Source organism: Haloglomus irregulare, assembly GCF_007421925.1.
In the GTDB taxonomy this organism is placed as follows: domain Archaea; phylum Halobacteriota; class Halobacteria; order Halobacteriales; family Haloarculaceae; genus Haloglomus; species Haloglomus irregulare.
In genome coordinates, this window is sequence record NZ_QMDX01000012.1 from 1 (window position 1) to 56847 (window position 56847).

The 56847-nt window shown below is 68.9% G+C and carries 49 protein-coding genes and 2 tRNA genes (1 of these 51 only partly in view); 26 read left to right on the forward strand and 25 right to left on the reverse strand.

Annotated features, from left to right (window positions below):
- Nucleotides 1–623: 623 nt before the first annotated feature.
- Nucleotides 624–696: transfer RNA gene (locus DP107_RS15145), tRNA-Arg, on the reverse strand.
- Nucleotides 697–734: 38 nt separating this feature from the next.
- Nucleotides 735–1061: a Sec-independent protein translocase subunit TatA/TatB gene (tatA, locus tag DP107_RS15150; protein WP_144262981.1), complete on the reverse strand. Its 327-nt coding sequence runs from the start codon at nucleotides 1059–1061 to the stop codon at nucleotides 735–737.
- A 112-nt stretch (nucleotides 1062–1173) separates the two neighbouring features.
- Here tatA and DP107_RS15155 point away from each other — a divergent pair, with 112 nt between their 5' ends.
- On the forward strand, nucleotides 1174–2010 hold the full coding sequence (locus DP107_RS15155) for an HD domain-containing protein (RefSeq protein WP_144262982.1): 837 nt from the start codon (nucleotides 1174–1176) through the stop codon (nucleotides 2008–2010).
- A 9-nt stretch (nucleotides 2011–2019) separates the two neighbouring features.
- Here the strand turns inward: DP107_RS15155 and DP107_RS15160 are convergent, their stop codons facing one another.
- From DP107_RS15160 to DP107_RS15205, 10 genes are all read right to left on the reverse strand, one after another.
- Complete coding sequence (locus tag DP107_RS15160) at nucleotides 2020–2640, reverse strand: DUF7504 family protein (RefSeq protein ID WP_144262983.1); 621 nt, start codon at nucleotides 2638–2640, stop codon at nucleotides 2020–2022.
- Nucleotides 2637–3308 carry a response regulator gene (locus DP107_RS15165; protein ID WP_338072733.1) on the reverse strand — a complete coding sequence of 224 codons (672 nt, stop codon included), beginning with the start codon at nucleotides 3306–3308 and terminating at the stop codon, nucleotides 2637–2639. Before DP107_RS15165 ends, DP107_RS15160 begins: the two co-directional genes overlap by 4 nt.
- A 91-nt stretch (nucleotides 3309–3399) precedes the next feature.
- Nucleotides 3400–5211 (reverse strand): hypothetical protein, encoded by a 1812-nt coding sequence (locus DP107_RS15170; protein ID WP_144262985.1) that lies wholly within the window; start codon nucleotides 5209–5211, stop codon nucleotides 3400–3402.
- Between the two features lie 2 nt (nucleotides 5212–5213).
- On the reverse strand, nucleotides 5214–7238 hold the full coding sequence (locus DP107_RS15175) for a type II secretion system F family protein (protein ID WP_144262986.1): 2025 nt from the start codon (nucleotides 7236–7238) through the stop codon (nucleotides 5214–5216).
- Entirely contained in the window at nucleotides 7235–9091 is a 1857-nt protein-coding gene (locus DP107_RS15180) for a type II/IV secretion system ATPase subunit (RefSeq protein ID WP_144262987.1), read from the reverse strand. The genes DP107_RS15175 and DP107_RS15180 overlap by 4 nt, the downstream gene beginning before the upstream one ends.
- A 279-nt stretch (nucleotides 9092–9370) precedes the next feature.
- Nucleotides 9371–9441: transfer RNA gene (locus tag DP107_RS15185), tRNA-Gly, on the reverse strand.
- 181 nt (nucleotides 9442–9622) lie between these two features.
- Entirely contained in the window at nucleotides 9623–10321 is a 699-nt protein-coding gene (locus DP107_RS15190; protein ID WP_144262988.1) for a class I SAM-dependent methyltransferase, read from the reverse strand.
- A 4-nt stretch (nucleotides 10322–10325) separates the two neighbouring features.
- Nucleotides 10326–12497, reverse strand: coding sequence for a type II secretion system F family protein (locus DP107_RS15195; protein ID WP_144262989.1), 2172 nt, complete (start codon nucleotides 12495–12497; stop codon nucleotides 10326–10328).
- The gene (locus DP107_RS15200) at nucleotides 12497–14098 is read right to left on the reverse strand and encodes a type II/IV secretion system ATPase subunit (RefSeq protein WP_238330904.1); all 1602 of its coding nucleotides are present in this window, start codon (nucleotides 14096–14098) and stop codon (nucleotides 12497–12499) included. The genes DP107_RS15195 and DP107_RS15200 overlap by 1 nt, the downstream gene beginning before the upstream one ends.
- A gap of 170 nt (nucleotides 14099–14268) precedes the next feature.
- Nucleotides 14269–14772: a DUF7549 family protein gene (locus tag DP107_RS15205; protein ID WP_144262991.1), complete on the reverse strand. Its 504-nt coding sequence runs from the start codon at nucleotides 14770–14772 to the stop codon at nucleotides 14269–14271.
- 126 nt (nucleotides 14773–14898) lie between these two features.
- On the opposite strand from DP107_RS15205, the gene DP107_RS15210 reads away from it, so the two are divergent.
- Nucleotides 14899–15351 (forward strand): DUF5793 family protein, encoded by a 453-nt coding sequence (locus DP107_RS15210; protein ID WP_144262992.1) that lies wholly within the window; start codon nucleotides 14899–14901, stop codon nucleotides 15349–15351.
- Between the two features lie 68 nt (nucleotides 15352–15419).
- Here the strand turns inward: DP107_RS15210 and DP107_RS15215 are convergent, their stop codons facing one another.
- Both DP107_RS15215 and DP107_RS15220 read right to left on the reverse strand, forming a co-directional pair.
- Nucleotides 15420–16172 carry a hypothetical protein gene (locus DP107_RS15215; RefSeq protein WP_144262993.1) on the reverse strand — a complete coding sequence of 251 codons (753 nt, stop codon included), beginning with the start codon at nucleotides 16170–16172 and terminating at the stop codon, nucleotides 15420–15422.
- Nucleotides 16173–16212: 40 nt separating this feature from the next.
- Complete coding sequence (locus DP107_RS15220; protein WP_144262994.1) at nucleotides 16213–16653, reverse strand: GNAT family N-acetyltransferase; 441 nt, start codon at nucleotides 16651–16653, stop codon at nucleotides 16213–16215.
- Between the two features lie 112 nt (nucleotides 16654–16765).
- On the opposite strand from DP107_RS15220, the gene DP107_RS15225 reads away from it, so the two are divergent.
- Both DP107_RS15225 and DP107_RS15230 read left to right on the forward strand, forming a co-directional pair.
- Nucleotides 16766–17293, forward strand: coding sequence for a zinc-ribbon domain-containing protein (locus DP107_RS15225; RefSeq protein ID WP_144262995.1), 528 nt, complete (start codon nucleotides 16766–16768; stop codon nucleotides 17291–17293).
- 188 nt (nucleotides 17294–17481) lie between these two features.
- The gene (locus DP107_RS15230; protein ID WP_144262996.1) at nucleotides 17482–18207 is read left to right on the forward strand and encodes a metal-dependent hydrolase; all 726 of its coding nucleotides are present in this window, start codon (nucleotides 17482–17484) and stop codon (nucleotides 18205–18207) included.
- Nucleotides 18208–18300: 93 nt separating this feature from the next.
- Here the strand turns inward: DP107_RS15230 and icd are convergent, their stop codons facing one another.
- Complete coding sequence (gene icd, locus DP107_RS15235) at nucleotides 18301–19560, reverse strand: isocitrate dehydrogenase (NADP(+)) (RefSeq protein ID WP_144262997.1); 1260 nt, start codon at nucleotides 19558–19560, stop codon at nucleotides 18301–18303.
- A gap of 296 nt (nucleotides 19561–19856) precedes the next feature.
- Here icd and DP107_RS15240 point away from each other — a divergent pair, with 296 nt between their 5' ends.
- From DP107_RS15240 to DP107_RS15265, 6 genes are all read left to right on the forward strand, one after another.
- A complete protein-coding gene (locus DP107_RS15240; protein WP_144262998.1) occupies nucleotides 19857–23105 on the forward strand; it encodes a S8 family serine peptidase in 3249 nt (1082 codons plus the stop codon).
- A 121-nt stretch (nucleotides 23106–23226) separates the two neighbouring features.
- Nucleotides 23227–23952, forward strand: a complete 726-nt coding sequence (locus DP107_RS15245; protein ID WP_144262999.1) for a ribosome assembly factor SBDS — start codon at nucleotides 23227–23229, stop codon at nucleotides 23950–23952.
- A gap of 64 nt (nucleotides 23953–24016) precedes the next feature.
- Entirely contained in the window at nucleotides 24017–24268 is a 252-nt protein-coding gene (locus DP107_RS15250) for a hypothetical protein (protein ID WP_144263000.1), read from the forward strand.
- 367 nt (nucleotides 24269–24635) lie between these two features.
- A complete protein-coding gene (locus DP107_RS15255) occupies nucleotides 24636–24830 on the forward strand; it encodes a hypothetical protein (protein ID WP_144263001.1) in 195 nt (64 codons plus the stop codon).
- Between the two features lie 184 nt (nucleotides 24831–25014).
- Nucleotides 25015–27186 (forward strand): hypothetical protein, encoded by a 2172-nt coding sequence (locus DP107_RS15260; protein ID WP_144263002.1) that lies wholly within the window; start codon nucleotides 25015–25017, stop codon nucleotides 27184–27186.
- Between the two features lie 89 nt (nucleotides 27187–27275).
- Nucleotides 27276–28088, forward strand: coding sequence for a M14 family metallopeptidase (locus tag DP107_RS15265; RefSeq protein WP_144263003.1), 813 nt, complete (start codon nucleotides 27276–27278; stop codon nucleotides 28086–28088).
- 12 nt (nucleotides 28089–28100) lie between these two features.
- On the opposite strand, the gene DP107_RS15270 is transcribed toward DP107_RS15265, so the two are convergent.
- Together DP107_RS15270 and DP107_RS15275 are read right to left on the reverse strand one after the other, a co-directional pair.
- Entirely contained in the window at nucleotides 28101–28550 is a 450-nt protein-coding gene (locus DP107_RS15270) for a UPF0179 family protein (RefSeq protein WP_144263004.1), read from the reverse strand.
- Nucleotides 28551–28598: 48 nt separating this feature from the next.
- Entirely contained in the window at nucleotides 28599–29036 is a 438-nt protein-coding gene (locus DP107_RS15275; protein WP_144263005.1) for a DUF5820 family protein, read from the reverse strand.
- Between the two features lie 428 nt (nucleotides 29037–29464).
- Here DP107_RS15275 and DP107_RS15280 point away from each other — a divergent pair, with 428 nt between their 5' ends.
- The 8 genes from DP107_RS15280 to DP107_RS15315 all read left to right on the forward strand — a co-directional run bounded on the left by DP107_RS15280 (nucleotide 29465) and on the right by DP107_RS15315 (nucleotide 41041).
- Complete coding sequence (locus DP107_RS15280) at nucleotides 29465–31534, forward strand: PrkA family serine protein kinase (RefSeq protein WP_144263006.1); 2070 nt, start codon at nucleotides 29465–29467, stop codon at nucleotides 31532–31534.
- 130 nt (nucleotides 31535–31664) lie between these two features.
- Nucleotides 31665–33887, forward strand: a complete 2223-nt coding sequence (locus tag DP107_RS15285; protein ID WP_394348550.1) for a PrkA family serine protein kinase — start codon at nucleotides 31665–31667, stop codon at nucleotides 33885–33887.
- Between the two features lie 244 nt (nucleotides 33888–34131).
- Entirely contained in the window at nucleotides 34132–35463 is a 1332-nt protein-coding gene (locus DP107_RS15290) for a YeaH/YhbH family protein (RefSeq protein ID WP_144263008.1), read from the forward strand.
- The gene (locus DP107_RS15295; protein WP_144263009.1) at nucleotides 35460–37445 is read left to right on the forward strand and encodes a SpoVR family protein; all 1986 of its coding nucleotides are present in this window, start codon (nucleotides 35460–35462) and stop codon (nucleotides 37443–37445) included. The genes DP107_RS15290 and DP107_RS15295 overlap by 4 nt, the downstream gene beginning before the upstream one ends.
- Before the next feature lie 69 nt (nucleotides 37446–37514).
- Nucleotides 37515–38084, forward strand: coding sequence for a DUF7344 domain-containing protein (locus DP107_RS15300; RefSeq protein WP_202877426.1), 570 nt, complete (start codon nucleotides 37515–37517; stop codon nucleotides 38082–38084).
- Between the two features lie 44 nt (nucleotides 38085–38128).
- Nucleotides 38129–38512, forward strand: coding sequence for a secondary thiamine-phosphate synthase enzyme YjbQ (locus DP107_RS15305; protein ID WP_144263010.1), 384 nt, complete (start codon nucleotides 38129–38131; stop codon nucleotides 38510–38512).
- Between the two features lie 150 nt (nucleotides 38513–38662).
- Nucleotides 38663–40111, forward strand: coding sequence for a DASH family cryptochrome (locus tag DP107_RS15310; RefSeq protein WP_144263011.1), 1449 nt, complete (start codon nucleotides 38663–38665; stop codon nucleotides 40109–40111).
- 273 nt (nucleotides 40112–40384) lie between these two features.
- Nucleotides 40385–41041 carry a helix-turn-helix domain-containing protein gene (locus tag DP107_RS15315; RefSeq protein WP_144263012.1) on the forward strand — a complete coding sequence of 219 codons (657 nt, stop codon included), beginning with the start codon at nucleotides 40385–40387 and terminating at the stop codon, nucleotides 41039–41041.
- Nucleotides 41042–41058: 17 nt separating this feature from the next.
- Here the strand turns inward: DP107_RS15315 and DP107_RS15320 are convergent, their stop codons facing one another.
- Nucleotides 41059–41394: a 2Fe-2S iron-sulfur cluster-binding protein gene (locus DP107_RS15320; protein ID WP_144263013.1), complete on the reverse strand. Its 336-nt coding sequence runs from the start codon at nucleotides 41392–41394 to the stop codon at nucleotides 41059–41061.
- Nucleotides 41395–41509: 115 nt separating this feature from the next.
- Between DP107_RS15320 and DP107_RS15325 the strand changes: the two genes are divergently transcribed.
- Both DP107_RS15325 and DP107_RS15330 read left to right on the forward strand, forming a co-directional pair.
- Complete coding sequence (locus DP107_RS15325) at nucleotides 41510–42916, forward strand: geranylgeranyl reductase family protein (RefSeq protein ID WP_144263014.1); 1407 nt, start codon at nucleotides 41510–41512, stop codon at nucleotides 42914–42916.
- Between the two features lie 288 nt (nucleotides 42917–43204).
- Nucleotides 43205–45400, forward strand: coding sequence for an AAA family ATPase (locus DP107_RS15330; RefSeq protein ID WP_144263015.1), 2196 nt, complete (start codon nucleotides 43205–43207; stop codon nucleotides 45398–45400).
- Between the two features lie 148 nt (nucleotides 45401–45548).
- Here the strand turns inward: DP107_RS15330 and DP107_RS15335 are convergent, their stop codons facing one another.
- A complete protein-coding gene (locus DP107_RS15335; RefSeq protein ID WP_144263016.1) occupies nucleotides 45549–46256 on the reverse strand; it encodes a class I SAM-dependent methyltransferase in 708 nt (235 codons plus the stop codon).
- 193 nt (nucleotides 46257–46449) lie between these two features.
- Nucleotides 46450–49338 carry a DEAD/DEAH box helicase gene (locus DP107_RS15340; RefSeq protein WP_144263017.1) on the reverse strand — a complete coding sequence of 963 codons (2889 nt, stop codon included), beginning with the start codon at nucleotides 49336–49338 and terminating at the stop codon, nucleotides 46450–46452.
- Nucleotides 49339–49444: 106 nt separating this feature from the next.
- On the opposite strand from DP107_RS15340, the gene DP107_RS15345 reads away from it, so the two are divergent.
- Nucleotides 49445–49885, forward strand: a complete 441-nt coding sequence (locus DP107_RS15345; protein WP_144263018.1) for an acyl-CoA thioesterase — start codon at nucleotides 49445–49447, stop codon at nucleotides 49883–49885.
- Between the two features lie 320 nt (nucleotides 49886–50205).
- On the opposite strand, the gene DP107_RS15350 is transcribed toward DP107_RS15345, so the two are convergent.
- A complete protein-coding gene (locus DP107_RS15350) occupies nucleotides 50206–51039 on the reverse strand; it encodes a sugar phosphate isomerase/epimerase family protein (protein ID WP_202877427.1) in 834 nt (277 codons plus the stop codon).
- Between the two features lie 142 nt (nucleotides 51040–51181).
- Between DP107_RS15350 and DP107_RS15355 the strand changes: the two genes are divergently transcribed.
- Nucleotides 51182–51895 carry a DUF5806 family protein gene (locus tag DP107_RS15355; protein WP_238330900.1) on the forward strand — a complete coding sequence of 238 codons (714 nt, stop codon included), beginning with the start codon at nucleotides 51182–51184 and terminating at the stop codon, nucleotides 51893–51895.
- A 48-nt stretch (nucleotides 51896–51943) separates the two neighbouring features.
- Here the strand turns inward: DP107_RS15355 and DP107_RS15360 are convergent, their stop codons facing one another.
- Both DP107_RS15360 and DP107_RS15365 read right to left on the reverse strand, forming a co-directional pair.
- The gene (locus DP107_RS15360) at nucleotides 51944–52138 is read right to left on the reverse strand and encodes a hypothetical protein (protein ID WP_185977344.1); all 195 of its coding nucleotides are present in this window, start codon (nucleotides 52136–52138) and stop codon (nucleotides 51944–51946) included.
- Nucleotides 52139–52236: 98 nt separating this feature from the next.
- The gene (locus tag DP107_RS15365; protein WP_144263020.1) at nucleotides 52237–53649 is read right to left on the reverse strand and encodes a hemolysin family protein; all 1413 of its coding nucleotides are present in this window, start codon (nucleotides 53647–53649) and stop codon (nucleotides 52237–52239) included.
- 138 nt (nucleotides 53650–53787) lie between these two features.
- Between DP107_RS15365 and DP107_RS15370 the strand changes: the two genes are divergently transcribed.
- From DP107_RS15370 to DP107_RS15380, 3 genes are read left to right on the forward strand one after another with little or no spacing between them, the layout of a single operon-like run.
- Complete coding sequence (locus DP107_RS15370) at nucleotides 53788–54141, forward strand: glutaredoxin family protein (protein WP_144263021.1); 354 nt, start codon at nucleotides 53788–53790, stop codon at nucleotides 54139–54141.
- The gene (locus DP107_RS15375; protein ID WP_144263022.1) at nucleotides 54138–54656 is read left to right on the forward strand and encodes a redoxin domain-containing protein; all 519 of its coding nucleotides are present in this window, start codon (nucleotides 54138–54140) and stop codon (nucleotides 54654–54656) included. The genes DP107_RS15370 and DP107_RS15375 overlap by 4 nt, the downstream gene beginning before the upstream one ends.
- 4 nt (nucleotides 54657–54660) lie before the next feature.
- Nucleotides 54661–55269 (forward strand): L-threonylcarbamoyladenylate synthase, encoded by a 609-nt coding sequence (locus DP107_RS15380; RefSeq protein WP_144263023.1) that lies wholly within the window; start codon nucleotides 54661–54663, stop codon nucleotides 55267–55269.
- A gap of 1 nt (nucleotide 55270) precedes the next feature.
- On the opposite strand, the gene DP107_RS15385 is transcribed toward DP107_RS15380, so the two are convergent.
- Complete coding sequence (locus DP107_RS15385; RefSeq protein WP_185977345.1) at nucleotides 55271–55927, reverse strand: hypothetical protein; 657 nt, start codon at nucleotides 55925–55927, stop codon at nucleotides 55271–55273.
- A 108-nt stretch (nucleotides 55928–56035) separates the two neighbouring features.
- Between DP107_RS15385 and DP107_RS15390 the strand changes: the two genes are divergently transcribed.
- Nucleotides 56036–56584, forward strand: a complete 549-nt coding sequence (locus DP107_RS15390) for a hypothetical protein (RefSeq protein ID WP_144263025.1) — start codon at nucleotides 56036–56038, stop codon at nucleotides 56582–56584.
- 15 nt (nucleotides 56585–56599) lie between these two features.
- Here the strand turns inward: DP107_RS15390 and DP107_RS15395 are convergent, their stop codons facing one another.
- A protein-coding gene (locus DP107_RS15395; protein WP_144263026.1) for a hypothetical protein crosses the window boundary here: on the reverse strand, nucleotides 56600–56847 show its 3' portion. 133 nt of this gene lie beyond the right edge of the window; 248 of the gene's 381 nt are visible here — the last part of the coding sequence; its start codon lies off the right edge, out of view — the gene reads right to left on this strand; it ends in the stop codon at nucleotides 56600–56602.

Below are 56847 nucleotides of genomic sequence, written 5' to 3' on the forward strand. Positions count from 1 at the left end.
CTGTTGGATTCATCCCACGAGTAAACTCGTGGGCGTTCTCCTTGATTATGTGTAACCTCCGCCGGGTTCTGGAGCACAACCTCGCTGACGTCCACCGCACGCGGGAGCTGGGCGAACTCGTGCGTCGGTCTCGTCCCCGCGAAGGACCCCACCGACAGGAAGCTCTGATGTCGCCTGTGGTCAGTCGGGGCGTATCCCGACAGCTGTGCGCCACGCTCGCTGGAGAGGCGGCCACCCGTCCAGCCGTCGCCCAGGCGGCGACAGGACGCTCTCGGCCGCTCGTACCATGCGGCCGGCGTACAGTTCGGGATCGTACCGCTCAGGTTGTTCCTCTGTGATACGGACGCGATCGGCCGCCGCGAGCGAGTCGTCACTGGGGAGAGCGGTTCCCGGAACCGCGTGACGGCTCGGGCCACCGTTCCGCGACAGGTTGGAATCGCGGCCGTTCAGCGGCGGCGCGACGCAAACACCCGGACGCCCTCGTGGGATTCGTATCTCCACTATGCGCGAACGGACGCGGCGGGATTCGAACCGGAGGGAGACGTGCTCGCTCCCTGCAGTCGCTGTGCGCGACTCCCGGGGTTCGAATCCGCCGAGTCGGTTCGTTCCCGACGGTCGCTGCACGGACGCGGCGGGATTCGAACCCGCGATCGAGGAGTTAGGAACCCCTCGCCCTGTCCACTAGGCCACGCGTCCCGTCGGAGACTGTGCCGGGCAGTTAAAAAGGGTGTCCGTCAGTTCTGCTCGGTCCCGGTGTCCGTCTCGGCCTCGCCGATGACGGAATCGACCTCGGCGTCGGTCTCGGTCGTGGCGGCCCCCGTCCCCTCGTCGGCGGCGACCGATTCAGCGGGGACCTGCTCCCCGTCCTCGTTCTCGCGCATCTCCTCGAGCTCCTGTTCGACCTCCTCGCGGCCCTTCTGGAACTCGCCCATCGCCTCCCCGGTCGAACGCGCCAGCTTGGGCAGCTTCTGCGCGCCGAACAGGAGGACGATGATGAGCAGGATGACGATGAGCTCCGGCCCACCCGGCAGCCCGCCGAACAGCACGAATGTATTGAGCATCTATCACGGCGTTTGCCCTCATTGAATTATAGGCCTTTCCCTCAGCCCCCCGAGCAGGTGGTGGCGCGGGCGCCACCCGGCCGCTTTTGTCCGGCGCCGGCCTCGAGCGGGTATGAGCGACACGCCGGATTCCACGCCCGACGGGACCGACGGCGGCCGGGAGTACGACCCCGCCGCCGCCCACCACTTCCCCGACGAGCGGCTCAACCGGGTGCTGGATCATCTGGCCGACGACGAGGAGGTGGCCGCGTATCTGGAGGCGCAGAACGTCAACCCGGTCGCCCGGAAGGGGTACAACGACCACGGCCGGAAGCACGTCGATATCGTCCGGAACCGGGCGCTCTGTCTCTACGACCTGCTGAAGGCGGGCGGCGTCAGGTTCAACGGCGCCACCGAACAGGGGCTCCCCGAGGCAGACGAGGCCGTCATCGTCGCGCTGGCCGCCACCCTCCACGACATCGGCCACGTCGTCCACCGCGACGAGCACCCGTACTACTCCATCCCGCTCGCGGCCGACCTGCTCGACCGCCTGCTCCCCGAACTCGGTTACGAGACCGCCGAGGCCGTCCGGGTCACGGGCGAGACGCTCCATGCCATCCTCTGTCACCACACCGAGGAGGAGCCGCTCACGACCGAAGCGGGTGTCGTCCGCGTCGCCGACGCGCTGGACATGGAGCGGGGCCGTTCGCGCATCCCCTACCAGGAGGGTGGCCGCGGCATCAACACCATCTCCAGCCAGGCCATCCGGCGGGTCTCGCTCCGCCGTGGCGACGACCGCCCGGTGCTCGTCGAGATCGAGATGACCGACGCCGCCGGCGTCTACCAGGTCGACCAGCTGCTGAAGGCCAAGCTGCAGGGGTCCGGACTCGAGGACGACATCCGCATCGTCGCCGTTCACACGAAGGTCGGCGACGGGGAGGACCGGCTCGTCGAGCGGTTCGAACTGTAGCCGCCCGGTTCACGCGGTCCTGAACCCGGAGCCGCGCAGGTCCACGTCGCCGTCGTCGTCGATCCGCGCCTCGCAGTCGAAGACCGCACGCACCGTGTTGACCGTCTGCTGGTCGTGCATCCCGGGGTCCATCGCGAAGATGCCGAACAGCCCCCCGGAGCGGATGCGCGAGGTGAACACGTGGAGGAAGCGAAAGGCCGTCCGGACGTCCGTGTACATCAGGACCGTCGAAACGGTGGCGAGGCCGACTCGCGCGCGGTCGCCCGCCCCGGCGTCCTCGAACCGGTCGACCAGCTTCGCGAACTCCAGGCTCATCCCCGTCAGGTCGCCCGGGGAGCCCAGCCGCCGGACCGGCGCGCCCTGGACGCTTTCCGGCCCGTCGCGGCCCGTGCAGTCGATGACGCCAAGCCGACCGGCGTCGAACGCCCCCCGCTCCTGGAACGACCGCACGACGTCGGCGACCCCGCGGTCGGTCGAGATGAGGATGGCCGTCTCCTCGTCGTCGTTCGCGCCGCCGAGCACGTCGTAGACCCGCTCCTGGACGGTCATCGAGGCGCCGGAGACGAGGAGGCTCGTTCCCTCGTTGAACGCGACGGGGTCGTCACCGAGCCCGGTCGTCCGGTAGCTCATCTCGCCCCCCCTCCGGGTGAGTCGTCGGAGTCTGCCCCGTCCTGCACGTCCTCGGCGAACGGGTCCGTCTCGCCGTCCGGCGGCTCGGCCGGGTCCTCGCCCTCGGCCTCGATATCCCGGACCATCGCGACGAACTCCCCGTCATCCACGTCGCCCATGGCCGTGTCGAGCTCCGTCTCCAGCTCCTCGATGCGGTGTTCGAGCTCCGCAAAGTCCTCCGATGTCGAGAGCTCTTCGGCGGACTTGGCCGCCTGTAGCGCGGACCGTTTCGACACCAGCGCGTAGAACTCCTGCTCCAGCCTCTGGTAGTCAGACCGCTCGAGCAGCCGGTCGACCGTCTCCAGCAGCGTCTCCTTCTCGACCGGCTTGGTGAGGTAGTCGTCGAACCCCATCGTGATGATGTCGAAGTCGGGTTCGACCGCGGTCACCATCGCCACCCGGCAGTCGGGCGCCCGGTCCAGTATCTCCGCCAGCACCTCGTCCCCCGACATCCCCGGCATCAGACGGTCGAGCAGCGCGACGTCGACGTCCTCGTCGACCTGCTCCAGCGCCTCGGACCCGTTCTGTGCGGTCCGGACCCGGTACTCCGACTCCAGCCACCGTGCGTAGATCTCGACGAGTGGGGGCTCGTCTTCCACCACCAGTACCGTCGGTTGCTCCGAGCCCATTATCTATCCACCGTTTAGTCCGGACGTGGGATATTAATTCCGCCGACAGCCTCATTTTTCCGCGAGTAGGGGGCGGAAGTCGGAGCGGGGGTTAGCCGCTCCCGCCGTCCTCCTGGAACAGCGTCCGCGAGTACGTCGCCACGGAGCCGTCCTCGTAGTAGACGGTGACGCTCAGGTCGACCGAGTCCTTGCCCGCGAGGGTGAACGAGTCGTCGAGCGCGTACGTCACGTCGGCCGTGCTGCTCCGGGGCAGTGTGGCGAGATTCCCCGAACCGTCGGTGAAGGCCACCGGGTCACGGTTCTCGACCGCACCGATACCACTACTGTAGGTCGTCCCGTCGACGGTGAAGTTGCTGATGGCGTCCGGGCCGTCGGTGACGAACGAGGTCGTCACGTCCTCCTGGTCGAGCGAACAGGTCGTCGGATCCGTGATCTCGCCACAGCTCTCGAGCGTGTCGCCGACCGTGACCGTCAGCGTCCGCTCGTTGCGCTGGGTGGCGAACCCGAGCTGGACCTCCGACATGTTGGTGTCGCGGCTCCCCTGGTTCTCGAACGTGAACGTGACGGTGTTCTCCGAGTCGTCCGCGGAGACGTTCGTCACCCGGATGTTCGAGGCCGCCGGGAGGCCCGGCGGCTCGACAACCGCACAGGTCACGTTCGCGATGCAGTCCGAGGGGCTCGAGCCGCGGAGGGAGACGTTCGCCGGCCGGTCGAGCTGCGGGTCCACGGCGTCCTGTATCTGCGCGCGGCCCCTGGGGTCGGTCGTGATCTCCTCGGTGCTCCCGTCCGCGCGCTCGACCGTGAGGTCGACCCGACGCTCGACCGGGTTGTTGAACCGGTCGCGCACCTCGACGACGAGTTCGTCCGCCGACGGGCTGACGTCCGTGACGTACGTCGCGTCGGTCGGCTCCGCGGCAGCGCTGAACGCGACCTTGGACATCCCGAGCCGGTAGGACTGGTTCTGCTCGAACCGGATCGTCAGTTCGTTCGACCCGTTGGCGACGGTCCGGTACGAGCAGTCGACGACGAACCGCCCGTCGTCCTCGACCGGGTCGGCCACGGCGTTCGTCGAGCCGCTGTTGAGACTGCCACAGTCCGTGACGTTGGTCCCGGCGGTCGCGTTCGTGTCGAGCTGGTCACGGAGGATCTTCGAGACCCACACCTCGTCGGAGAGCCCCGTGGCGATGGTGAGGTTGGCGGGCCGATCGTCGGGCGACTCGACGGTGACCCGCTGTGCCGGCGCGCTCACCGGATAGGTGGTCACGGAGGCCGGGCGGACCTGTGACTCCTGGAGCCCACCGCGCAGCATCGTCAGCGTGATGAACCGCCCGCTGACTGGACCGCCGCCGGACTCGATCCGCGTGGCGTCGTCGTACTGGTTGGCCACGACCCCGTACTCGTAGCGGGTCTCCGGCTGGTCGGTGTAGCGGTTGTAGTCGACCCGGTAGGAGACGGCGTGCGTCGTGAAGTTCGGGTTCGTCCCGATATACGAGTCGGTGTCGGCTCGTTCGGCCGAGAAGTTCTCCAGGCTGACGTTCCCGGCCCCCCCGGAGGCAAGGGTCCCTTGCACGGCCGGCGGGTTGAACAGGACCAGCCGCGAGGGATAGGTCATCCCGGTCTCGACTGTCACAGATTCCGTCCCGCCGAAGGTCCCGGTCCGACTGACCGCCGACTGCAGGTCCGCGATATCGCCCTGGACGGACTGGCTGTGTTTCACCTCGATTTCGGCGTTGGCGTTCGGCACCGCCTGCGTCTGGACGATCGCCAGCAGCGAGACCAGCAGCCCGAACACGAGGATCGAGCCGATGACCTCGCTCACGGCGCGGTCGTCGAGCCGGCCCGCGACACCGTCCGGTCGTTCGTCCCCCCAGTCCCCCGGTCGTTCGCGTGCATCGTCTGCCATTGTCAGATGAGGATGAAGACCGCGAGCGCGATCGCTACGAGGACGATACTGTACTTCAGGCCCGCGAGGATGTCGTTGTCGGCCAGTTTGCCGGCGAGCAGTCCGCTCCCGACACCCTGGATGAGCGCCGAGTGGAAGAAGACGGTCCGGTACTGGTCGACCGGGACTGAGGTGACCGTCAGCAGGTCACCCGAACCCTCGGACTGGGCCCCGGCGGCGATCTCCCCGATGGGCTGCAGGTACGAGGTGTCGAGGAGCACGATGACCGCCAGGTAGACCAGGAAACCGATGGCGACGATGGCGGTGTAGGCGGACATCTCCTGCCGGCGGTTCTGTTCGATCTGGTAGCGGTTACGGGTGTCCTCGGCGGCGATGGAGATGATCTCCGAGAGGTCCGACGACGACCGGGAACCCTTCGCGATGAGCTTCATCGTCCGGGTGACCTGTGGCACTCGGAGCCGGTCGGCAAAGGAGAGGAGCGCCCCCTCCACGTCGTGGTTCCAGGTGATGTCGTTGCGGACGTTCCGGAGCTCGTCGGCCAGGGTGCCCTCGGACCAGCGCGAGACCAGGTCCAGCGCGTCGACCAGCCGGATGCCCATCTGGTTGGCGCTGGAGAGGATGTTCAGCGTGTCCGGAAACCGGCTGCTGATGCGCTGCTCGCGCCGGCGCTCGGTCTCGTAGAGCAGCGTGAGTGGGACCGTCGCGACGAGGAACGGGATGACCCCGTACCCGACGGTGTGCTTGATAGGTGTCCGGCTTATCCCCGCGACCGTCGTCTGCAGTTGGCCCGAAACCACGAGCAGTCCGACCGTCGCCAGCGCGGCCGGCACCGAGACGGCCAGCGACAGCAGTGGGTCGCGCTTGCGGATCTCCGCGACCGGGTTCCTCACCAGCGACAGCAGTTCGTCGCGGCGCTTGCGCTCCTCGTACCGTTCGAACTGCGGGTCGGCCTGGGCGTTCTCGCTCGGCTCGATGTCGCCCTCCTCGTACAGCGTGACCTCGTGCTCGTGCTGGGTGTACGGTTTCGAGAGCACGTCGATGAGGAGCATGAACACGACCATCCCGGCCGGCAGGAGGACGTAGACCAGTGCGTACGTCTGTGCCAGCGAGTCACCGCCGAGCAGGCTGATCACCATCAGCGTCACGATGAGGAAGAGCGGGGCGGCGACGAACATCACGACGAAGATCTCGCTGAGGATGGACAGCGTCTCCAGGAAGTTCTCCTGCTCCTGCCTGGCCTCGGTCATGTAGTTATCGGACTCGTCGGCCAGGAAGGCGCTGAAGTCGCTGCCGGAGTCGAGCACCGAGAGCGCGTCGTCAAGGAACTGCTCGAAGTTGTCGCTCGGCGTGAGGTTCCGGGCGTCGCGGATAGCGGTGAACAGGTCGTTCCCGAACAGCTCCACGTCCCGGACGATCATGTCGCACTCCCGGGCGACCTCGCCGTAGACGTCCTCGGCCTCGGCGACCTCCTTGATGATCTCGAAGGTGTTCATGCCGCCGTGCGAGAGCGCGTACATGTAGACGATGCCGTGCGGGAGCAGCACGTCGATGTTGCGCTCACGCTGGTTGACCAGCAGCCGCGGGTAGTAGTAGCGGGCCGCCGTGGTCCCACCCCCGGCGACGGCCAGCCCCAGCAGCCCGACGACGAACGCGGCGAGCGGACCGATGAACCCCTCCAGCGCGGGCCCTACCACGGGCAGTTCGGTCATCGGGGCGAAGACACCCATCGTCGTCAGCTGGGCGGCCAGCACGACGCCGAGGATCAGGCCGACGATGCTGCCACCGATGGCGTAACGGGCCGTCTGCGCGAGGTAGACGTCGTAGGTGATGCCGAAGCGGGCCTGGTTGAGCCAGCGCTGGAGCCCGCGGAACCGGTCCGGCTGCTCCCGGAAGTAGGTCCGGAAGTAGCCGTGCTGTTCCCGGAGCTTCTCGCGCTCCTCGGCCGACAGTTCGGCGCTCTCCGGGAAGTACTGGTCGAGCTCGTACTCCGGAACGACCGGTGAGTCATCGATGTTCGGCTGGCTCATTGGTAGAGTTCGTCGGCGTCCTCGACGGTCAGGTCGTCCGGCGCCAGCGTCCCCTCCGTGACCTGGCGCATCAGCTGTTCGCGGTCGTTGCCGAAGGCGTGGATCGCGGCCGTGACGTCGCGGTAGCCGTCGATGCCCTCGTCGACGAGGTACTGGAGGAACTCCTCGCGGTCGTTGAGCGCCTCGCCCAGCTCCCGGGCTCCCCAGCCGCGGTCGTCCGCGATGTCCTGCAGGACGGCCGACTTGTTCACCTTCCGGTGGGTGTCCGTGTCGGCGTCGCGCTGGAACACGTCGATGGCCCGCACCGACTCGCCGGCGTCGTCGCCGGCCCGGATCTCTGTGACGCCGTCGTTCCGGCGGACCCGGTCGCCGCTCTTGAACGTCTGCTTCTGGATGGAGACGATGTCGAGCTCCAGCACCATCTGGACCGGGACCGCCAGCGGGTCGTTCTCCAGCCGGTTGAGGACCCCCTCGACGGACTCGGCGTGGATGGTCGTGTACGCCGTGTGGCCGGTGCCGATGGCCTGGAAGAACGTGAACGCGACGTCCTGCTCGGTCCGGATTTCACCGACGAGGAGGTACTCCGGGCGCTGCCGGAGCGCGGCCTGCAGGAGCTGGTACATCGTCACCTCGCCGCGCCCCTCCGAGGTGATCGACTCCCGGGTGAGCGACTGGATCCAGTTGTCGTGGGGCAGCGTTATCTCCCGGGTATCCTCGATGGAGACGACCTTCGAGTCCTCCGGGATGAACATCGACACCGCGTTCATCGAGGTCGTCTTTCCCGAGCCCGTGCCGCCGGAGAAGATGAGCGAGCGGTTGTTCTCGATGGCCAGCCAGAAGTAGGCCATCTGCTCGACGCTGAACGTCCCGGTCTCGATGAGGTCGACCGGCGTCAGCGGCACGTTCGCGAACTTCCGGATGGTGAAGTTCGACCCGCGCGTGGAGACGTCCGAGCCGAAGGTGAGCTGGACGCGGCTCCCGTCCGGGAGGGTGCCGTCCATCAGCGGCTCGCTCACGCTGATCTGCTCGCCCGCCCGCTGGGCCAGCCGCAGCGCGAACGACGACAGCTCCGACCCGTCGAACGAGATGTTCGATTTCAGGTCCCGGTGCTCCGCGTGGTAGACGTACACCGGGATGCCGATGCCGTCACAGGAGATGTCCTCGATGGCCGGGTCCCGCATGATGGGTTCGATGGGACCCAGATGGACGAAGTCCCGAAGGAGGTAGTACTTGAGCTTCAGCAGCGTCCCGTCCGAGACCGTCGCCGCGGCGTGGTCGGTGATGATCTCCTCTGCCTTCCGCTCGAAGACGACCTCGCGGTCCTCCTCCTCCTCCAGGTCCTGGTACATCAGGGAGTTCCGAAGGATCTTCTCCAGATCGTCCCGGACGTACTCCTCGAACTCCGAGAGCTCGGGTTCGTGGACGTGGTAGCGCAACTTCTCCTCGCCGTGGCGCTGGAGGATGGAGACGTAGGCGTACGGCTTGTCCACCCAGATGCGCTCGACCTCCTCGTGGTCGTCGAGATAGGAGAAGTCGAAGAAGTTGCTCTTGATGAACTCGGTCTCCGGCGCTTCGGCGAACGACTCGTCCAGGTCCGCCGTCCGGAACCACTCCTGGGTCTCGCGTAGTATCTCGCCCTTGATGGGGTGGTCCGCGACGATATGACCGGCCGACGGGCCGGTGGCCGCCTCGTCGGCCCGGCTCGTGGTCTCGCCCTCGCCGTTGAACTGGAACCCGCCATCCTCCGGGCCCGACTCACTGTGCTCCTCGGTCGGTGTCGGTTCGCTGTTGTCTGTTTCGCTGCTCACGGTTACACGACTCCTGTGTTGGCTTCCATCCCCCCGGTCCCGCATCCGGCGTTCCCGGGACGTTCTGACTGTTCATCCGGCCCCGAGGGCTTGGCTCTTTCACCGGTCCTGACCGGGTATTTACACCACGGCGGCCACACACCCCCGCCCAGGACGGCGAACGTGTACGTTACACTGACACGACTGTTCGAGGCCGGACTGGTAGATTCACCGCCGAGCGACGGTGGACTGTCGAGCCGGGCAAGCGTGGCGACTCATAGCTCGGCCGCCATATCAAGACCAGCGTTCGCCTCGGCGACGAGGTCGTCAGGGGGGACCGCGGGATGCGCCGGCCGGGATTTGAACCCGGGCGACGAGCTTGGAAGGCTCGTGTCCTACCACTAGACCACCGGCGCGCTCGCTTCGCTCGCGCGCCGAGGTTCGCGCGCTCCGCGCGCTCACCACCGGCGCTCGCACCGACAGTTGGTCGGCGGTCGCACAAGTGCGTACCGGTCCCCGGGCCCGAGTATATCTATTTTAATGAGGATATTCGGCCGGCGAGTCCATATTTGCAGTCCAAATACTCTATTTCCGTGGTTATCTATCATTCTCGGCGGGTGTACGGACCACTGCGTAGCAGTTCCCGCTGGAGACGAAGGAGTCGACGGCCGCGAGGTCGCTCGCCGCGAGGTCCGCGTCGAACTCCGCGGGCGCGTAGACGTGATAGAAGCGGGGCACCGTCTCCCCGCCGGGGAGCGTCCAGTCGACGGTCGTGTCGAACCCGCGCTCGGCGTCGGCCGGCCGGTCGAACCGGTCGTGTGCGGTGCTCCAGGCGCTGACCAGCGCGCGGCCACCCGGGGCGAGGACGCGCGCGAGTTCCGACAGTGAGGCGACCCGCGTGGGACGGTCCGGAAGGTGGTGGAGGGTCGCGACGTAGACCCCGAGGTCGACGGTGTCGGCGGCCAGTGGCAGCCGGGCGGCGTCGGCGGTCACGGGCCGGTACCGGTCCGAGTACCCGCGGTCGGACGCGCGGTCGCGACCGATACGGAGCAGGTCGCCGCTGGCGTCGACCGCGAGCACACGGTCGGTTCGCTCGGCCAGCGGCTCGACGTGGCGACCGTTGCCGGCCCCGAGGTCGAGCCCAGTCGCACCGCCGCGCCCGTCGAGGAACGCGGGGACCTCGGGCCACGGGTGGGCCCGCGTCTCGGCGAAGTGGTCGGCGATACGGTCGTAGGTGGCGCGGACGGCCCGGCGGTCGGAGGCGTCCGTCGACGCGGTGGTGTCCGGGTCGGTCACGGGCTCACCAGGGCGCGAGCAGCGGGGCGACCATCGCGGCGGTTGAGCCGCCGACCTCCGGCTGCGGCAGGAAGACGAACGCGAGGTAGGTGATGAGCAGCATGACGGTGGCGTGCTTGACGCCGTCCTTGACCGAGCCGCTGCTCATCTGGCCGCCGACCAGCCCGGAGAGGGTCGCCTGGATGAGGCCCGCGTGGAAGAAGGTCAGCCGGTACTGCTCGACCTTCCGGGAGTTGATCTGGAGGAACGAGGGCGCCGAGCCGACGGCGTTCCCGGTGGTCCCGCCGAGCGCCTCCTGGCTCGGCAGGTTCGGGATGAGCACCCGGTCGATGGCCCCGATGACGATCAGGAAGACGAGGAAGGAGACGTAGATGACGATGAGGTAGGTGAACATCTCCTGCTTGCGCTGGCGCCGGAGTTTCTGGTCCGAGCGGGCCTGCTCCGCGGCGATGCGGATGACCGGACCGATCTCGTTCGACGCCCGCATCGAGTTCGTCAGCAGGGTGACGGTCCGGGTGACGGCGGGGGTCTGGATGCGGCGCTCGAACCGGTCGAGCGCCTGTTCGACGGTGGCCCCCCACTTGATGTCCCGCCAGATACGGTCCATCTCGTCGTTGAGGTCGCCGAGGTCGCTCCGGCGGACCCGGTCGAACGAGGAGACGACCGCCACGCCGGCCTCGTTGAGGCTGGCGAGTCGCTCCAGCATGTTCGGGATGGCGCTCTCCAGCCGCCGAAGTCGCTGCTGGGACACCTCGTAGACGACGGCGAAACTGGCCATCACGAACAGCGCGGACTGGACGACTGCGTCGTCGAACGCCCGGACGTCGAGGGCGCCGCCGGCCAGCGCCCCCGGGAGCTGTCCCAGCACGTAGCCCAGCGCGATGGGAACGGTGACGAGCAGGACGAGTTCCGGGCGGTCGAACACCGACTCGACGGGGCTGGTCAGCACGTCGCGGAGCCGCTTGACCCGCTTGTGCGCGCGGAACCGGCCGAGGTTCGCCCTCGAGCGCGGACTCACCACCCGGCCGTAGTCGAGTTCGCCGCCGTCGGTCGCGGTCGGCTGCTCGCCCTCGGTGGCCTGCCGCGGCGGGGCACGGGTCAGGGCGTCCATCCCCTCGCGGTCGACGTCGCTTTCGTCGCGGCTCGCCCGGAGCGGTTGGGTGACCTCCGAGAGGTAGGCGATGAACAGCAGGTTGATGGCCGGCAGGACGACGTAGGTGAGCAACTGGACCAGCACCAGTGTGTCCCCGCTCGTCAGCCCGATGACGAGCAGGATGGTGATGAGGAACAGCATCCCCGCCACGACGGCGGTGACGTACACCTCGGCGGTGGTCGCGAGCAGTTCGAGGATCTCCCGCTGTTGCTCCTCTGCCTGCTCCCGGTAGCGCTCGTACTCGTCGGCGAGGAACCGCGAGAGGTTGCGGCCGGACTGGAGGACGCTGTTCAGGTTCTCCAGGAACTTCTGGAACTCGTCGGAGGGGGTCCGCCGGGAGAGATCCCGGACGGCGGTGACCAGGTCCTGTCCGAACAGGTCGATGTTGCGGACGCCCACGCCCATCTCGTCGGCGCCGGCGCCGAAGACCCCCCGGTTCTCCGAGAGCGAACGCATCACGTCCGGGAACGCCATCCCACCGCGGGACTGGGCGTAGATGAACGCCACCATCCGCGGGAGCGAGGCGTCGATCTGGCGCGCCCGGGTCGTCGCCCGCACGGAGGGGATGCTCCACCGGATGGCGTAGACGACCGTGGCCGCGGCGATACCGAGCAGGATGCTCGTCACGGCGAGCAGTGCGAACAGTTTGGCGTCGAACGTGAGCAGCCAGTCCGGCAGCGAGGAGGTGGCGTCGGTGATGGCCGGGCTGGGGGCGGTCAGCTCGGTCAGCCCGAGCAGGTCGATGAGGAGTCCGCCGAGGTAGACGCCGACGACGGCCCCGGCGAACGCCGCCACGGCGGTGTACAGGTAGGTCTGGGTGACGTAGATGCGGTACGGCGTCCCGATGCCGGCCGCCCTGAGGGTCCGCTCCCGGGACGGGTTCGGGACGATGGTCCGGCCGCCGAAGATGGCGTAGGCGAGCCGCTTGACGTCGCGCTCCAGGCTCCTGTTGAACGGTGCCAGCGCCACCACTGCCACCGTCACGAGGACGACGATGAGCGGGATGTAGGTCGTGACGGCCATCAGTCGTCGGCGCTCACCTCCGCCTCCGGCGGGTCGAGCTCGGGGGCGTCGATGCGGTCCATCACCCGGTCCGGGTCGGCGTAGTAGCGGTTCACCATCGCGGTGAACTGGCGGTACTGGGTCACCGCCTCGTCCCAGAGATATTTCAGGAAGCGGCGGCGCTGGCGCAGCTCCTGCAGCAGGTCCCGCTGCGACCAGCCCCGCTCGGCGCGTATCTCGTCCACCAGGTTGCGGTTCCCCTGGCTGAAGCTGTCGTCGGTCGCGTTCCAGTCGTACGCGCTCGCGTAGTCCAGCTCCCCGGTCCGCTGGTCGATCCCCTCGATCTCGGCCACGTCGGAGGCCCGGCGCACGCGCTCGCCCCCGAAGCGGGCCAGCGTCTGGACGACGAGCACGTCGAGCGACTGGACCATCGGTCGCGGGACGTTGATGGGTTCGTTCTCCAGCCGGTTGATGGCGGTCTGCACCGAATCGGCGTGCATCGTCGACAGCGTCGTGTGGCCCGTGTTCATCGCCTGGAACAGCGTGATAGCCTCCTCACCGCGGACCTCGCCGACGATGATGTACTCCGGCCGGTGCCGAAGCGAGGACCGGAGCAGGTCGTACATCGTGATGTTGGCGGCCTCGTCGAGCCGTTCCCGGGTGACGCTGGAGAGCCAGTTGTCGTGGTAGAGCGCCAGCTCTCGGGTGTCCTCGATGGTGATGAGCTTCGACCGCGGCGGGATGAACATCGAGATGGCGTTCAGCGAGGTGGTCTTGCCCGCCGCCGTCCCGCCGGCGAAGATGATGTTCTTGTTGTGTTCGATGGCCATCCAGAGGTAGGCCATCTGGTCCAGACTGTAGGTCCCGAACCGGAGCAGGTCGATCGGCGTGAACGGCTCCTCACTGTACTTCCGGATAGTGAACGCCGAGCCCCGGGGGGTGACCTCCTGGCCGAGCGCCAACTCCGCGCGGGAGCCGTCCTCCAGGGTGGTCTCCACGACGGGGTTGCCCACGGAGATGTGGCGGCCGGACTGCTGGGCCAACTGGATGACGAACGAGTCCAGCTCCTCCTCCCCGTAGGAGACGTTCGTCTCCACGTCCTGGTAGTCCTCGTGGTAGGCGTACAGCGGCAGCCCGTAGCCGTCGCAGGAGATGTCCTCGATGTCGGGGTCGTGCATCAGCGCGTCGATCTTCCCGAAGCCGCGGAACCGGCGCCAGAGGTAGTAGAACAGGCGGTAGAAGCCGGCCATGTCGACGTCGACGCCGTACTCCTCCAGCCGGTCCCGGAGCTCCTCCATCAGGAGCCGCTCGGCGCCCTCGTCGTCCTCGGCCTCCTCGCCGTACAGCAGCGGGTTCCGGACGTCCTCGTAGAGGGCGTCCAGGAGTTCCGCCTCGAACGCGTCCAGCGACGGCTCGACGACATGGTAGAGGTACTGGTTCTCCTCGGCGTCGTAGTTGATGGAGGCGTAGGAGAACGGCGCGTTCAGCCAGTAGCGGTCGACCTCCTCGTACCCCTCGCGACCGGCGAAGTCGACCAGCCGGCCGTGCCGACCCGGCGCCCAGTTCTCGACGTCGATACGGGAGCCACGGAACATCTCGACGGTCCGGGAGAGCTGTTCCATGGCGCTCTGAAGCGCTCCCTTGTCCGCCTGCCGCGTGTCGTTCCTGTCGGACATGATGGCCGGGTAATCCCCGCTCGTTGTCGGGACGAAACGCTACGCGTACATAAATCCACGCTGCCGAGTCACCGCCGTTCGGTCCGGCGACCGCCGCGAACCGCGGGAGTGCCCGGTCACGCCGGAGCGCGCTTGACACGGAGCAGGACCGCGCCGAAGACGAGCAGGAAGAGCACCCCGAGCGGCAGCGCACCGCCCGGATACCGCACCGTCAGCAGTGCCGTCGCGGTGCCGAGCACGGCCCCGGTCGCCAGCAGCAACCCGCCGAGCACCCGGACCGGATGTACCGGTAGCGCCGCCTCGACGCGCTCCTCGCGGGCGTAGTACGCGATGCTCAGGGCGAACGCCAGCAGGAACACGGCCGCGCCGACGGCCCACACCTGGTAGGCCTCCGCGACGCCGCCGGTCTCCCGGGCCAGGGCGGTCGGGAGCGCCTGGAACGGCGCCTCCCCCGGGAGCTGGGCGCCGAAGATGAACTGCACGAGGAACGGCTGCCACCGGACCACGACGAGCGAGATGCCCCCCTGCGAGGCGAACGATACCGACCACGGCAACAGCGCGCTGCCCCACGTCAGCAACACGGCGAGTTCGCCGGCGTACTTCGTCCGGAGCGAGACCATACGGGCCGGCCGCCCCCCGCGGTCGAAAACCTACCGATGCCGGCACCGCCCGCCATCGGCAGCGTCCCCCGTCGACACGGGGGCGTCACGTTCTTGTCCGCCCGCCCCGTAGCTCCGGTCAGTTAGATGAGGCGCGACTACTTCACGCTGGACGTCCGCAATCTGGACGCGGACGGGCCGCCGACGGCACATATCGAGTTCGACGGACCACCGGACCAGCTGGACGACCGGCTGACCGACACGGACGGGGGGTCGCTGTCGCCCGACGAACTCGACGTCGCCTTCCGACTCAAGACGCCCCCGGAGGCCGAGGACGCCGCCGGCGTCGTCGCCGTGACCAACCGAGTCACGGGCTCGTTCGTCCTCGAACTCAACGCCGACGCCGACGACGTCTTCCAGTTCATCGATGCCGCCCGCGAGTTCGGCAAGGACTCCGACGACGGCTTCCGCTACCGGGCCCACATCACCGTCGACGGCGAGACGCTGCTGGACAACGAGATGAACGTCTTCCTGGTCTACGACCCCAACGGCGACCTCCTCCGGGGCCGTTCGCTCATCCCAAGCGGCGTCGAGCTGTAAACGAGCTTCTTCGGGGTGGTGCGCGCAGGCACGAGCGAAGCGGGCGCCGAGGACACCCGAGCCGAAGCTCAGGTGTAGGGATCTATGTCGGGCCGGGTATCGGCCGTGCGGTCGGTGGGGAGGCCGTAGCGGTCGCGGAAATGGTCCCCCAGGTCCCGGCCGGCCTCGGTGAGGAAGACGACGACGCCGAAGGGCTGGTCGAACGTGGTGGCCTCGGGACCGGCGGTGTCGAGGACGAGCGCCTCGGCCGCGGGGTCGCCGACCTCGGGGAGGCGTTCGAACCACGGTTCCATCGGGACGAGGCCCGCGAGCACGTTCGGGAGGAAGAGGTCCTCGGGGAGCGGGTCGCGGGGCTGGAGCCAGACCTCGCCGACGGCGTGACCGTCGTGTTCGAGCGTCCGGCCGACGGGGTCGGTCGCGGCGCGTTCGCGGAGTTCGTCGTCGTCACGGACGGCGGCCGGGAGCGCCTCGGGGGCGACGTCCGAGGCGAAGGCCAGCGAGACGCTGGCGTCGGAGTCGCGCTCGGCGCGGGCGAGTCGCCACGGGGCCTCCGGGTCCGCGGGGGCCCCGACCAGGGTCCCCTCGAGGAGGTCCCCCGTCCGGAAGCCGTCGAGGCGTGACTGCAGGTCGTCGCGGTAGTTCGACCCGTGGACGGTGTACAGCCGTCGGCTCTCGGGGTCGAACAGGTTCAGATGCGGGACGGCCGGCAGGACGCGGAACAGCCGGAAGCGCCCGGTTCGTGTCTCCTCGTCGTCGCCGACGTGGACCTCCGGCGGGATGGTGGGTTCGTCGGGGGCTTCCTCGGGCGTGTCGTCCGTCATACGGTCAGTTCGGGCGGGGGCCGCATGGTCGTTCCGACGATCAGAGGGGCTTGGTCATCTCGCGATGGGGGATGCCGGCGTCCTCGAACGTCTCGCCGTGGGCCTCGTAGCCCAGGCGTTCGTAGAACTCCACGACGGGCACCTGTGCGTGGAGGCGGACGCGCTCGTACCCCTGGTCGCGGGCGTGGCGCTCGACGGCGGCCATCAGCCGCGCGCCCCAGCCCTCCCCCCGGCGGGCTTCGAGAACGGCCACCCGCTCGGCCTTGGCGGTCGGGGGGTCGGCCTCGTACCCGCGCAGACGCGCGGTGCCGACGGCGGTGTCCCCGTCCCGTGCCAGGAAATGCGTCGCCTCGTCGTCGCGACCGTCGAGTTCGCGCGCCTCGGGGACGCCCTGACCCTCGACGAAGACCCGGTGGCGGACGTCGATGGCGGCCTCCATGCCGGCCTCCTCGGTGACGCGTTCGACGGACTCCTGACCCATACCGGGGGCGTGGGTGGCCCGGGACTAAACCCCCGCGGGACGGTCGTCGGCGTGGGCTCCGGGCCGCCCCTGGAGCGGCACGCATATGAGCCGTCACCACCCACGGCGACCCATGACCGTCGACCGCGCACGGCTGCTCGTCGCCCTCGACGACCTCGACGTGCAGGGGATGGCGAGCGTCGCCGTCGCGGACGTGCCCGAGATAGAGGTCCGCGACCCGGCGTACGCGGTCGCGCTCGACGCCGCGGTCGATACGAACATGGCGACGCTGGAACTGGGCATCGAGGCCACCACCTACCAGCCGGACGCGTTCCCCGGCGTCGTCTACCAGGGCGACGCGGCGACGGTGCTCGTCTTCGGCACCGGGCAGCTGGTCGTCGCGGACGCCGGGTCGCGGGCTGACGCGGACGCGGCCGTCGCGACGGTCGTCGCCCGACTGGTGGAGACGGGACTCATCGACCCCGGGGCGGTCCCGGAGGCGGGCGTCGAGGCACTCCCGCTCCCCGCCGCCGAGGACCTCCCGGGGCGCGTCCACGAGGCGGCCGACCCCGACGACGGGGCGCCGGAGTGCCCGGACTGTGGGACCGACCTGCAGGGGACGGAGAACTTCTGCCCGGAGTGTGGCGCCGAACTCGCTTGAGCGGGACGGGGGTTCGCGGCAGTTCGAGAGTCCGGTCGCGGCCGCGCCGGAGACGGTCAACAGGTGTCGCCTGGAGGGCATGGCTCGTGCGGAGGGGACCTCGTCCGGGGTGTGTTCCGTGGGGTGCGAGGGGGCCGTCCGTGGCCCCCTGAACCGTTAAGTCGGGGCCGCGAGTAGCCGGGCGCGTGATGGAACTCACCTGGCACGGACACTCCTGCTGGCACGTACAGGTCGGCGAGACGAGCCTGCTCATCGACCCGTTCTTCGGGAACCCACACACCTCCCTCGACCCGAGCGACGTTGATGACCCGGACTACCTGCTACTCACGCACGCGCACGAGGACCATATCGCCCACGCCGGCGAGTTCCCGGACGCGACGGTCGTCGCGGTGCCGGAGCTCTGCGGCTACGTCGAGGACGAGTTGGGCATAGAGAACGCCATCGCCGGGATGGGCATGAACATCGGCGGGACCGTCGAGGCCGGCGACGCCCACGTCACGATGCATCGTGCGGACCACACCAACGGCGCGATGACCGGTTACGAGCACGAACTCGGGATGCCCGTCGGGTTCGTCATCAGCGACTCGAAGCCGACCCGGGAGTCCGACACCGAGGCCACCGCGTTCTATCACGCCGGCGACACGGGTCTGATGAGCGAGATGAAGGACGTCGTCGGGTCCTACCTCGAACCCGACGCCGCCGCGGTGCCGGCCGGCGACCACTTCACGATGGGGCCCGCCCAAGCCGCTATCGCCGTCGACTGGCTCGACGTCGACCACGCCTTCCCGATGCATTACGACACGTTCCCGCCCATCGAGATCGACACGGACCGGTTCGTCCACGAGGTGGAGGCGACCGGCTCGGACGCCGAGGTCCACGTGCTGGACGGCGACGAGAGCTTCACCCTCGAGTAAGGGCGTTCGGTTCGAGAACGCCCGATATCTCTCGGAAATCCGGGATTACTGGATTATGTACTCCTGGAGGAACGTTCGAGCCGAACTGCGCCGTTACTCGGCCATCTCGTGGATACGGTCAGCGACGGCGGCGGCGAACTCGCTCGTGGCGAGCTTCTCGCCGCCCTCGATCTGGCGGTGGATGTCGTAGGTGACCTCCTTCGCGGAGATGGTCGCCTCGACGGCGTCACGGACGAGGTCGGCCGCCTTCGGCCAGCCCATCTGTTCGAGCATGATGCGGCCCGAGAGGATGAGCGCGGAGGGGTTGACCTTGTCCTGGCCGGCGTACTTGGGGGCGGAGCCGTGGACCGGTTCGGCGAGCATCCGGCCGTCGCCGAGGTTGGCGCCCGGTGCGATGCCGAGACCGCCGATCTGGGCGCCGCAGGCGTCCGAGAGGTAGTCCCCGTTCAGGTTCGGCATCGCGAGCACGTTGTACTGGTCCGTTCGCGTGAGGATCTGCTGGAGCATGTTGTCCGCGATGCGGTCGTTGACGACGACGGCGTCCTCCGGCGGTTCGCCGTCGCGCTCGTTCCAGAGGGTGTCCTCCGTGATGACCGCATCGCCGTACTCCTCCTCGGCGACCTCGTAGCCCCAGTCGCGGAAGGCTCCCTCGGTGAACTTCATGATGTTCCCCTTGTGGACCAGCGTGACCGAGTCGCGGCCGTGTTCGAGGGCGTAGTCGATGGCGTTGCGGACGAGCCGCTTGGTGCCGAACTCCGTGATGGGCTTGATGCCGATACCGACCGGCCCGTCGTGGATGGTCGAGTCGTAGCCCATCTCGTCCTCGACGAACTCGCGGACCTCCTCGGCGCCGTCCGTGCCGGCCTCCCACTCGATGCCGGCGTAGACGTCCTCCGTGTTCTCGCGGAAGGTGACCATGTCCATCTGCTCGGGCGCCTTCACGGGCGAGGGGACGCCCTCGAGGTGGTAGGTCGGTCGGACGTTGGTGTAGAGGTCGAGTTCCTTCCGCAGCGCCACGTTCAGCGAGCGAAAACCCGCGCCGACCGGCGTCGTCAGCGGCCCCTTGATCGAGACTTTGAACTCGCGCATCGCCGCCAGGGTGTCCTCCGGGAGGTTCTCGTCGTACTTCTCGCGCGCGGACTCACCGGCGTAGACCCGCATCCAGTGGATCTCGCGGCCGGTCGCCTCGGCCGCGGCCTCCAGTACCCGCTGTGCCGCCGGGCCGACGTCTACCCCGATGCCATCCCCGAAGATGATGGGGATGATCGGGTCGTCAGGGACGACGAACTCGTCGCCCTCGTCCACCTCGATTCGCGACCCGTCGGCAGGAACGTCCACTTTGTCGTATGACATAACCGGCGAAAGGGAGGGTCGGGTGAAATTACTACCGCTCTCGCTCGCTCTCCACGAACGACCATGAACGACCCGGAGAGTCGGGTCCGCGGTCCGAGACCGTGGTTCATCCAACCGTCATTCTGACGACCGTCTGCTCCCAGACCGTCGTGAAACGGGAGCGTAACTCCGCTGTGAGCCGCTCGCGCCAGCTCCGGCCGGAGCCCCCCGATCAGCTGAATCCACCGAGCACAGCGTCTATTGGATGGATTTGTCAGAATCCATTTTCCAGTACTGTAGAGAGGTGTAGGTGAACCATGAGTGGGGACGACTCATCGAACGACAGCGGTATCGAACTATCACGGAGAACGTTTGCGAAGGCCACCGGCGCCGCGGTCGGCGCCGGCCTGTTCGGCGCGTCGGCGGACACGGTGTCGGCGGACCACCCGATGGATCGGAAGTTCGCCAACCCGCGCGTGCAGGAACTGGCGAAGGTGTGGGACCGTGGCTACCGCGGTAGCAACGACAACGCCCTCGGTCTGACCGACTCCGGCATCGATGCCCGCCACCCCGACCTGGGCCCGTGGAACGGTGTCGAGATCGTCGAGGACGATGGCGGGTTCGCGCTCAAGGATCGCAACGTCGACTTCGTCCGAGACAGCGAGAAGACCCACGCCGACGAGGAGACGGTCAGTCCGGCGTCGACGACCGGGACCACCACCGTCGAACTGGTCACACTCACGCCGGACGCAAAGCGGAGCCACGCCTCCGCGACGATGACATGGACGCCGAGCCCACGTCCCAGCGGCAACGAGGCCAACAGCCTCGATCTACTGTTCCAGTGCGAGGTCGAGGGGGGCTGGGAGACGGTCGCCGAAACGGGGACCAGCCGTGAAGTGGAGGAGCTGACGGACGTTCCACTGGAGGCCGACACTCCTCACCGGTTCGCCGCCACTGGGGATCTCAGCACGGTTTCGGAGCTGACCATCACCGCCAGGACGTACGACCGGATGCCCGCGGGTCTGCTGGGGTCGGAGATCGATCCGTTCAGCGTGGGCCCGGACGAGGCCAAAACCATCGGCTGGTTCAACGCCGGGTCACGGTATGGGAACTCCCCGAAACCCCGCGACCCCGACGGCCACGGGAGCCACTGCGCCTCCATCATGGGTGGCTCCGGCCGGGCCAGTGAGGTCACCCGCGAGGTGGAGACGAGCGGGGAGACCCGGCAGCTCCAGTTCGGTAACACGGTCGACGTGGACGTGTTCGTCGACGACGGGGAGGCCGGGGTCTACGCCTCCGCCTACGGTGACAGCATCGAGATCGACATCAGCGAGCGCGGCCCGAGAGGCGAGACGGTCGCCTCCTCGACCATCTCCAGCGACGCGAGCACGAACGACAACAACACCGTCTCGGTGCCCGCCGACCCGGACGAGGCCTACACGGTGACCATCCGCCCGGCCTCGACCGAGGAGTCGGACGCCATCGCACAGGGCCTGAACGGCGTCGGCCGTGTCGACTCGTACAGCGTCGGCACGTTCGCCGATCCTCCCGGGACCACGGGTGATAGGGGCTCCGACACGCAGGTCGCGCTCCACTCCGGTGTCGCCCCGGACGCCCCGCTGGTCGGGCTGCAGGGGCTCTCGGGTCCCATCCCGTTCCTCGGCGAGTACGCGACGGAGTTCAGCGAGACGTTCAATCTCCGCGCGGTCAACATGTCGTGGGGGTACGTCGGTGGGCTCCCGCTCGGCGCTGCTGGCGGCGCCTCCGGCGATGTCTTCGGCGACGTGGTCGGTGGCATTCGGGACATGGCCGAACAGGGGATCCTGACGGTCGCCGCGGCCGGCAACGCCGCGACCCCCGCCAACGGGAACGGCGCGCCCGCGGTCGCCGACGAGACGATCAGCGTGGTCGCCACCGGCCCGAAGGACGGCATCAGCGGCTACTCGTCCGGCGGTATCGGCGCCGTCGACGACGGAGAGGACGGGACGTACATGAAACCCGACGTGACCGCGCCGGGCGGTACGCTCGACGATCTGGTGACGGCCGCGGAGGCCGACACCGACTACAGCGAGTTCGACACGGACACCGGGCCGCAGGACTACACCGGCAAGGCCGGCACGTCGATGGCCGCGCCGTTCACCAGCGGCGTCGCCGGGCTGGTCGCCGACGCGATGGAGGACGAGGACCCGGAGGGCAACAACAAGAGCATCCTCAACAGCACGGCACAGTCGGGCATCAACGACACGTTCCGGCTGAAACAGGTCATCCTGGCGACGGCGACGGAGACGGTGTTCACCGCCGCTCCGTACCACCGCGCGAAGTCCCCGTCATGCCAGGGTGGCGGCCGCGACCCGTTCGAGGGCTACGGCCGGGTCAACCCGGACGCCGCCGTCGATGCGGTGACACGGAACGTCTACGGTGGCGGCGATTCGCTGACCAACGACGAGTTCAGCCCGGACGATGCGGACGAACCTGTCACCAGTAGTTACGGGGTCACTGACAGTGACGGCAACGAACTGACAGTCGGACTCGACGTGCCTCAGGACAACCGCGCGGTCGCGGGCTACGTCGAGGCGCCGCGGGGCGTCCTCGACCTGACGGTGTCTGCCGGGAACCTCCGTGGTGCGGACGTCAGCATGGCCACCGGCGCGCCACAGGTCGACGTGTTCGTCTACGACGGCGAGAACCCGGGCCCGAACGGGGTGCCGAACGTCGTGGCGCAGGGCACGATCGACGCTACCAGCGGGGTCGGTGCGCGCAGAGGCAGCCTCACGCTCACCGTCGACACCGGCGAGGAGTTCGATCTCGGGCGCCGGGACGAGGTCGACACGCGGACGCTGTTCGTCGTCGCCAAGCTCGTCAACATCCCCGGGCTGGTCAACGGGTTCGACGCGCGGACCGATATCGAGTTCAGGGCATCGTTCACGCCCGAGTTCGAGCCACTTCCGGGGATCGACGTCTCCGGCGAGCGGTTCGACAGCGGCGACCGGTTCACCGCCAACGCCCGCAACACGGTGCGGGTCGATCTCAACAGCGCCGATGTCACCGAGGGCCGCATCTACGACCGGGTCCCCGCCGACTGGACCGTGACGGACGATCCGGACGACCCCGATACGGATTACGAGGGTGAGGTCCGAACCGAGGGTTCGCACGAGATCATCGACCTGGGGCCCTTCGGCGAGGACGACGCCACGGACGGCACCAGTCGGATCTACGCCGTCGAGGCGCCGGACTCCAACGGGAGCTACACGTTCGGCCCGGCGCGGATCGAGGTCACCGACGACGACCCGGCTCAGCGTGGCGTCCAGGCCCCCACCGCTGATGGCGAGGGGTCGTTCACCGATGACAACGACAGCGACGACCAGGACGACGGCGACGTGGAGATCACCTTCGGCGGGAACGACCCGCGGAACGTGGTCGTTGGCGGCACGTCGGCCGGGAGCGGCTCGGATACCACGCTCTCGGGCAGCACGGACGACACGACCGACTCGGCGGCCGATACCGCTGACGACACGGCGAGCGGCGATGACGGCTCCTTGACGGACACCGTCGACGACACGCTCTAGCTACGGAGCGCCCCCGCCCGTTCCCCACTCCCTCCACTCGTTCCCATCCGGTGGCGACGGCCACGCGGACCGCCGCCCCAGGGGACATATCTTTTAACCATATCCCCGCGTAGCCGGCGGCATGATATCACTCGACGAGGCCGTGACCGCGCGGCTCGAATCGCACGGCGAGCGGTTCGAGGTACTGATTGACCCGGACGCGGCGCTGGCCATCAAGCGTGACGAGTTCGAGGGCGACCTGGAGGACGTCATCGCCGCGGAGGACGTGTTCGAGGACGCCTCCCGGGGCGACCGCCCGCCCGAGACCGCCCTGGAGGAGGTGTTCGGGACGACCGACCCGATGGCGATCATCCCGGAGGTGATCAAGCGCGGGGAGATCCAGATCACGGCCGACCAGCGCCGGGAGATGCAGGAGCAGAAGCACAAACAGCTGGTCAACACCATCGTCCGGAACGCGGTCAACCCCCAGCAGGACGACGCGCCGCATCCGCCCGAGCGGGTTGAGCGCGCCCTGGAGCAGGCCGGGTTCACGGTGGACCCGATGGAGCCGGTGGAGAACCAGGTCGACGATGCGCTCGACGCGCTCCGGCCGGTCATCCCCATCCGGTTCGACGAGGTCGTGATGGCGGTCCAGCTGCCGGCGGACCACGCCGGGTCGGGGCAGGCACAGGTCCGGGAGTTCGGGGACCTGCAGCGCGAGGAGTGGCAGTCCGACGGAAGCTGGGTCGGCGTGCTGCGGTTCCCGGCCGGCCTCCAGAACGAGTTCTACGAGCTCTGTAACGAGGTCTCCAGCGGCGAAGCGGACGTACGCGTCATCAAGGACGAGGACGACATCGGCACCCGCTGAGGGCACTCCTCGCGGACACTGGCGGAACGGAACCGTTTCCTCCCTCAGGGACCGAACCGAGACCGTGCGTTCGCGACTGCTTACGGCGGCGATCGGGCTGCTCGCGAGCCTGCTCGTCAGCGCCGTCGTCTACGTCTACTTCGACACCCTCCTGCTGTTCCTGTTCGTTCCGCTCGTCCCGTTCCTGTTCCGTGGGCTCGGGGACGACGAGTCGGCGACCACCGGGCCGCCGGTCCGCGAGTGTCCACGCTGTGGGTATCGGACCAGGGACCCCGAGCACGACTACTGCCCACGTGACGGCGCACGGCTGGACTGACAGGGGCGGGGCACTCCCGGGGAAGCGTCGGGCGCTCGGTCGGCCGCGTCAGCGGTCACGTGGTGGGAACCGTCGCGATCACCACCGTCCCGGTGCACGGGGAGAGGGCCATGGCCGAGCCCCCTCACGGTCCCGGCAGTCCACCGCTGGCACGCGACCCGGCCGGAAGCTCCATCGCCCGATCCTCGCTGTGGGCTCGGGGGGAACCGCTCTGCCCGTCGTCGGAATCCGGCTCGGGTCGACCTGCTGGCCGAGGGGGCGCGGGCGGTGACCCGAGCGGTCGGGCCGCCATCCCCCCGCCGCTGACCCTCGCGATGTCCGTCGGTTCGCCGAAGGTTTAGTATCCTGGTCGGCGTCAACAGTTCACATGTCGACCGACGACGGTTCGATGGAGTTCGTACTGGACCATGACAACACGTTCGACGCGCTTCCCGGCACGATGACGGCCGTCTCCTGCCCCTCCTGCTTCAACCAGCAGCTGCTGAAGGACGTCATCCACGGCGGCCGCTGCCGGAGCTGTGATTCGGACCTCGAACTCACGCTCTCCGTGCAGCCGGACTGACCCCGCGAACACGGGCGTGAGCTGTGGTGTGGATGCTCGGGCGTTCCGTGACGATCGCTCGGCGTGGTGTCCAGCCCGACCGCTGAACGAACGAGTAGCCAGTTTCGGCGGAAGGCGGGCGCTCCTCGACCGTTTGGACGAGCTTGTCACATCCCCTTTGTGCCGGTGGGGCACGCGTTGGTCCATGGCGGACGAGGATCCAACCGAACGGACGCGTCGTTCCCTGCTCCAGCTCGGAGCGGGTGTACTCGGGCTCGGTGCCATCGGGTCGGTCAGTGGCCACCCCGGCACCGACGGCGGCAAGGGTCGGGACTCCGGCATCGACGGCCCCGGGGGGGAGCCGTTCGGGCTCGACGAGGGGAATCCGTTCAGGAGAGCGGAGGAGGTGGGCTACCACAGTCTCGGTGACGTCGGTCCCGCCCGGACGGCCGGGCAGGAAGCCCAGCGCCACGATGGCGACACGAACGCGGAGGTCCGGGTCCACGGCGATATCGCCGTGACCTCGTTCCGGGCGTCCGGGAGCGAGGACCCCGGCCGGCGGCTGGCCGTGCTGGATATCTCCGAGTTCAACGACGCCTCGAACCCGGCCGAGCTGCGGGATGCGGAGTTCACCGTCCACTCCATCCTCCGGAACGTCGGCGCGGAGTCCAACCTGGCGACCGATATCAAGCTCTCAGACGACGGTAACTACGCCTTCGTCGGGACCCAGGCGCTGGTGCCCGTCGACGGCGGCTCGAACGGGACGGTGAACCTCTCGGACCCCTTCGCCAGACCGGAGGCCACCGGCGGGGTCGTCGCGGTTGACATCTCCGACCCGGCGCGACCGCGGACCGTCGACGTGGTCGACGGGGCGTTCTCGACCGGCGTCCACAACCTGTTCCACCACCGCATCGACGGGACCGAATACGTCTTCGCCTGCAAGAACGTCGGGCTACTCTCGCCCGACAGCGGGGTGTACGTCCTCCGGTTCGACCGTGGGCCCGGGAAGCTGACCCTGGTCAACCGCTGGACCGCCGATGGTAACACCGTCCGCGGTGGCGTCGGTGCCCGGCACGGACTCTCCTACGTCCACGACATCGAGGTCCAGGACGACCCGCGGAACGGCCGGCCGACAGCCTACGTCGCCGACTGGGACCGCGGCCTGCGCGTGCTCGACGTCTCCGACCCGACGGATATCGAGCATATCGGGCAGTTCGACATGAACCAGTCGCACTTCGCGGCGCCGTTCCCGGACGTCGTCGAGACACCCGACGGCGGGACGAAGCGCGTCGCCGTCACCAGCCACGAGGAGCCCGACGAGCGGTTCGACCAGCGTTCCTCGGTCATCTACAACACGCCACACCAGGACAAGACCAACCCCAACTCGACGGGGACGGTGTTCCTCGTCGACTGCGACGGTGTCTACCCGGACGACCCCGGCGACGACGTCCGGGCCCCGGGCGACGGGCCGAAGCAGCTCGGCGAGCTGACCAACTGGACCTGGAGGAACGTCGATACCGACGACGACGTCGCGTTCGAGGACATCGAGCAGAGCACCTTCTCCTTCCAGCTCAGTCCCCACAACTCGCAGGTCGCAAGGCACGAGCTGGGCGGGCAGGAGCGGTTCGTCATCCATCAGGGCCACTACCACGGTGGCGTCCGCTACCTGGAGGTCAGCCCGGGTGAGCAGAACGGGTTGACGGCGGTCGATGGCGGGACGCCCGGTGCCGAGGGGCGACGCAGCTATCGGCCCACGGAGAACCCGAACGTGGACGGACGCGATGGCAGTCGGACCATCGGCTGGATCAACAACACCACGGACTGGGACCTCGTCGACGAGGGCCACGCTCGCCCGCGGAACGAGGAGACGGCTGACCTGTCGCCGGACGTCTGGAGCACTGTCGAGCACAACGGCGTCAGTTACTCCGGCGACCGCGGCGCCGGCGTCTACGCCACCAGGTTCAAGCCGGTCGACCTGACGGCTCCGCGACCACCGCTGGAGGTCGAGCGTTCGGACGACGGCACCGTGTACAGGGCGAACGCGACCAACCGGGTCGATATCACGGTCCGGGCGTTCGAGCGCGACGGTGGCGCGGGCGTCACGGTCCGTGACCGCATGCCATCGGGATACGAGGTCGCCGGCACCGGGGACGTGGCGTACGAGACGTACGACCAGGGCAACAGGACGGCGGTGGAGTTCGACGCCGAAGTGGACCCCGGAGAGACGCGGACGTTCACCTACTTCGTCCGGATGGACGACGGCGCTGGCGGAGAGACGCTCGGTCCGGTCGAGGTGAGTGGCGACGGCGAGTCGTGGGCAGCCGTCGGCGGCACGGCGGACACTAACGGGAACGCCGGCGTCGACACCGGACCCTAGCCGGCGTTCCGGGCCCCCTGCGGTCCCGGACGCCGGCTGGCGTCACAGAAGCGGGTCGTTGATAGGGCTCGGGAGGGTATCCCGGTGCAATGCGGGTCGAGCAGCTGGGTGACGGGGAGCCGGAGATCGCCATCGTCGGCGGTATCCACGGCGACGAGCCGTGCGGTCCCCGTGCCATCGAGGCGCTGCTCCAGGCCGACCCGGACCCCGCGCGCCCGGTCAAGCTCATCGTCGCCAACGAGGAGGCCCGGGCCCGGAACCTCCGGTACGTGGAGGAGGACCTGAACCGGGCGTTCCCGGGGGGCCCCGACGCCGACACCCACGAGGGGCGACTGGCCCACGACCTCCTGGCGGAGCTCCGGGACTGCGTTGTCTTCTCGATGCACTCGACGCAGTCGTACGGGGGCCCGTTCGCCCTCTGTGATACGGTGGACGCGCTGGCCCGGTCGGCGTGTCCCTATCTCGCGGTCGACGCCCTCGTCGAGACCTCGCAGTTCTCCGATGGGCGGCTCATCGAGCGCCCGAACGTGCTGGAGGTCGAGTGCGGCCTCCAAGGGAGCGAGGCGGCCGCCGAGAACGCAGAACGGCTGATCCGGGAGTTCCTGGCCGCCGTCGGTGCACTCCCCGGCGAGCCCCACGAGGACCGCGAGGTGCCCGTCTATCGGATGTGCCGGCGAATCCCCAAGCGCCGCGGCGACCGCTACGAGGTGTTCGCCGAGAACTTCGAGCGCGTGAACGCCGGGGAGGCGTTCGCCGCCGTCGACGGCGAGCAGCTGGTCGCCGAGGAGCCGTTCTACCCCATCCTGATGTCGTCGTACGGCTACGAGGACGTGTTCGGCTACACCGGCGAGCTGGTCGGCAAGCTGGAGCCGGACACCGAGCCGGTCCCGGACCGGCGGTGACGGCGGCCGGCGCTACTCCTCGGGCGGCGCGAACTCAACCAGCTCGAGGTCCCGGCCCAGCGCACAGTGGTCGTGCGGCGGGTCACCGAGCACCTCGTCGATGCGGTGCTCCGCGTCGAAGTCGGCGCCATCGGGCTCGCAGAACTCGTGGCTCGGACATTCCGTGTGCGGGCAGGGTCCCGCCAGCGAGACGCGACTGCCGGCGTAGGCCGATGTCGCGGGCACGTTCGCGGTGATGGATGCGGGTTCGACCTCCACAGCCCGGACCCCGGCGTCGTGCATCGCGCAGTCGAGGGTCTGCCCGCCGTCCCGGACCTCGATGACGCGGTACTTGCGGCCCTCGGTCAGGTTGAGACACTGGTCGCGGTACGGGCAGCCGGCGCAGCCGTCCGCCTCACCGCCGTACACGAACTCCGTCCCGAGTTCGGCGAGGCGGGTCCCGATGAGCGTGACCGTGGTCATACGCCACCGTTCGCTGCGCCGTGTAAAAAACGCCCGGGCGGTCCCGCCTCACTCGCCGGTGAGCCGGTCCAGCGCTTCGAGGTACGACTCGCGGGGGACCTGATAGACCCCCCGGTAGGCGACCTCCCCCCGGGCGAACCGGGCGGCCAGTTCGTGGGCGCCGGCCAGGGCGTCCGGACGGCTGTCGTACAGTTCCTCCGGGGCCGCGACCTCGGGTTCGAGGTAGAGCGTGACGACCCAGGAGGCACCCGGTCGGGCCGAGCGCTCGACGCCCGGCCGGCGGTTCCGACGCCCGTGCGTGACGTAGATGGTCGGCAGGCAGGGGGCCGGGAACGACCCCCCGTCGAACACGTCCGGCCGGAAGACGAGGACGGTCCGCTCGTCGTCGTCGCTCCAGCGCTGCCAGCCGTCCGGGAGCGGCCGGGCCGGCGAGTCGGCTTCCCCCGCGGGGTCGCCCGCCGGGTCGTCGTGGGCGTCGTCGGGCATCGCCCTCGGGTACGCGACGCGGCCTCCTGAGTGCGGCGGTCCCGGGGTTCATCGATGGCCGCTGTAAGAAAGTATATCAGTCCGAGCCGACGATTGCCATGTGAAATCATGTCACCGAACCGTTGGCTTGCGGTTTCGCCCCGGTTCGACCGCGGCCACCTGCGCATAAGGCGGCAAAACTTATGAGTGACGCACTCTCATAGTACATATAGTACGGTGGCATCGGGCCGCCGGACCCCAGCCGCGTCGCGCGGCGTTGCCGACGGCGACGGCACCGGTGCGACGGGTGGTACGCCCACTCATCGGACGGGACACTCATCGGCAGGCCCGCGCGAGCGGGGGCCACCCGGGCGGACCGTGCCACCGACCGCGCCGACGGCGGCAGAGGCCGTGGCGGCTGTCAGCCCACACGACACAACGAGCAACACATGAGTGAACAACAGAGTCTGGAAGACCTCAGCCAGGAGTACCGTGACACCATCCCCGAGGACCTCCGGGAGACCCACTCCTTCGAGTGGTACCTCGAGGAGCTGTACGAGTCCCCGCACATCGCGCGCAACGCCCACCAGCGGGTGGCGGACATGTTCGACTACTACGGCACCGAGTACGACGAGGACGCCGGCGTCGTCGAGTACCAGCTCGCCAGCGAGGACCCGCTGAACGACGGCGAGAACACGTTCTACGGGCGGGCCGTCCACGAGTCCATCCACGAGTTCGTCAACAAGGTCAAGTCGGGCGCCCGCGGGCTGGGTCCCGAGAAGCGGATCAAGCTCCTGCTGGGCCCCGTCGGCTCCGGGAAGTCGGAGTTCGACCGGCAGGTGCGCAACTACTACGAGGACTACACGACCACCGATGAGGGTCGGATGTACACCTTCCGGTGGACGAACCTCGGCGACGTCATCCGCGACCAGGACCCGGCCGACGACGTCGTCCGGTCGCCGATGAACCAGGACCCCCTGGTGCTGCTGCCACAGCAGCAGCGTGACCGCGTCCTCGAACGGGTGAACGACGCGCTCGACGCCCCCTACACCATCCGGAACGAGCAGGCGCTCGACCCCGCCAGCGAGTTCTACATGGACAAGCTGCTGGAGGAGTACAACGACGACCTGCAGACGGTGCTCTCGAACCACGTCGAGGTCATCCGGTTCATCGCCGACGAGAACAAGCGCCAGGGCATCGAGACGTTCGAGCCCAAGGACAAGAAGAACCAGGACGAGACGGAGCTGACGGGCGACGTCAACTACTCGAAGATCGCCGTCTACGGGGAGTCGGACCCGCGGGCGTTCGACTACAGCGGCGCGTTCTGCAACGCGAACCGCGGTATCTTCTCCGGCGAGGAGCTGCTGAAGCTCCAGCGGGAGTTCCTCTACGACTTCCTCCACGCCACTCAGGAGCAGACGATCAAGCCGAAGAACAACCCCCGTATCGACATCGACCAGGTCATCGTCGGCCGGACGAACATGCCCGAGTACCGGGACAAGAAGGGCGACGAGAAGATGGAGGCGTTCAACGACCGGACCAAGCGCATCGACTTCCCGTACGTCCTCCAGTACGCCGAGGAGGCCGAGATCTACCGGAAGATGCTGCACAACGCCGACGTGCCGGACATCCACGTCGAGCCCCACACCCTGGAGATGGCGGGCCTGTTCGGCGTGCTCACCCGCATCGCCGAGCCCGACGGCGGCCAGATCAGCGTCGTCCAGAAGGTCAAGGCCTACAACGGCGAGATCGACGAGGGCGAGGACATCGACGTCAAGAAGCTCCGCGACGAGGCCGAGGAGGCAACCGACCTCGGGGAGGGGATGGACGGCGTCTCGCCGCGGTTCATCGGCGACGAGATCGCCGAGGCCATCATGGACTCGATGCACCGGAGCCGCGGCTTCCTCTCGCCGCTCACGACGTTCAACCATCTAGAGGAGAACCTGGAGAACCACGGCTCCATCCCGGAGGAGAACTTCGAGACGTACTACCGCTACCTCGAACTCGTCCGGGAGGAGTACAAGGAGCGCGCCATCGAGGACGTGCGCCACGCGCTGGCGTACGACCTCGACGAGATCCAGCGCCAGGGCGAGAAGTACATGGACCACGTCATGGCCTACATCGACGACGACACCGTCGAGGACGAGATCACCGGGCGCGAGCAGGAGCCAGACGAGAAGTTCCTCCGCGACGTCGAGGAGAAGCTCGACATCCCGGAGGACCGGAAGGACGACTTCCGCCAGGAGGTCGCCAACTGGGTCAGCCGGCGTGCCCGCGAGGGGGAGACGTTCGACCCACAGGACAACGACCGGTTGCGTCGCGCGCTGGAGCGCAAGCTCTGGGAGGACAAGAAGCACAACATCAACTTCTCCGCGCTGGTCTCCAGCGGGGAGATGGACGACGACGAGCGCAACGCCTGGGTCCAGGCCCTGACCGACCAGGGCTACTCCGAGGACGGGGCCCGCGAGGTGCTCGAGTTCGCCGGCGCGGAGGTCGCCAAGACGGAGATGGAGGAGTGAGATGACCGACGAGCACCGGGCGACCGAGCGCGACGACGGGACGAGCACGGACGGCGGGACCCGACGGCGCGACCCGACCGCGTTCATCGACGCGGCCGACGAGAGCCTGGAGGAGACCTACGAGCCGCCGATGTCACTGTCCGAGTACGTCGAGGCGGTGTTCGAGCAGCCCTCGACCGCCAGCCATGCCTCGAAATACCTGCTCCAAGCCATCGAGGCCGCCGGCACCCGCACCGTCGTCGAGGAGGGCGAGGAGAAGCAGCGCTACCGCTTCTTCGACGACCCCCACAACGACGGTGAACACGCCATCCTGGGCAACACGGAGGTGCTGAACGCCTTCGTCGACGACCTCCGCTCCATCGCCGCCGGCCGCGGGAAGGACGAGAAGATCGTCTGGCTCGAGGGGCCGACCGCGACCGGGAAGTCCGAACTGAAACGCTGTCTCATCAACGGGCTCCGGGAGTACAGCAAGACCACGGAGGGCCGCCGCTACACCGTCGAGTGGAACGTCGCCGGTGCCGAGGACTCGTCGGGCGGGATGACCTATGGCGGCGGCGAACCCGTCTCCGACGAGGACGACTGGTACGCCTCGCCGGTGCAGGCGCACCCGCTGACGGTGTTCCCCGAGGACGTCCGTGAGGAGCTGCTGGCCGACCTGAACGCGCGGGTCGAGGACCACATCCCCGTCCGCGTGGAGGGCCGGCTGGACCCGTTCTCGCGGGAGGCGTACGACTACCTGGAGGAGCAGTACCGCCGCCAGGGCGCCGAGGACCTGTTCTCGGCCGTGACCGACTCCGAGCATCTGCGTGTAAAGAACTACATCGCGGACGTGGGGAGCGGCATCGGCGTGCTCCACTCCGAGGACGACGGCTCGCCCAAGGAGCGGCTCGTCGGCTCCTGGATGGCCGGGATGCTCCGCGAACTGGACTCGCGGGGCCGGAAGAACCCGCAGGCGTTCAGCTACGACGGCGTCCTCTCGCAGGGCAACGGCCTCCTGACCATCGTCGAGGACGCCGCCCAGCACGCCGACCTGCTCCAGAAGCTGCTGAACGTCCCCGACGAGGGGACGGTGAAGCTGGACAAGGGCATCGGGATGGACATCGACACGCAGATGGTCATCATCTCGAACCCGGACCTGGAGGCGCAGCTGAACCAGCACGCCGACCGGTCGGGGGCGGACCCGCTGAAGGCGCTCAAGCGCCGGCTCGACAAGCACGAGTTCACCTACCTGACGAACCTGTCGCTGGAGGCGGAGCTCATCCGGCGGGAGCTGACCAGCGAGACCAGCGTCTGGGAGGCCAACTCCTACGACGAGCTCGCCGCGAAGATCCGCCAGCCGGTCCGGGTGCAGGTCCGGGACGGCCAGGGCGTCGTCCGGGAGAAGGAGCTCGCCCCGCACGCCATCGAGGCGGCCGGGCTGTACGCCGTCGTCACGCGGCTGGACGGCGAGGACGTCCCACCGGGGCTGGACCTGGTGGACAAGGCGCTCGTGTTCGACCGGGGCTACCTCCGCGACGGTGACGAGCGCCGGGAGAAGGAGGCCTTCGACTTCGACGACGAGGCCGAGGACGGCGATACCGGCATCCCCGTCACCTACACCCGCGACATCATCGCGGACCTGCTCCAGACCGAGCGGGACCGCCATCACCCCGAACTCGCCGTCGAGGACGTGGTGATGCCCCGTGACCTGCTCAACCGGATGGCCGAGGAGCTGGGCGACGCGCCCGTCTTCGGCCCCAACGAGAAGACCGAGTTCGAGAACCGGCTCGTCCCCGTGAAGAACCACGTCTTCACCGAGCAGGAGGACGACGTGCTGGAGGCCATCATGCGCGAGAAGCGCGTCGAGGAGGAAACCGTCGAGGAGTACATCGAGCACGTCTACGCCTGGGTCGAGGACGAGCAGATAGAGAACGACCGCGGCGAGCTCGAGGAGCCGGACCCGCTGAAGATGAAGGTGTTCGAGACCGAGCATCTCGGCCGGTTCGACGAGGACGACTACGACGGCACGGAGCCCGGTGGTGCGGTCACCGAGTTCCGCGCCGACAAGGTCGTCACGGCCCTGAACCGCCACGCCTGGCGGAACCGCGACGAGGAGTTCCGCGTCGGCGACGTGAACGTCAAGGAGATCCCCGTCATCAAGGCGGTGCTCGGCACCCACGACTGGGACGACGTCCGCCGGACGTTCCCGGACTTCGACCCCGACCAGTGGTCGGACCCGCCGTCGGGGACCGAGACCGCCGAGGTGAAGGCCGACACCATCCGGAACATGCAGGAGCTGTTCGACTACTCGGAGGCCTCGGCCGAGATGACCAGTCGACACGTCATGAGCCAGGTGAGCTATCGATGGGAGTGAGCGAGCTTCTTTCCCGCTCGGGTGTCCTCGGCGCGGCTTCGCCGCGCCTGCGTACCACTCGCGACAAACAACCTCAAAAAGGGCCGGCACTCGGGCGCTGCGCGCCCTCGTGCCGGAGAACCGCGCTCGCTCCGCTCGCGCGGATGCCCCAGTCGGCTGGAACACTGTCGCCGTGGGCGGGATTCCAACGTAATGCACCGGACGATTCGCGGGACCGACACACAACCGATCAGGTGATACAGCAATGGGACTGAAGGACGACCTCGAACGATACCGCGAAGTCGGTGAAGAGAAGCGGCAGGACCTCTCGGAGTTCATCCAGTACGGCGACATGGGCCAATCCCTCCCGGACGAGGTGAAGGTCCCGATCAAGATCGTCGACCTGCCGGAGTTCGCCTACGACCAGCGTGACATGGGCGGCGTCGGGCAGGGCGACGGCGATACGCCGGACGTGGGCCAGCCCGTCGGCGAGCCACAGCCACAGCCGGGCGAGGAGGGCGACGAGGAGGGCGAGCCGGGCGAGGAGGCCGGCGAGCACGAGTACTACGAGATGGACCCCGAGGAGTTCGCCCAGGAGCTCGACGAGGAACTCGGCCTCAACCTCGACCCGAAGGGGAAGAAGGTCGTCGAGGAGAAGGAGGGCGACTTCACGGACATCACCCGTTCGGGCCCGGCATCGACGCTTGATTTCGAGCGGCTGTTCAAGCAGGGGCTGAAGCGGAAGCTCGCGATGGACTTCGACGAGGAGTACCTGAAGGAGGCGCTTCGCGTCGACGGGTGGGGTCCGTCGACGGTGTTCGACTGGGCGCGCGAGCAGCACGTCCCCGTCTCGCGGGCGTGGATCGAGACCGCGTACGAGGAGATCCCGGCCGCGGAGCGCGACCGGTGGGCCAGCATCGAGGAGATGGAGGCCGAGGTCGACCGCGAGTCGACCGCGACCCGCATCCGCCGGGAGGGTGTCGATCAGGTCCCGTTCCGGCGCGACGACGAGCGGTACCGCTACCCGGAGATCATCGAGGAGCGCGAGAAGAACGTCGTCGTCGTCAACATCCGCGACGTGTCGGGGTCGATGCGGGAGCAGAAGCGCGAGCTGGTCGAGCGGACGTTCACGCCGCTGGACTGGTACCTGACGGGCAAGTACGACAACGCGGAGTTCGTCTACATCGCCCACGACGCCGACGCGTGGGAGGTCGAGCGCGACGAGTTCTTCGGCATCCGGAGCGGTGGCGGGACCCGCATCTCCAGCGCGTACGAGCTCGCCGCGGAGCTGTTGGAGGAGCGGTATCCGTGGAACGAGTGGAACCGGTACGTGTTCGCCGCCGGCGACAGCGAGAACTCCTCGAACGACACCGAGGAGCGGGTCATCCCGATGATGGAGGAGATTCCCGCCAACCTCCACGCCTACGTGGAGACCCAGCCCTCGGGCAACGCGATCAACGCGACCCACGCCGAGGAGGTCGAGGAGCATTTCGGTGGCGACTCGAACGCCGCCGTCGCCTACGTCTCCTCGCCCGAGGACGTGGTCGACGCCATCTACGAGATCCTCAGCACTGAACAGGAGGAGGTCACAGCATGAACCCGGACCGCATCGAACAGCAGCGCATCGCCGAGGGACTGGAGGAGCCCGTCGAGGAGGCGGCCAACCTGGCCGAGAAGTTCGGACTGGATCCGTTCCCGGTCAGCTACTGGATCATCGACTACGACGACATGAACGAGCTCATCGCCTACGGCGGGTTCCAGACGCGGTACCCGCACTGGCGCTGGGGGATGCAGTACGACCGCCAGCAGAAGCAGGGCCAGTTCATGGGCGGCAAGGCGTTCGAGATCGTCAACAACGACAACCCGGCCCACGCGTTCCTGCAGGAGTCCAACGACCTCGCCGACCAGAAGGCCGTCATCACGCACGTCGAGGCCCACTCGGACTTCTTCAAGAACAACGAGTGGTTCGGCCTGTTCGCGAACAACCCGGACGCGGCGGCGATGCTGGAACGGCACGCCGAGACCATCCAGGAGTACATGGAGGACCCCGATATCGACCGGGAGGCTGTCGAGGCCTGGATCGACCACGTCCTCTGTCTGGAGGACAACATCGACCAGCACCGGGCGTTCGTCCCGGCCGAGGCCCGCGGCGACGGCGAGGACGTCGAGGCCGAGATGGTCGACGAGAAGCTGGACGAGCTCGACCTCTCCGACGAGGTCCGCGACCAGGTGTTCGACCAGGAGTGGCTCGACGCCCAGGAGGGTGATGAGGAGGTCCGCTTCCCGGCCGAGCCGGAGACGGACGTACTGGCCTTCCTCCGGAACCACGGGAAGGCCTACGACGAGGACGCCGAGAAGGCCGTCGAGATGACCGAGTGGCAGCGGGACGTCCTCGAGATCCTCCGGAAGGAGGCCTACTACTTCGCCCCCCAGAAGATGACGAAGGTGATGAACGAGGGGTGGGCGGCCTACTGGGAGTCGAAGATGATGACCGACGAGGCGTTCGCCGCGGACGACGAGTTCCTCTCGTACGCCGACCACATGGCCGCCGTGCTCGGGTCACCGGGGCTGAACCCGTACAAACTGGGGCTGCAGCTGTGGAACTACGTCGAGAACACGACCAACCGCCGGGAGGTCGTCGAGAAGCTCCTGCGCGTCGAGGGTGTCACCTGGCGTAACTTCGAGGACACGGTCGACCTCGACCACGTCCGGGACCTGCTCGAACCGGAGCCGTGGCTCGTCGACGTGGTCGGCCATCTCGACGAGCTGGACCCCGACGACTCGCGCGTGGACGCCGCGGCGCTCGAACGCGCCCACGATGGCGAGATCGACGTCGAGAGCTACCCCTGGAAGGTGTTGACATACGAGGGGCTCTGCGAGCGGCACTACTCGCTCGTCAAGCCCGCGTTCCGTGGGTTCCTCAAGCGCATCTCCCAGTCGGAGCTGGAGCGCATCGCCCGCTACCTGTTCGACACCGACCGGTACGACTCCGTCGCGGCCGCCGTGGCGGACATCGACCGGGCCGCAGGCTGGGACCGGATGCGCGAGATCCGCGAGTCCCACAACGACGTCACCTTCCTCGACGAGTTCCTCACGCAGGAGTTCGTCGACGACAACGACTACTTCACCTACGAGTACACCCACACCACCCGCGACTACCGGGTCACGTCGGCGGACTACCGCGACGTGAAGAAGAAGCTGATGCTCCGGTTCACCAACTTCGGGAAGCCGACGGTCGCCGTCGAGGACGGCAACTACGAGAACCGGAACGAGCTCCTGTTGGCCCACCAGTACAACGGCGTGATACTCGACATCCAGCAGGCCCGCCAGACGCTCGAGCGCGTGTTCCAGCTCTGGGGGCGCCCGGTCAATCTCAAGACCATCGTCAAGGAGGTCGACGAGCACGACGTTGAGGTCGCCCGGCGCCGGGACCGCGAGCCCGAGCCCGAGGAGGTGGGCAAGCTCCTGCGGTACGACGGGGAGGAGTTCAGCATCGAGGATCTCCCCTGGGACGCGGTCGAGGGGATCGCCGCCACGGACATCGATTACGACACGAAGCCGGACGAGTGGCTGGCGTGAGCCGGGGCGTCCGCCACGAGTCCGACGTCGTGGACAGCTTCTTGACCCCGCACGGTCAATCCTCTCCTCGTGTCCAAGGGTAGCGGCGTAAACGCGGAGCCCGGTCCCGACACACCCCCGGAGATGGAGCCGAGTGACATCCACGACATCCTGCGCAACGACCGGCGCCGGCTGGCGATCAAACACCTGAAGGAGCAGCCCGACGGCCGGGTCGGCGTTCGGGACCTCTCCGAAACCATCGCGGCCCTCGAGACCGGCGAGGACCCGCCACCGAGCGGGAAGCGCCAGTCCGTCTACGTCTCGCTCCACCAGACCCACCTCCCCAAGCTCGAGGCGTTCGGCATCTTCTCGTACGACTCCGAGGAGAAGGAGGTCTGCCTGCAGGACCGCGTCCGCGAGGTGGAGGTCTACCTGGAGGTCGTCCCGCGCTACGGGCTCTCGTGGGGGGAGTTCTACTTCGGGCTGGGACTGCTGGGGTCGCTCACCACCGTCGCCGTCCTGCTTGGCGTCCCCGGCGTCGAGGCGCTGGGCGTGACGGTCACGGCGACCGTCTTCTTCGTCATCCTGATGCTGTCGGCCACCTACCACGTCTACACCCAGCAGGACCGCATCCTCTTCCAGCGGTTCCGCAACGAGTAGCGGGGGCCGGAGCGGGTTTCAACCACCAGTCCGTGGCCACGCGTATGCGCGAACAGCTAACGGTCAGCACGGACGAGCGGCTCCAGGCCATCGACATCACTGGTCGCGTCGGTGACGCCCTTCCCGACGATGCCGACGGAGCGGTGACCGTCCGCAGCCGTCACACCACCGCGGCCGTGGTGGTGAACGAGGCCGAACCGCGGCTCATGGGCGACATCGAGACGGTCCTCGCGGACGTCGTCCCCGACGAGGGGTGGCACCACGACGAACTCGACGGTAACGCGGATTCGCACCTGCGAGCACTGCTCTGTGGCGGATCCGAGACGCTCCCCGTTCGTGAGGGCGCGCTCGAGACGGGGACCTGGGAGTCGGTCCTGCTGGTCGAGTGCGACGGCCCGCGGACGCGGACGGTCGAGGTGTTCGGATGAGCGGTCCGAACGTATCCGAGAGACCAGAGATATTACCGTTCGGAAGCGTCCGCTCGAGCCGAAGACCCCGTATTTCCCGATGATTCGCGTCCGCTCTGCCGGGGACCGTGGGTTCAGGGGCCCCGCGCCCTACCGTTCGACTACGTTCTCATGTCCGAGACAGCCGTGGTCTGGTTCCGCGACGACCTGCGGGTACACGATAACGAAACGCTGGCGGCGGCCGTCGAGGCTGCCGATACCGTCGTTCCCGTCTACGTGTTCGACGAGCGGGAACACGCCGGCGAGGGGATGTTCGGGTTGTCGAAGCGGGGTGTCCAGTGGGGGCGCTTCCGCCGGGAGGCGGTAGTCGACCTCCGGGAGTCGCTGCGCGAGCGGGGCGGGGACCTGCTCGTCCGGCACGGCGACCCGCGGACCGTCGTGCCCGCCGTGGCCGAGGCGTTCGACGCCGACGTCGTCCATCTCCAGACCGAACCCGCGACCGGGGAACTGGAGGACGAGCACGCGGTCCGGTCGCTGCTCGCGGACCGGGGCGTAGAGACGGAGCGCCACTGGACCCACACGCTCTACCATATCAACGACCTCCCGATACCGTACGCGGACATCCGGGACACCTTCACCCCGTGGAAGGACGAGGTCGAGCGCGAGGCGTCCGTCCGGGACCCGGTTCCGGCGCCCGAGGCGGTGCCGACGCCGGAGTTCGGGGATTCCGGCGAGTCGGTGCCGACGCTCGCGGAGCTGGGGCACGACCCCGACGCGGCGACGGTCGACGACCGCGGCGTGCTCGCGTTCGATGGGGGCGAGTCGGCCGCGATGGACCGGCTGGACGCGTACGTCTGGGAGGGCGACCACCTCCGGGAGTACAAGGAGACCCGGAACGGCCTGCTCGGGGCGGACTACTCCTCGAAGTTCTCGGCGTGGCTGGCCCACGGCTGCCTCTCGCCGCGGTACGTCCACGCCGAGGTCGGCCGGTACGAGGACGAGCGGGTCTCCAACCAGGACACCTACTGGCTCGTGTTCGAGTTGCTCTGGCGGGACTTCTTCCAGTTCCAGTTCGTGAAGCACGGAGCCGACTTCTTCGACCCCAACGGCATCCGCGACGTGGAGAAGGAGTGGCGGTCCGGGCCGGAAGCCCGCGAGGCGTTCGAGCGATGGGCGGCCGGCGAGACGGGCATCCCCTTCGTCGACGCCAACATGCGCGAGCTGAACCGGACGGGCTACATGTCCAACCGGGGGCGGCAGAACGTCGCCTCCTTCCTGGCCGACGCGCTGGCTGTCGACTGGCGGATGGGGGCGGGGTACTTCCAGGCGCGGCTGGTCGACTACGACGTCGCCTCGAACTGGGGGAACTGGGCGTACCAGGCCGGCGTCGGCAACGACTCCCGGGACAACTACTTCAACGTGCTCGGGCAAGCCGAACGGTACGACCCCGGCGCCGAGTACGTGACCCACTGGCTGCCCGAGTTGGACGGGCTCCCCGCGGAGTACGCCCACCGACCGTGGCGCCTCTCGGAACGCGAGCAGCGCGAGTACGGCGTCGAACTCGACCGCGACTACCGCGCGCCGATGCTCGACCTGGAGGCGCGGTACGACGAACTCTGAGTCGGGGACCCGACGACCAGCTGGCGACACGCCGGGGCTGTCGCGGTACCGGGCCGTCCCCCGCGTTCGACGGCCCTGTGACCCGCCGACGGTAGACTTAATAACGTTCACCCGCTCATCACCGGTAGTTGTTATGTTACGTGGCACGGGAACAGTTCGCGGGGGTCGGGTGGGCGCCCCTCGACGAGCCGGACGGGTTCGGGGGGCGCGGCGGCCGAAACGCCTAACAGGCATCCGGTGGACCCAGTGGCAACCCCCGAACGCGGAGCGCCAATGAGATATTTCGACTTCACACTGACACCTGAGGGTGGGACCATCCACCCCGTCGACGAGGTCATCGCCAGCGTCCCGGACGTCACGCGCGAGGCGCTGATGCACGTCAACGCGCTCGGGGACGGGACCGGCGTGATGCTGTACCGCCTGCACGGCGACCCGGAGGACCTCTCACCGGCGCTGGAGGGGTCGGAGGAGGTGCTCGCCTACGACATCATGAACGTCCGGGGCGAGCGGTTCCACTGCTACGTCCACGTCCCACCGGGGGAGCCGGCGGGCTCGTTGATGGCGCTCGCCCAGCGCTACGCGCTGATGATCGATACGCCCCTCGAGTTCACGGACCGAGGCGCCCTGCGGACGCGGCTCGTCGGCACCCACGAGATGCTCCGGCAGGCGCTGGACCGGGTCCCCGATACGATACAGGTCACCGTCGAACAGGTCGGGGAGTACACCCCCGAGCGCGGCGACATGCTCTCGACGCTCACCGACCGCCAGCTGGAGGTGTTCCGGACCGCCGTCGATCTGGGCTACTACGAGATCCCGCGGTGTGCCACACACGAGGACATCGCCGACGACCTCGGCTGCGCCCCCTCCACCGTCGACGAACACCTCCGCAAGGCCGAGTCGCGGGTGCTGTCGACGCTCGTCACCGGCTGACCGCCGCACCCGCAGCGTCAGTCGTCGGCCGTCGCCTCGCCGCCCATCTGCTGGATGTCGTTCTCGATGCTCGGCGGGTATTTCCCGCGCTCCAGCCGCAGGTCCGACAGTGGCCGGGCCATGCAGGTGAGCGCGTAGTCCTCGGCCTCCTCCTCGGTGAGGCCACGGCGGACGGCGACGGTCTGCTCGACCTCGCCCTCGAGGATCTCGGCCGAGCAGGCCAGGCACATGCCGACGCGGCAGGAGTACTCCTGGGCGATCCCCGCCTCGATGCACCGTTTCAGGATGGTCTCCTTGTCGGAACAGGTGATGGTCTCGCCCGTCCCGACGAACTCGACGGTGTACTCGGTCATGATGACGGGTTCGCCAACAGTGACCAAAACTCTTGTCGAACGCGGCGGCCTCGGAGGCCGACGGCGACCGGGTCGGTAATAAAGAGTTTTGCCGGTCCGGGGACGAACAGATGGTATGAGTACCGACGATGCCGGGACGGCGTCGGGGACCCGGCATACGCACGAGGTCGATGTCGCGGTCGTCGGCGCCGGGACGGCGGGCTGCTACGCGGCGGCGACGATCGCCGAGGCCGGCTACGACGTGACCATCGTCGAGCGCAAGACCGTCGAGGAGGCGGGTCATATCGCCTGTGGCGACGCGCTGAAAGGGGCCGATAAGTTCCCCGAGGTCATCTCCAAGTCCAGGCTCGAACCCGCGCTGACGAACACGGTGGTCGACCACGGCCAGTTCGAGATCCCCGCCGAGGACGCCGTGCTGGACATCCCCGTCCCCGGCGAGCTGGCGGTCATCGACCGCAAGCTGTTCGGCGAACTCCTCATCGAGGGGGCCGAGTCCGCCGGCGTCGACTTCCACTACGACACCGTCATCCAGACCGTCATCCAGGACGAGGACGGCCGCGTCACGGGCATCAGCGGCATCCGGAAGGGTGACCCGGCCCACTACGACGCCGACATCGTCATCGACGGCGCCGGCTCCCTCTCCATCCTCCAGGACGAGGCCGACCTCGGCGACGCCACCTTCGACACGAACGTCCAGTTCTCGCAGTTCGCCTCCGCCTACCGGGAGATCATCGAGGTCGACGAGCCGGTCGACTACCACGACGCGCTCGTCTTCAAGCCGACCAAGCGCGCGGCCGGCTACCTCTGGTACTTCCCGCGCACCGAGACGGAGATCAACGCCGGGCTCGGCTTCCAGATGAACGAGGAGCCGATGAAGCTCGTCGGCGACCTCCGCGACGACATGCAGACCCGGCCGGAGTTCGAGAACGCCGAGGTCAAGGACAAGCTCGGGGCCGCGCTCCCGACCCGGCGACCGTACGACTCGGCCACCGCGCCGGGCTTCATGTCCGTCGGCGACGCCGCGGCCCACGTCAACCCCACCACCGGCGGCGGCATCGCGGGCGCCGCCTACGCCGGCACCTACGCCGGCGACGCCGCCATCGACGCGCTCGAACGGGGGGACGTCTCCGAGGACGTCCTCTGGTCGTACAACGAGCGCGTGATGGACCACTTCGGCGGGCGCTACGCTGCGCTCGACGTGTACAACATCTTCACCACCGCCTACGACCTCGACGAGCTGATGGCGCTTTTGGCCTCGCTCCCCGCCGACAAGCTCTCCGAACAGCTGTACGACGGGAAGGCCGATGTCGGCCTCGGGCTGATGGCCCGGACCGCGATCAAGTCGTTCGGCCACTGGGGCACGCTCTACGACTTCTACCGGGCCAAACAGCTCGCCGACCGTCTGACGGATCACTACGACCGGTACCCCGACACACCCGCGGGGTTCGACGCCTGGCGGGCCGACCGCGACGCCATCATGGACGACGTCTACGAGACGACCGGGGCGGAGCCCAAGTACTGAGCTTCCGGCCGTCCCGGACGCCCTCGGTGGCCTCGGCCGCCTGCAGCGTCCTCGTGCCAGTCGAACCGCGCTCGCGCGGTAGAGGAACGCCCGCCGCCGGTTCAACTACACTACTACACGTTGTTCTCGGACAACAGGAGCCAGGATGGACGTATCCCGAGGTTTCGGTCGATATCACACTGCCTGGGGAGTTGTATCGCCGGTGGGCAGGCTCCACCCCCGATTCGCCGGGCTCCCGCAGCCAGTGGCCCCACAACGGTAATCCGTCGGCCGGCCCTTCCTACCGGTATGAGCGATGAGGGCGACCGGGGCGTGCGGCTCGTCGTCCAGGGGGCCGAGAAGCGCGACGCCGGGCGGGGCGTGGCCCGGCTTCCCGAGCACGCCCGCCGGCAGTTGGGGGTCCTCAGCGGCGACACGGTCGTCGTGGAGGGCGAGCGTCCCACGGTCGCGAAGGTGTGGCCCGGCGGTGACGTGGACGGCATCCGCATCGACGCCGACACCCGCGCGAACGCGGGCATCACCATCGGCGACGAGGTGGCGGTGCGGCCGGTATCGGTGGCCGACGCGACCGAAATCGCGCTGGACGTCCCCGTGGAGCTGGACGAGGCGACGCTGGAGGCGGTGCGGCGGGACCTGCTGGACCGGCCCCTGCGGGCGGGCGAGACGGTCCGGCTCGAACGACTCGGGGCGCGGGCGACCATCCGCGCGACCGACCCCGACGGGACGGTCCGGGTGACCGGGCGGACCGACGTTCGGGTCATCTCGCATCCCGACCGGGACGCGGGCGATGGTGCCGCTCGGACCGACAGCTCGGGGGGGTCGGGCACCCCCTCTGCCGGAGGGACAGTCGGCGACGAGGGCGCGACGACTGTCGAGACCGGGAGCCCGGCGGAGGGCGATGCCGGCGCGCAACTGAACGTCACCTACGAGGACATCGGTGGGCTGGACGAGGAGCTGGACCTCGTCCGGGAGATGATCGAGCTGCCGCTCTCCGAGCCGGAGCTGTTCCGCCAGCTCGGCATCGACCCGCCGAAGGGCGTGCTGCTGCACGGGCCGCCGGGGACGGGCAAGACGCTCATCGCGAAGGCAGTCGCGAGCGAGGTCGATGCCCACTTCGAGACCATCTCCGGCCCGGAGGTCGTCTCGAAGTACAAGGGCGACAGCGAGGAGCGGCTCCGCGAGACCTTCGACCGGGCCGAGACGAGCGCCCCCGCGGTCGTCTTCATCGACGAGATCGACTCCATCGCCGGCGCGCGCGACGAGGAGGCGGACATGGAGAACCGACTGGTCGCGCAGCTACTGACCCTGATGGACGGGCTGGACGGCCGCGGCGAGGTGGTCGTCATCGGCGCGACCAACCGTGTCGACAGCATCGACCCGGCACTCCGGCGGGGCGGGCGCTTCGACCGCGAGATCGAGATCGGCGCGCCGCGGGCAGCGGGTCGCCGGGAGATACTGGATGTCCACACCCGGGGCGTCCGGCTGGCCGAGGACGTGGATCTCGACGCGTACGCCGAGCGCACGCACGGCTTCGTCGGCGCGGACCTCGCGTCGCTCGTGAAGGAGGCCGGGATGGTGGCGCTACGGGACCGCGCGGACCGCGACCCGCTCACGGTCACGAGGACCGACTTCGAGACCGCGTTGAGCGCCGTCGAGCCGAGCGCGATGCGCGAGTACGTCGCCGAAGCGCCCGACGCGACCTTCGACGACGTGGGCGGGCTGGACGGGGCAAAGCGGACGCTGCAGGAGGCCGTCGAGTGGCCGCTCCAGTACGGCGCGCTGTTCGAGGCGACCCGGACGGACCCGCCCAGCGGCGTCCTCCTGCACGGCCCGCCCGGGACGGGCAAGACACTGCTGGCGCGGGCGCTGGCCGGCGAGTCCGAGGTCAACTTCATCGCCGTCGACGGTCCGGAGCTGCTGGACCGCTACGTCGGCGAGTCCGAACGCGCCGTCCGCGAGGTGTTCGACCGCGCGCGACAGTCCGCACCGTCGATCCTCTTCTTCGACGAGATCGACGCCGTCGCCGGGGCCCGGGGGGCCGGCCAGCAGGAGGTGACCGAGCGCGTCGTCTCGCAACTGCTGACCGAACTCGACGGGCTGGAGGACAACCCGAACGTGGTGGTGCTGGCGGCCACCAACCGTCGGGACGCGCTGGACCCCGCGCTGCTGCGCCCGGGGCGGCTGGAGGCACACGTCGAGGTGCCCGCGCCGGACGCCGCGGGCCGTCGCGCCGTCCTCCGGGTCCACGGCCGGGGCAAGCCGTTCGCCGACGACGTCGATCTCGACGAGTTCGTGCCCGTCACGGAGGGGTTCTCCGGCGCGGATCTGGAGGCACTGGTCCGGGAGGCGTCGATGCGGGCCATCCGCGAGTTCGCGGCCGACCTGGGGCCGGAGGCGGCGACCGAACGCGCCGACGAGGTCCGCATCACGCGGGCTCACTTCGAGCAAGCGCTGGAGGCGGTGGAGCCGTCGCTGCAGGGGTGAGCGAGCAGGCGATACCGCTCCCGGACGCCGGACCGTGGTACCGCGCTGGCGGACCCGGACGAGGAGTGGCGTCCCCCCCGCCCGGCTCGGTGGTCCAGCGGCGACTCGTCAGCGCATGGGAGGGTTGCTGCGTGACCCGTCTTGGATTTCAGCGTCGCTCAAGCCGTGCCCGGTAGTGGACACCGTCATCGCCTCGGTCCACGTCGTCCAGTCGCCAGCCGGTTCCCACGGTCGCGTCCCGGAGCCGGTCGGGTCCGAACAGGAGGAACAGGAGCGTCGGGCCGACGGTGCCCTCGTACTCGAAGTGGAAGACGCGGTGGGCCAGTCCGCGTCCCGGCCGCGACCGGTAGCCGAGCAGCCCGTCCGGGTCGACGTTCGCGGGGTCGTAACTGTCGAGCACCGCCGTCGCGTCCGGGGTAGTCACGAACGCCAGATCGTCGAGGAACAGTCGCAGACCGGCCATCGAACCGGCGAGGCCGACCTGCGTGCCGATGGTGAGCGCGCTCCCGAACCGGTCGCGCTCGAACGAGTCCCGGAGGGCGAACATGTCGACGACCCGGGCGTCCTCGACGCCGCGGTCGCTCACCACGGCGACCAGGTCATCGTCGACGTCGGTCGCGATGGTCTCGAACTGCTCCTGGAACGCCAGGGCGTGGTGGCCGGCCCCACAGCCCAGGTCGAGCAGCGGCCCGGAGAGGGCGTCGGTCAGCCACGGGTCCTCCTCGGGGGCGAAGTCGTCGAAATAGAACGCCTCGATGGGATGCTCGAGCGTCTCTGGACCGTCCCGCTGGAGGAGTGCCGACTCGCGGGTCCCCTCGTGGTGGTCGCGGACCGCGCGACCGAACGGGTCCGACATGGTCTGTAGCGTGGCCGCGGGCCAGTTAAGCGGTTTCCCGGTGTGCAGAGAGTTCACGCGGCCCAGCGGAGCGGCAACGGCTGAACGAGCATCATCTTTATCCAGCGGGACGTGGTTCGAGACCAGTACCGACCATCTCCATTTTATCCGGAGCGTAAACCCGAAACCCTACGAACATCGCTCCCGCGTCGGTTCAGTCCCAGAACGACTTCGTCCGGGCGTACTGACGCTCCTTGGTCAGGATGTCCCGGTAGAAGTCGTCCTCGTCCTCACGGAGCTTGTTGATGACCTGCGCGGCGTTGTGGGGCCCGACACCGCGGGCAGCCAGCGCGATGACCGCCTGCTTGCCGTGGCTCTGGACCAGGCTCGCGGCGCGGTAGGCGCGCTCGGTCTGTTTCTCCTGGTCCTCGTCCTTCTCACTCGCGCGGACGGCCTGGACGACCTCGTCGGCCCAGGGGTTCAGCGCCGCGACCCGCGTCGAGCCACAGTCGGGACATTCGGGCTGGTCGGGGACCCGCTTGACCTGCTGGCGCCGGTCCCAGTCGTGGCAGTGACAGCAGAACAGGATGACGCGGTCGTTCTGCAGCCGGTCCTTCACCGTCGCGATGACACTCGCGTCCGCGTTCTCCGGCGCGAGCAGTTCGCGACCGGAGGAGCGCCCGCCCAGGCCGATGGGGGTCCGCTGGCCGATGACCTCGATACCGATGGGAACGAGCCCGTGGTTCGCGTCGGCCGCCGGAGCCCCGTCGCCCCCCGCCTGGAGTCGCCGGAGGACGTCCGCGGCTCGGCCGACGGCGAGGTCCTCGTGGAGGGTCTCCCGGACGGCCTCGTCGTAGACCGGCGAGTCCTGCAGCGCCGCGAGGAGGCGGTCGCGGCCGAAGTTCGCGGCGCCAGCGCCGCGGTACCGCTTCAACGCACCGAACTTGGCCGCCACCTGCGCGAGCTTGAACTTCAGGGAGTCCGCGTTCTTCAGCGAGAGCTCGACCAGCGGCCGGAGGTGGTCCGGGTCGGTGGTCTCCAGCGTGTCGATGGCGTCGCTCGCCCGGATGCCGCCGGGGACCTCCAGCTCGATGCGGTACGGGTCGACCTCCATCGCGACGCTGGAGCCCGACTGCTGGCCCAGCAGCGCAGAGAGCACCCGTCCCAGCGTCTCGTTCGTCCGGTGGCCGAACGAGGCGTTGAGGACCACCTCGCGGGCCTTGAACTCGACCACGACCCGCGAGGGGCCGGGGACGGGGGCGTCGGCGTCGACGTGGTCGACGACCTGCTCCAGCGCGGAGTGTGCGGTGTGTTCGTCCGTCGGGTAGGCGTCGGCCACCCACCGGGCGACGGTGTCGCGGCCCGCGCCGCGTTCGAACCGGCGGCCGGCCTGCTCCCGGATGCGGGCGACGTGCTGGGCCACGTCGTAGGGGACGGGGATCTCCTGGCCGACCCAGGAGGGGACCTCGCCGCCGGGGTCCTCCACGGGCGTCACCTTCACCGCCTCCTCCTCCTCGTCGACCTCCGTGATGCGCCACATCTCGCCGCCCTGGATGAACACCTCGCCAGGGCCGGCGAAGTTGACGACGAACCGTTCCGCGAGGGTACCGACCGTCCGCCCGGAGGCCATGTCCTCGACGGTGTAGTTGGCCTCGTCGGGGATCATCGAGAGGTTGGCGTAGAAGTACTGCCAGGTGCCACGGGACTTCTCGAGCCGGTCGGCGTCCTCGTCCAGCCAGAGGACGCGGTTCTCGCTCAGCTCGCGGACGACCTCCTTGAACTCGCCCTCGTCGAGGTCGCGGAAGGGGTAAGCCCGCGTGATGATCTCGTAGGCGCCGCGCGCGGATATCTCGCCGAAACCCATCAGCAGGCCGCAGAGCTGGTTCGCGACCGTGTCGAGGCTGCCGTCGTGGAGTCGTGCTGGCTCCACGTCGCCGTCGAGGGCGCGCTCGGCGATGGCCAGCGCCTCGAAGGTGTCGTCCGGGCGGGTCGTGATGACCGTCCCCGAGGAGACCTGGTCGCGGCGGTGGCCCGCGCGGCCGACCCGCTGGAGCAGCCGGCAGACCTGCCGCGGGGACTGGTACTGGACGACGTGGTCGATGTGGCCCACGTCGATGCCCAGCTCCATGGAGGAGGTGCAGAGTAGCCCGTCCAGCTCGCCGGCCTTGAAGCCGTCCTCCACGTCGATACGGGCCGACTTCGACAGCGAGCCGTGGTGGATGCCGATGTTCGTCCCGAGTTCCTTCAGCCGCGAGCCCAACGCCTCCGCGGTCTGGCGGGTGTTGACGAAGACGAGCGTGGCCTCGTGCTCGCGGACGAGGTCGTCGATGACGCGGACGTGGCTGGCGACGGTGGCCTCGGTCATCAGCTGGCCGGCCAGCCGCTCGTCGCGCTCGGTCACCCGGGGCTCCCGGACCTCGATGTCGAGCCGCGAGCCCACGTCCACCTCGACGATCGTCGGCTCGGGACCACCGGTGAGAAAGCGCCCCACCTCCGTGGGGTCGCCGACGGTCGCCGAGAGGCCGACCCGCTGGAACCCGTCGGCGTACTCGCGGAGGTGTTCCAGTCCGACTGTGAGCTGCGCGCCGCGCTTGGCCGCCGCGAGTTCGTGGACCTCGTCGATGACGACGTGGGCGACATCGGCCAGCGCCCGCCGGAGCTTCTTGCCGGTGAACATCGCCTGCAGCGTCTCCGGCGTCGTCACCAGTACGTCCGGCGGGTCGTCGGCCTGCTTCGAGCGCTGGTAGTCCGTCGTGTCCCCGTGTCGGACATCGACCTCCACGCCGAGTTCCTCGCCCCACCACTCCAGCCGCTCGCGCATATCGCGGTTGAGCGCCCGCAGCGGCGTGATGTACAGCGCCTGGACCCCGTGGGTCGGCTCCCGGCCGGCGATGGCCGAGAAGACCGGCAGCATCGCCGTCTCGGTCTTGCCGGTGCCGGTCGGCGCGACGACCAGACAGTCATCCCCCCGGGCCAGCGGCGGGATAGCGCGACGCTGTGGCTCCGTCGGCGTGGTGAACCCCCGCTCGGAGAGCGCCGCTCGAACGTCCGCGTGCAGGTGGGCGAAGGCGTCCGCACCTGCGACCGGCTCCGGTTCGCTCACTACTACTCACGTGGGGATGTGGGCTCTTGAGCGGCGTGGTCGCCCGGACACCGGCATCCGGGAACGGGCCACGCGCTTTTTCTCCCCCACCAGCGAACCCCTGCACATGCCAGACCTGGTCGACACGCGGATTCAGAACCGGTGGATGGTCCAGCCCAACCACGCCAACACCCTCGGCGCCGCGCACGGGGGGAACGTCCTGAAGTGGATGGACGAGGCCGGCGCGATGAGTGCGGTGCGGTTCTCCGGCGAGACCTGCGTCACCGCCCACATGGACGAGGTGAACTTCAAGCAGCCCGTCCCGGTCGGCGAGACGGCCTTCATCGACGCCTACGTCTACGGCGCCGGCCGCTCCAGCGTGAACGTCCGGGCGCAGGTGTACCGCGAGGACCTCAGGAGCGGCCGCCGGGAGCTGACCACGAACTGCTACATGGTGTTCGTCGCCATCGACGAGGCGAACTCGCCCGTCCCCGTCCCGGACCTCACCGTCTCGACCGAGCAGGGCGAGCAACTCTACGAGGCCGCTCTGGAGGACGCCCCGGAGTAGCGGGGGGTTCCGAACGCGCGCGGTTTTCCACCTATGCGGATTCCTCCGAGGTTGCGGCCGATACCGGGCGTCATCCGACGGCTCCGTCGGAATATCTCCGGTATCGACAGGATATCGTCCCCGTTCTGCTGTTAGTCGTGGTCGCGTGCCCGCGGGCCCACGCAGGAGCTACGGACGTGGCACTGGAGATCACCGACATTCGCGGGACGTCCATCGCCACCCGCCAGCGGTCGACCGACCGGTTCCTGCCGGCGGCGGTCGGTGCCGGCGTGGTGTGGCCTGCCCCGGCGATGCCGACCGTCCGAGGCGGCAGGGCGCCACTACCGTCCGAGCAGGCGGTCGACGTGGCGCTTGCCGAGCGCGATGGTCTCGAGGTCCCGCGTCCCGACCTCCAGCGTCGCGGTGCCGGACCAGCCGTCCAGCGACGAGAACAGGCCGGCGAGGTCGATCTCGCCCATCCCCGCCGGGAGGTGTTCGTCGCTGCCGCCACGGGTATCCGAGAGGTGGAGATGGTCGATGCGGCCGGCGTTGGCCGCGGCGTGCGTCCCGAGGTCGACGGCCGGCTCCCCGAGCACGGCGTGGGCGGTGTCGAAGGTCGTGCCGAGGCCGTCGGCGGCGCCGCCGAGCGCGGCGAACAGGTCGTCGAACTCCGGCGCGACGAAGGGGCCGTCGATGACGTTCTCGGGGACCGGCGGGACGTCGCGCTCGCGGGCCGCCCGCACGACGCGCCGGCAGCCGTCGACGGCGAACTCCCGGCGCTCGGCGTCCGTCCAGCCCAGGTCCCAGGCGTCCGAGGCGGGGTGGAAGACGGCCTTCGACGCGTCCAGCTCGGCCGCGAGGTCGAGACAGGCGCGGCACTCCCGGACGGCCCCGTCCCGGACGGGCCCGAACGGCGAGCCGAGGTCCAGCGCGAACGGGAGGTGGACGACACAGTCGAGGCCGGTATCGGCCAGCGCGGCCGCGAGCGGGTCGCGCCAGGCGGCCGCTCGGGAGCGGGCGTTCGGCCCGTCGAGCAGTACCTCGACGTGGTCGAACCCCTCGCTCGCGGCCCACTCGACCGCGGGCCGGACGTCGCGGTGCGGGAGGGTGAAACCCAGTTCCACGTCGACCGTCGCGTCGACGGGCGCCGGGTCGGGGTCGGGACCGATGAACACGGGTGGGGTGACACGCCCCCGCCTGTTGAACCCCCGGATTACCCCGACGACGACGTCCGAACGGGCGGGCCGTCGGTCGGCCGTCATCGGCCCGTCCGACGCCGCCGACACCCCTTTGACCGACACGCCCGGACCCGGCAGTATGACTGACGAGGCCGACGGACGACCGGACGGGGAGCCGGACGTCGACAGCGCGGACCCCTCGCCGACGCCACGGGACCCCGAGCCGGCGGAGCCGGCCGTCGAACGGGCCGCCGGTGCCGACGACCCGACGACCCCCATGGCACCGGACGTGCCCGAGGACGTCCGGAAGTACGACCGGTTCAAGAAGATGGACGGGGCGACCTACGACCGGGCCAACGACTTCCTCCGGGACCGGACCTACATCACCGCCCGCGAGTGGGCCATCGCCCGGCTCTGCGCGGACTTCCGCACCGAGACCGGCGTCGAGATGACGAAGATCGGCGAGAACCTGCCGCATCTCGTCCCGTTCATGACCGATACCTACACGCCACAGGCGGTGAACCAGGCCCGCGCCTCGTTCAAGGACAAGGTCCGCAAGTCCGGCGCGACCTTTCTTTACGGTGCGATGTGCGACTTCTACACCGCCGAGGAGCTCGACGAGTTGATGTACGAGGTGACGGAGGTCGCCAAGTTCCTCCTCGAGGTGGAGGGGGTCGAGCTCACCGTCGAGGAGGAACTCGCCGCCGAGGACCGCATCAGTGAGGTGATGCGCGAGGTCCGGGAGTCCTCGGCCGCGCTCCGCCACGACCACGTGACCTGCCCGGAATGTGGCCACCACATCGACTCCGAGGAGGCCCACGAGGACCCGGACCCCGCAAGCGCCGACGACTGAACCGCCGTCAGCTACAGCGCGACCGGGTCCGCGGGTCGACGCTGCTCCTCACGCCGACCCGACGCCGACAGGAGCCAGCGTCTCCTCGATGACCCGCCCGTGGTCCCGGAGGAACAGGTCGCCGAACGGCCCGTGGCCCGCCCCCGGAATCATCAGCACCCCCCGGTCGCTCCCCCCGCTCGGCTCGCCGAACCGCCCAGGATACGCCTCGCCGCCGACCTCCGGCGTCACGTCCTGGGACATCGTCCGAGCGGTACGGCGCCATCGCCCGAACAGCTGCAGCCCGTTCGGGCGGGGTCCGCGTGTGTGGAGCGACCCCCGGGGCGTCGGGAACGCCCGTGCTAGTCGGTGGCGACCTCGTCGGCCTTTGCCTCCCCGTCCGAGTCGCCGTACTCGTCGGTGACGGTGAGTCGGGCCTTCATGATGCGGGTGTTCTCGACCTCCTCGACGCGGATGTCGACGCCCTCGTAGGAGATGAGTTCGCCCTCCTCGACGAGGCGGCCGGCCCGGTTGAAGATGAAGCCGGCGATGGTCTCGAACTCCTCGCCCTCGGGGAGGTCGATGTCGAGCGACTCGTTGAGTTCCTCGATGTTGAGTTCCCCCCTGACGAGCGCCGTCTCGTCGCTGAGGAACTCGATGGGCTCCTCCTCCTCGCCCTCGAGGATCTCCCCGACGATCTCCTCGGTGAGGTCCTCCATCGTGACGAGCCCCTCGGTGGTGCCGAACTCGTCGATGACGATGACCATGTGCATCCGGTTCTGGCGCATCTCGGCGAGGAGCTCGTCGACGTTCTTCGACTCGGGGACGTGCAGCGTCGGCTCGATGAGCGACTCCAGCGTGAGTTCCCCGGACTCCCCCTCCCCGTAGTTGAGGTCGCGCACGAGGTCGCGGATGTGGACGACGCCGATGATGTTGTCCAGCGACCCCTCGTAGATGGGGAGCCGGGCGTGGCTGGACTGGACGGCCGTCTCCAGGGCTTCCTGAATGGAGGCCTCCTTCGAGACGGCGGTCATGTCGAGCCGCGGGGTCATCACCTCCTTTGCGATGGTGTTGTTGAACCGGAAGACGCGATGGAGGAGTTCGCGCTCGTCCTCCTCGATGACGCCCTCCCGCTCGCCGGTCTCGATGATGTCGCGGATCTCGTCGCGCGTGACGTAGGAGGTCTCGATGGCCGACCGGCCGCCGGTCATCCTGTTGACGACGCGCGTGAGATAGTCAAAGAGGACGACCAGCGGTAGCAGGACGCGTTCGGCTATCTGCAGCGGGCGGGCGATGCGGAGCGCCCACGACTCCGTGTTCTCGACGGCGTAGGACTTGGGTGCGCTCTCGCCGAACAGCAGGACGAGCGCGGTAATCCCGAAGGTGGCGGCCGCAACGGCCGCGCCCTGCGAGAGGTAGAGCGCGAACAGCCCCGTCGCGATGGACGACATCGCGATGTTGACGATGTTGTTGCCGACGAGGATGGTCACCAGCAGGCGGTGTGGGTTTGATTTCAGTTCGGCCATCGCCTCGGCGCCGGACACCTGTTCCTCGACCAGCGACTCCACGCGATGCGGGGCCAGCGAGAACATGGCGATCTCCGAGGAGGAGAAGAACCCCGAGAGGGCGATGAGGAGGACGATCATCACGACCCCGACGAGCGTCAGGGTGCTGGTGCCCACTGCCGGAAGCGACGGTAGTCCCTGGAGTGGGAGCGTGGCGCCGTGGCTGGCGACGGGCTCCGCGAACGGCGCGCTGAAGGGGCGTATACCCATCGGAACGGTCGGGATTGACTCGCCACGGGATTAAGGGTTTGCCATTCGTTGCCGAACGGGCGCCGGGCTCGTGACTGCTGCCCGCGGCTCACTCCCGCGGGCGATACGCTTACCGGGCGGTCGCTCGTAGACCGGGTCATGAGCGAATCGACGATAACCCTGTACCGACTGCAGGCGTGCCCGTTCTGTGAGCGCGTCGTCCGGAAGCTGGACGACCTCGGTATCGACTACCGCTCGCGGTTCGTGGAGGCGCGTCACTCCCGGCGCGACGTGGTGAAACGGCTGACCGGTGCGCGGACGGTCCCGGCCATCGTGGACCCGAACACCGGTGTCACGATGTCCGAGTCGGCCAACATCGTCGAGTACATCGAGGAGACCTACGGCGAGGGGAGCGACGAGACGCCGGTCCACGTGACCGCGAGCGCCGCCGGCGACGGCCCGGGCGACGACGATGACGAGGCGGCCGACGCCGAGGAGGTGGAGGCTCGATGAACCTGGGGTTCGAGGTGTCGGAGCTTCCGGCCGTGGACGCGCTGGGCAAGGGTGACACCGCGCCCGGTTTCACCCGGCCGCTGGTCAACGACGAGTTCTGGGAGGACGTCGCGCTGTCGGACCTGACCGCGGACTCGCCGGTGGTGCTCGTCTTCCACCAGATGGCGGGTGACTTCCCGCCGACGTATATCCTCCAGGAGATCCGCGACCAGGAGTGGACCGACTGGGACGCCGAGGTCGTCGGCGTCTCCATCTCCTCGCCGTACGAACTGAAGGGGTTCATCCGGGAGTGGCGCGGCTTCGAGCAGTTCCGCTTCTTCTCGGACCCCTCAGCGGAGGTCGCCGAGGCGTTCGGCATCGCCGACGACGTGGCCGGGATGACCGGCATCCGCGAGCCCCGGCCCGCGGTGTACGTCCTCGACGAGGACCGTGTCGTCCAGTACGCCTGGGTCGCCTCGGAGAACCCCGACTTCCCGCCGTACTCCGATGTAGAGGCCGCCGTCCAGGACCTGTAGCCGCATGACGGCCCGCCCGGTCGACGACGAGGCGGTCCGCCGTGCCGCCGTCCGACTGCGCGAGGGCGGCCTGGTCGTCTACCCGACCGAGACGGTGTACGGGCTGGGCGCGGACGCGACGGACCCCGAGGCCATCGAGCGGGTCTTCGCTGCGAAGGGCCGCGACCGGGAGCAACCGCTCTCGATGGCCGTCCCCGACCTCGACGCGGCGGCGCCGTACGTCGACCTCACCGACCGCGAGCGCGCCTTCGCCGAGGCGTTCCTCCCGGGCCCCGTGACGCTGGTCGCGGCACGGACCGACCGCGTCCCGGACACCCTCGTCGCGGGGGGCGACCGGGTCGGCATCCGGGTGCCGGACCACGACGTCCCGCGACGACTGGCCGCGGCCGCCGAGCGCCCGGTGACCAGCACGAGCGCGAACCTGAGCGGCGAGGGAAGCGCCCGGACCGTCGACGGGGTCTCCGGAAGTATCCGCGCGGACGCGGTGGTCCTCGACGGCGGGGAGACGCCCGGCGGTACCGGAAGCACCGTCGTCGACGTGTCCGCCGGCGTGGTCCACCGCGAGGGCGCGGCCCACGAGGCGGTCGCCCGGTGGCTCGCCGAACACGGGTAGCTCACCGCCCCAGTAGCGACCGGAGCGTCCGGGTCCGGGTGCCACACTCGGCCCGGTAGTCGCAGGCCCCGCAGCGGTCGTCGTCCTCGTCCAGCCGTGGCGGGGGCCCGTCCATCGACCGAGCCGCGCGGAGCGCGTGCCGGTAGGCCGCCTTCCGGCGCGTTCCGAGGCGGATGCGCCGGACGACACCGTGCGCCGGGTACTCGACGTACGCGTGGTCGACGCCCGTCCCGTGCTCCCAGGCGAGCGCCTTCGCCGCCGCCGTGGCGCGCACGGAGTCGGGCCCCCAGACGCCATGCTCGGGGGGTTCGCCCGCGCTGACGACGGACACCGTCGGCGGGTCCGCGAGCAGCTTGTGAGCGATGCCGCGCGCGTCCTTCCCCTCCAGCAGCACCTCGCGCCCGTCGGGGTCGACGAGCGCCGGCCACGCGTCGAGTCGCTCGCTCGCCGCCCCCAGCCGACTCCGGAACTGTGTCGGCGTCACGGCCACCGGCTCCGTGCGGAGGTCGTGTGTGGGGTCGAGTAACTGGTCGTACCGGAAGGCCAGGTCCCGGCGGGCACTCGCCTCCGCGGGGACCTCGTGGTCGTCGTGCTTGCGCCGGTAGTAGAGCTGCCGAGGGCAGTACGCCGCCGTTGCGAGCGCCGAGAACGCCTCCATCGGGGGCGGTAGCCGCGGCATCCGGTTTCAATCCTCGTCCGGTGTTCACGGCCGTTCCGTGCGTCCGGGGACGGAACGCCTATCCCCGCCAGCCACCCAGGTGGCTCCGTGAGCGATGCCGAGAACGCCCCGTCGGCGCCGAAGGACTCCCGGGAGCCGCCGTTCCGGGTCGAGGTCCGCCCTGGCGACGAGGCGGTCGTGGAGTTCGACCCGACGCTGACCTTCGAGTGTGTCGATGACTGCACCTGGTGCTGTCGGCACGGTGTCCTGCTGTACGAGCAGGACCTGCTGGAGTTGGCAGCGCGCGAGTCGATAAACCAGGCCGTCACGCGGGCTCACGGCCGGGATTTCGTCCGCCGCGAGCCGAAGGCCCGCGACGACCACGTCGACGAGGACGGCGCCGCCTGCTACTTCCTGGGCGACGACGGGCTCTGTGCGCTCCACGACGAGCACGACTGGAAGCCCGCGCGCTGCTCGGTGTTCCCCCTCTCGGTCCACGTCGAGGACGGCGATATCCACGTCTCCATCAGGGACAGCGCCCACGAGCACTGCGAGGGGCTGGACGTGAGCGAGCGCCGGGTCGTCGACAACCTCGACGCCTTCCTGCCGGAGCTGCTGTGGGAGCTCGACGACCCGACGACCGAGATCGAGTTGTGACGCGCTCGCGGCCGGTCAGTCACGCACGACCCGGTAGTAGGTCCGTCTGCCGTCGGCGGTCTCGATGGTCTTGGACTCGACGCGGCCCTCGGCCTCCAGCTCCTCCAGCGCCTCCCGGATGTCCCCCGACCGCCGGAACACCGTCCGGTTGACGCGGCTGAGGAACCGCTCGAACATGCCCCCGTCGTCCGGGGCGTCCGGACTGATCCCCTCCGGGTCCTTGCCGGTGACCGCGTCACCCGCCACCTCGCGGGCGTACACCT

What these genes read in the sequence shown, in the direction of transcription:
- DP107_RS15285 (WP_394348550.1), top strand. Translation starts at nt 31,665, where the DNA reads ATGTCACTGTCCGAGTACGTCGAGGCGGTGTTCGAGCAGCCCTCGACC.
- DP107_RS15320 (WP_144263013.1), bottom strand. Translation starts at nt 41,394, where the DNA reads ATGACCGAGTACACCGTCGAGTTCGTCGGGACGGGCGAGACCATCACC.
- DP107_RS15165 (WP_338072733.1), bottom strand. Translation starts at nt 3,308, where the DNA reads ATGGGCTCGGAGCAACCGACGGTACTGGTGGTGGAAGACGAGCCCCCA.
- DP107_RS15275 (WP_144263005.1), bottom strand. Translation starts at nt 29,036, where the DNA reads ATGCCCGACGACGCCCACGACGACCCGGCGGGCGACCCCGCGGGGGAA.
- DP107_RS15180 (WP_144262987.1), bottom strand. Translation starts at nt 9,091, where the DNA reads ATGCGGGACCGGGGGGATGGAAGCCAACACAGGAGTCGTGTAACCGTG.
- DP107_RS15330 (WP_144263015.1), top strand. Translation starts at nt 43,205, where the DNA reads ATGAGCGATGAGGGCGACCGGGGCGTGCGGCTCGTCGTCCAGGGGGCC.
- DP107_RS15205 (WP_144262991.1), bottom strand. Translation starts at nt 14,772, where the DNA reads ATGGTCTCGCTCCGGACGAAGTACGCCGGCGAACTCGCCGTGTTGCTG.
- DP107_RS15230 (WP_144262996.1), top strand. Translation starts at nt 17,482, where the DNA reads ATGGAACTCACCTGGCACGGACACTCCTGCTGGCACGTACAGGTCGGC.
- DP107_RS15270 (WP_144263004.1), bottom strand. Translation starts at nt 28,550, where the DNA reads ATGACCACGGTCACGCTCATCGGGACCCGCCTCGCCGAACTCGGGACG.
- DP107_RS15245 (WP_144262999.1), top strand. Translation starts at nt 23,227, where the DNA reads ATGATATCACTCGACGAGGCCGTGACCGCGCGGCTCGAATCGCACGGC.
- DP107_RS15280 (WP_144263006.1), top strand. Translation starts at nt 29,465, where the DNA reads ATGAGTGAACAACAGAGTCTGGAAGACCTCAGCCAGGAGTACCGTGAC.
- DP107_RS15335 (WP_144263016.1), bottom strand. Translation starts at nt 46,256, where the DNA reads ATGTCGGACCCGTTCGGTCGCGCGGTCCGCGACCACCACGAGGGGACC.
- DP107_RS15170 (WP_144262985.1), bottom strand. Translation starts at nt 5,211, where the DNA reads ATGGCAGACGATGCACGCGAACGACCGGGGGACTGGGGGGACGAACGA.
- DP107_RS15380 (WP_144263023.1), top strand. Translation starts at nt 54,661, where the DNA reads ATGACGGCCCGCCCGGTCGACGACGAGGCGGTCCGCCGTGCCGCCGTC.
- DP107_RS15215 (WP_144262993.1), bottom strand. Translation starts at nt 16,172, where the DNA reads ATGACGGACGACACGCCCGAGGAAGCCCCCGACGAACCCACCATCCCG.
- DP107_RS15365 (WP_144263020.1), bottom strand. Translation starts at nt 53,649, where the DNA reads ATGGGTATACGCCCCTTCAGCGCGCCGTTCGCGGAGCCCGTCGCCAGC.
- DP107_RS15195 (WP_144262989.1), bottom strand. Translation starts at nt 12,497, where the DNA reads ATGGCCGTCACGACCTACATCCCGCTCATCGTCGTCCTCGTGACGGTG.
- DP107_RS15325 (WP_144263014.1), top strand. Translation starts at nt 41,510, where the DNA reads ATGAGTACCGACGATGCCGGGACGGCGTCGGGGACCCGGCATACGCAC.
- DP107_RS15355 (WP_238330900.1), top strand. Translation starts at nt 51,182, where the DNA reads ATGACTGACGAGGCCGACGGACGACCGGACGGGGAGCCGGACGTCGAC.
- DP107_RS15160 (WP_144262983.1), bottom strand. Translation starts at nt 2,640, where the DNA reads ATGAGCTACCGGACGACCGGGCTCGGTGACGACCCCGTCGCGTTCAAC.
- DP107_RS15385 (WP_185977345.1), bottom strand. Translation starts at nt 55,927, where the DNA reads ATGGAGGCGTTCTCGGCGCTCGCAACGGCGGCGTACTGCCCTCGGCAG.
- DP107_RS15265 (WP_144263003.1), top strand. Translation starts at nt 27,276, where the DNA reads ATGCGGGTCGAGCAGCTGGGTGACGGGGAGCCGGAGATCGCCATCGTC.
- DP107_RS15225 (WP_144262995.1), top strand. Translation starts at nt 16,766, where the DNA reads ATGACCGTCGACCGCGCACGGCTGCTCGTCGCCCTCGACGACCTCGAC.
- tatA (WP_144262981.1), bottom strand. Translation starts at nt 1,061, where the DNA reads ATGCTCAATACATTCGTGCTGTTCGGCGGGCTGCCGGGTGGGCCGGAG.
- DP107_RS15295 (WP_144263009.1), top strand. Translation starts at nt 35,460, where the DNA reads ATGAACCCGGACCGCATCGAACAGCAGCGCATCGCCGAGGGACTGGAG.
- DP107_RS15360 (WP_185977344.1), bottom strand. Translation starts at nt 52,138, where the DNA reads ATGTCCCAGGACGTGACGCCGGAGGTCGGCGGCGAGGCGTATCCTGGG.
- DP107_RS15240 (WP_144262998.1), top strand. Translation starts at nt 19,857, where the DNA reads ATGAGTGGGGACGACTCATCGAACGACAGCGGTATCGAACTATCACGG.
- DP107_RS15375 (WP_144263022.1), top strand. Translation starts at nt 54,138, where the DNA reads ATGAACCTGGGGTTCGAGGTGTCGGAGCTTCCGGCCGTGGACGCGCTG.
- icd (WP_144262997.1), bottom strand. Translation starts at nt 19,560, where the DNA reads ATGTCATACGACAAAGTGGACGTTCCTGCCGACGGGTCGCGAATCGAG.
- DP107_RS15175 (WP_144262986.1), bottom strand. Translation starts at nt 7,238, where the DNA reads ATGAGCCAGCCGAACATCGATGACTCACCGGTCGTTCCGGAGTACGAG.
- DP107_RS15220 (WP_144262994.1), bottom strand. Translation starts at nt 16,653, where the DNA reads ATGGGTCAGGAGTCCGTCGAACGCGTCACCGAGGAGGCCGGCATGGAG.
- DP107_RS15290 (WP_144263008.1), top strand. Translation starts at nt 34,132, where the DNA reads ATGGGACTGAAGGACGACCTCGAACGATACCGCGAAGTCGGTGAAGAG.
- DP107_RS15210 (WP_144262992.1), top strand. Translation starts at nt 14,899, where the DNA reads ATGAGGCGCGACTACTTCACGCTGGACGTCCGCAATCTGGACGCGGAC.
- DP107_RS15200 (WP_238330904.1), bottom strand. Translation starts at nt 14,098, where the DNA reads ATGGAACAGCTCTCCCGGACCGTCGAGATGTTCCGTGGCTCCCGTATC.
- DP107_RS15260 (WP_144263002.1), top strand. Translation starts at nt 25,015, where the DNA reads ATGGCGGACGAGGATCCAACCGAACGGACGCGTCGTTCCCTGCTCCAG.
- DP107_RS15310 (WP_144263011.1), top strand. Translation starts at nt 38,663, where the DNA reads ATGTCCGAGACAGCCGTGGTCTGGTTCCGCGACGACCTGCGGGTACAC.
- DP107_RS15255 (WP_144263001.1), top strand. Translation starts at nt 24,636, where the DNA reads ATGTCGACCGACGACGGTTCGATGGAGTTCGTACTGGACCATGACAAC.
- DP107_RS15305 (WP_144263010.1), top strand. Translation starts at nt 38,129, where the DNA reads ATGCGCGAACAGCTAACGGTCAGCACGGACGAGCGGCTCCAGGCCATC.
- DP107_RS15370 (WP_144263021.1), top strand. Translation starts at nt 53,788, where the DNA reads ATGAGCGAATCGACGATAACCCTGTACCGACTGCAGGCGTGCCCGTTC.
- DP107_RS15345 (WP_144263018.1), top strand. Translation starts at nt 49,445, where the DNA reads ATGCCAGACCTGGTCGACACGCGGATTCAGAACCGGTGGATGGTCCAG.
- DP107_RS15315 (WP_144263012.1), top strand. Translation starts at nt 40,385, where the DNA reads ATGAGATATTTCGACTTCACACTGACACCTGAGGGTGGGACCATCCAC.
- DP107_RS15155 (WP_144262982.1), top strand. Translation starts at nt 1,174, where the DNA reads ATGAGCGACACGCCGGATTCCACGCCCGACGGGACCGACGGCGGCCGG.